Source organism: Burkholderia sp. Bp8991 (assembly GCF_003853795.1).
Classification (GTDB): Bacteria; Pseudomonadota; Gammaproteobacteria; order Burkholderiales; family Burkholderiaceae; genus Burkholderia.
Window position 1 is genome coordinate 1 of record NZ_QTQJ01000039.1, and the last position, 56,954, is coordinate 56,954.

Annotated in this window: 54 protein-coding genes (1 of these 54 running past the window's edge); 24 read left to right on the forward strand and 30 right to left on the reverse strand. The window is 64.7% G+C overall.

Features of this window, described 5'->3' with window-relative positions; translation table 11 throughout:
• On the reverse strand, positions 1-92 hold a 92-nt coding region (locus tag DIE02_RS30645), incomplete at its 3' end, for an SDR family NAD(P)-dependent oxidoreductase (protein WP_124488979.1).
• A 51-nt stretch (positions 93-143) separates the two neighbouring features.
• A complete protein-coding gene (locus DIE02_RS30650) occupies positions 144-884 on the reverse strand; it encodes an acetoacetate decarboxylase (RefSeq protein WP_044846508.1) in 741 nt (246 codons plus the stop codon).
• 449 nt (positions 885-1,333) lie between these two features.
• Between DIE02_RS30650 and DIE02_RS30655 the strand changes: the two genes are divergently transcribed.
• A complete protein-coding gene (locus DIE02_RS30655; protein WP_044846507.1) occupies positions 1,334-1,915 on the forward strand; it encodes an undecaprenyl-diphosphatase in 582 nt (193 codons plus the stop codon).
• A 39-nt stretch (positions 1,916-1,954) separates the two neighbouring features.
• Here the strand turns inward: DIE02_RS30655 and DIE02_RS30660 are convergent, their stop codons facing one another.
• The 3 genes from DIE02_RS30660 to DIE02_RS30670 form a co-directional block, all read right to left on the reverse strand.
• Complete coding sequence (locus tag DIE02_RS30660; protein ID WP_124530144.1) at positions 1,955-2,179, reverse strand: hypothetical protein; 225 nt, start codon at positions 2,177-2,179, stop codon at positions 1,955-1,957.
• Positions 2,180-2,298: 119 nt separating this feature from the next.
• Positions 2,299-3,120 carry a siderophore-interacting protein gene (locus tag DIE02_RS30665; RefSeq protein ID WP_124530145.1) on the reverse strand — a complete coding sequence of 274 codons (822 nt, stop codon included), beginning with the start codon at positions 3,118-3,120 and terminating at the stop codon, positions 2,299-2,301.
• Positions 3,121-3,158: 38 nt separating this feature from the next.
• Positions 3,159-3,869, reverse strand: a complete 711-nt coding sequence (locus tag DIE02_RS30670; protein WP_124530146.1) for a PadR family transcriptional regulator — start codon at positions 3,867-3,869, stop codon at positions 3,159-3,161.
• Positions 3,870-4,744: 875 nt separating this feature from the next.
• Here DIE02_RS30670 and DIE02_RS30680 point away from each other — a divergent pair.
• The 4 genes from DIE02_RS30680 to DIE02_RS30695 all read left to right on the forward strand — a co-directional run bounded on the left by DIE02_RS30680 (position 4,745) and on the right by DIE02_RS30695 (position 11,628).
• Positions 4,745-7,528: a type VI secretion system Vgr family protein gene (locus DIE02_RS30680; RefSeq protein ID WP_124488985.1), complete on the forward strand. Its 2,784-nt coding sequence runs from the start codon at positions 4,745-4,747 to the stop codon at positions 7,526-7,528.
• Between the two features lie 11 nt (positions 7,529-7,539).
• Positions 7,540-9,714, forward strand: a complete 2,175-nt coding sequence (locus tag DIE02_RS30685) for a DUF3274 domain-containing protein (RefSeq protein ID WP_124488986.1) — start codon at positions 7,540-7,542, stop codon at positions 9,712-9,714.
• A 149-nt stretch (positions 9,715-9,863) separates the two neighbouring features.
• Positions 9,864-11,348, forward strand: a complete 1,485-nt coding sequence (locus DIE02_RS30690; RefSeq protein ID WP_260434459.1) for a DUF2875 family protein — start codon at positions 9,864-9,866, stop codon at positions 11,346-11,348.
• A gap of 19 nt (positions 11,349-11,367) precedes the next feature.
• Positions 11,368-11,628 (forward strand): PAAR domain-containing protein, encoded by a 261-nt coding sequence (locus DIE02_RS30695; protein ID WP_124524079.1) that lies wholly within the window; start codon positions 11,368-11,370, stop codon positions 11,626-11,628.
• A 69-nt stretch (positions 11,629-11,697) separates the two neighbouring features.
• Here DIE02_RS30695 and DIE02_RS30700 read toward each other — a convergent pair whose 3' ends face one another.
• The 3 genes from DIE02_RS30700 to DIE02_RS30710 are packed head-to-tail and all read right to left on the reverse strand — an operon-like array spanning position 11,698 to position 15,342.
• Complete coding sequence (locus tag DIE02_RS30700) at positions 11,698-12,819, reverse strand: aromatic ring-hydroxylating dioxygenase subunit alpha (RefSeq protein ID WP_124488989.1); 1,122 nt, start codon at positions 12,817-12,819, stop codon at positions 11,698-11,700.
• Positions 12,813-14,393, reverse strand: coding sequence for a GH3 auxin-responsive promoter family protein (locus DIE02_RS30705; protein ID WP_124524081.1), 1,581 nt, complete (start codon positions 14,391-14,393; stop codon positions 12,813-12,815). Before DIE02_RS30705 ends, DIE02_RS30700 begins: the two co-directional genes overlap by 7 nt.
• Before the next feature lie 13 nt (positions 14,394-14,406).
• Positions 14,407-15,342: a fatty acid desaturase gene (locus tag DIE02_RS30710; protein WP_044846489.1), complete on the reverse strand. Its 936-nt coding sequence runs from the start codon at positions 15,340-15,342 to the stop codon at positions 14,407-14,409.
• Positions 15,343-15,455: 113 nt separating this feature from the next.
• Here DIE02_RS30710 and DIE02_RS30715 point away from each other — a divergent pair, with 113 nt between their 5' ends.
• The gene (locus tag DIE02_RS30715) at positions 15,456-16,340 is read left to right on the forward strand and encodes a metal-dependent hydrolase (protein ID WP_124524083.1); all 885 of its coding nucleotides are present in this window, start codon (positions 15,456-15,458) and stop codon (positions 16,338-16,340) included.
• Positions 16,337-17,257, forward strand: coding sequence for a hypothetical protein (locus DIE02_RS30720; protein ID WP_124530148.1), 921 nt, complete (start codon positions 16,337-16,339; stop codon positions 17,255-17,257). Before DIE02_RS30715 ends, DIE02_RS30720 begins: the two co-directional genes overlap by 4 nt.
• On the opposite strand, the gene DIE02_RS30725 is transcribed toward DIE02_RS30720, so the two are convergent.
• Entirely contained in the window at positions 17,245-18,363 is a 1,119-nt protein-coding gene (locus DIE02_RS30725; RefSeq protein ID WP_260426310.1) for a hypothetical protein, read from the reverse strand. The genes DIE02_RS30720 and DIE02_RS30725 overlap by 13 nt on opposite strands.
• Positions 18,356-19,045, reverse strand: coding sequence for a hypothetical protein (locus DIE02_RS30730; protein ID WP_235879180.1), 690 nt, complete (start codon positions 19,043-19,045; stop codon positions 18,356-18,358). The genes DIE02_RS30725 and DIE02_RS30730 overlap by 8 nt, the downstream gene beginning before the upstream one ends.
• Here DIE02_RS30730 and DIE02_RS30735 point away from each other — a divergent pair.
• Entirely contained in the window at positions 19,044-20,603 is a 1,560-nt protein-coding gene (locus DIE02_RS30735) for a fatty acid desaturase family protein (RefSeq protein WP_260441538.1), read from the forward strand. The two genes, DIE02_RS30730 and DIE02_RS30735, sit on opposite strands and share 2 nt — an antisense overlap.
• 321 nt (positions 20,604-20,924) lie before the next feature.
• Positions 20,925-21,299, forward strand: coding sequence for a cobalamin-dependent protein (locus DIE02_RS30740; RefSeq protein ID WP_260434461.1), 375 nt, complete (start codon positions 20,925-20,927; stop codon positions 21,297-21,299).
• A gap of 161 nt (positions 21,300-21,460) precedes the next feature.
• Here the strand turns inward: DIE02_RS30740 and DIE02_RS30745 are convergent, their stop codons facing one another.
• Positions 21,461-22,408, reverse strand: a complete 948-nt coding sequence (locus DIE02_RS30745) for a ketopantoate reductase family protein (protein ID WP_124530149.1) — start codon at positions 22,406-22,408, stop codon at positions 21,461-21,463.
• Between the two features lie 10 nt (positions 22,409-22,418).
• On the reverse strand, positions 22,419-22,664 hold the full coding sequence (locus DIE02_RS30750; RefSeq protein WP_124530150.1) for a hypothetical protein: 246 nt from the start codon (positions 22,662-22,664) through the stop codon (positions 22,419-22,421).
• Positions 22,665-22,928: 264 nt separating this feature from the next.
• Here DIE02_RS30750 and DIE02_RS30755 point away from each other — a divergent pair, with 264 nt between their 5' ends.
• The 3 genes from DIE02_RS30755 to DIE02_RS30765 all read left to right on the forward strand — a co-directional run bounded on the left by DIE02_RS30755 (position 22,929) and on the right by DIE02_RS30765 (position 25,895).
• Positions 22,929-23,837 carry a LysR family transcriptional regulator gene (locus DIE02_RS30755; protein ID WP_124489030.1) on the forward strand — a complete coding sequence of 303 codons (909 nt, stop codon included), beginning with the start codon at positions 22,929-22,931 and terminating at the stop codon, positions 23,835-23,837.
• Positions 23,838-24,189: 352 nt separating this feature from the next.
• Positions 24,190-25,122 carry an MBL fold metallo-hydrolase gene (locus DIE02_RS30760; RefSeq protein WP_124488994.1) on the forward strand — a complete coding sequence of 311 codons (933 nt, stop codon included), beginning with the start codon at positions 24,190-24,192 and terminating at the stop codon, positions 25,120-25,122.
• A 200-nt stretch (positions 25,123-25,322) separates the two neighbouring features.
• Positions 25,323-25,895, forward strand: coding sequence for a YbhB/YbcL family Raf kinase inhibitor-like protein (locus DIE02_RS30765; protein WP_124530151.1), 573 nt, complete (start codon positions 25,323-25,325; stop codon positions 25,893-25,895).
• Positions 25,896-25,911: 16 nt separating this feature from the next.
• Here DIE02_RS30765 and DIE02_RS30770 read toward each other — a convergent pair whose 3' ends face one another.
• The gene (locus tag DIE02_RS30770; RefSeq protein WP_124524087.1) at positions 25,912-26,661 is read right to left on the reverse strand and encodes an SDR family NAD(P)-dependent oxidoreductase; all 750 of its coding nucleotides are present in this window, start codon (positions 26,659-26,661) and stop codon (positions 25,912-25,914) included.
• Positions 26,662-26,771: 110 nt separating this feature from the next.
• Between DIE02_RS30770 and DIE02_RS30775 the strand changes: the two genes are divergently transcribed.
• Positions 26,772-27,656: a LysR family transcriptional regulator gene (locus DIE02_RS30775; protein ID WP_124530152.1), complete on the forward strand. Its 885-nt coding sequence runs from the start codon at positions 26,772-26,774 to the stop codon at positions 27,654-27,656.
• Positions 27,657-28,091: 435 nt separating this feature from the next.
• The gene (locus tag DIE02_RS30780; RefSeq protein WP_124530153.1) at positions 28,092-29,087 is read left to right on the forward strand and encodes an alpha/beta fold hydrolase; all 996 of its coding nucleotides are present in this window, start codon (positions 28,092-28,094) and stop codon (positions 29,085-29,087) included.
• A gap of 224 nt (positions 29,088-29,311) precedes the next feature.
• Here DIE02_RS30780 and DIE02_RS30785 read toward each other — a convergent pair whose 3' ends face one another.
• Complete coding sequence (locus tag DIE02_RS30785) at positions 29,312-31,036, reverse strand: ATP-binding protein (RefSeq protein ID WP_185702672.1); 1,725 nt, start codon at positions 31,034-31,036, stop codon at positions 29,312-29,314.
• 208 nt (positions 31,037-31,244) lie between these two features.
• On the opposite strand from DIE02_RS30785, the gene DIE02_RS30790 reads away from it, so the two are divergent.
• Positions 31,245-31,466, forward strand: coding sequence for a hypothetical protein (locus DIE02_RS30790; RefSeq protein ID WP_124530155.1), 222 nt, complete (start codon positions 31,245-31,247; stop codon positions 31,464-31,466).
• Positions 31,467-31,747: 281 nt separating this feature from the next.
• On the opposite strand, the gene DIE02_RS30795 is transcribed toward DIE02_RS30790, so the two are convergent.
• Positions 31,748-32,698, reverse strand: a complete 951-nt coding sequence (locus tag DIE02_RS30795) for a helix-turn-helix domain-containing protein (protein WP_124530156.1) — start codon at positions 32,696-32,698, stop codon at positions 31,748-31,750.
• Positions 32,699-32,963: 265 nt separating this feature from the next.
• Between DIE02_RS30795 and DIE02_RS30800 the strand changes: the two genes are divergently transcribed.
• Positions 32,964-34,451 (forward strand): NAD-dependent phenylacetaldehyde dehydrogenase, encoded by a 1,488-nt coding sequence (locus DIE02_RS30800; RefSeq protein ID WP_124530157.1) that lies wholly within the window; start codon positions 32,964-32,966, stop codon positions 34,449-34,451.
• A gap of 87 nt (positions 34,452-34,538) precedes the next feature.
• On the opposite strand, the gene DIE02_RS30805 is transcribed toward DIE02_RS30800, so the two are convergent.
• From DIE02_RS30805 to DIE02_RS30825, 5 genes are all read right to left on the reverse strand, one after another.
• Entirely contained in the window at positions 34,539-35,630 is a 1,092-nt protein-coding gene (locus tag DIE02_RS30805; protein WP_124530158.1) for a porin, read from the reverse strand.
• Between the two features lie 207 nt (positions 35,631-35,837).
• Positions 35,838-36,560 (reverse strand): SDR family NAD(P)-dependent oxidoreductase, encoded by a 723-nt coding sequence (locus DIE02_RS30810; RefSeq protein ID WP_124524098.1) that lies wholly within the window; start codon positions 36,558-36,560, stop codon positions 35,838-35,840.
• On the reverse strand, positions 36,538-37,659 hold the full coding sequence (locus tag DIE02_RS30815) for a 2,3-butanediol dehydrogenase (protein ID WP_124530159.1): 1,122 nt from the start codon (positions 37,657-37,659) through the stop codon (positions 36,538-36,540). Before DIE02_RS30815 ends, DIE02_RS30810 begins: the two co-directional genes overlap by 23 nt.
• 1 nt (position 37,660) lies before the next feature.
• Positions 37,661-38,971 carry an MFS transporter gene (locus tag DIE02_RS30820; RefSeq protein ID WP_124530160.1) on the reverse strand — a complete coding sequence of 437 codons (1,311 nt, stop codon included), beginning with the start codon at positions 38,969-38,971 and terminating at the stop codon, positions 37,661-37,663.
• Between the two features lie 18 nt (positions 38,972-38,989).
• Positions 38,990-39,523: a 2,4'-dihydroxyacetophenone dioxygenase family protein gene (locus DIE02_RS30825; RefSeq protein WP_124524104.1), complete on the reverse strand. Its 534-nt coding sequence runs from the start codon at positions 39,521-39,523 to the stop codon at positions 38,990-38,992.
• Between the two features lie 177 nt (positions 39,524-39,700).
• Between DIE02_RS30825 and DIE02_RS30830 the strand changes: the two genes are divergently transcribed.
• Complete coding sequence (locus DIE02_RS30830) at positions 39,701-40,663, forward strand: helix-turn-helix domain-containing protein (protein WP_124530161.1); 963 nt, start codon at positions 39,701-39,703, stop codon at positions 40,661-40,663.
• Positions 40,664-40,755: 92 nt separating this feature from the next.
• Here the strand turns inward: DIE02_RS30830 and DIE02_RS30835 are convergent, their stop codons facing one another.
• The 4 genes from DIE02_RS30835 to DIE02_RS30850 all read right to left on the reverse strand — a co-directional run bounded on the left by DIE02_RS30835 (position 40,756) and on the right by DIE02_RS30850 (position 45,847).
• Complete coding sequence (locus DIE02_RS30835; protein ID WP_409364377.1) at positions 40,756-42,345, reverse strand: GMC family oxidoreductase; 1,590 nt, start codon at positions 42,343-42,345, stop codon at positions 40,756-40,758.
• A gap of 187 nt (positions 42,346-42,532) precedes the next feature.
• Positions 42,533-43,501, reverse strand: a complete 969-nt coding sequence (locus DIE02_RS30840; RefSeq protein WP_124530163.1) for a helix-turn-helix domain-containing protein — start codon at positions 43,499-43,501, stop codon at positions 42,533-42,535.
• Between the two features lie 418 nt (positions 43,502-43,919).
• Positions 43,920-44,867 (reverse strand): aldo/keto reductase, encoded by a 948-nt coding sequence (locus DIE02_RS30845; protein WP_124530164.1) that lies wholly within the window; start codon positions 44,865-44,867, stop codon positions 43,920-43,922.
• A gap of 359 nt (positions 44,868-45,226) precedes the next feature.
• Positions 45,227-45,847, reverse strand: coding sequence for a LysE/ArgO family amino acid transporter (locus tag DIE02_RS30850; protein WP_124530165.1), 621 nt, complete (start codon positions 45,845-45,847; stop codon positions 45,227-45,229).
• Positions 45,848-45,953: 106 nt separating this feature from the next.
• On the opposite strand from DIE02_RS30850, the gene DIE02_RS30855 reads away from it, so the two are divergent.
• Entirely contained in the window at positions 45,954-46,847 is an 894-nt protein-coding gene (locus tag DIE02_RS30855; protein WP_124530166.1) for a LysR family transcriptional regulator ArgP, read from the forward strand.
• A 60-nt stretch (positions 46,848-46,907) separates the two neighbouring features.
• Here the strand turns inward: DIE02_RS30855 and fnr are convergent, their stop codons facing one another.
• The 3 genes from fnr to DIE02_RS30870 form a co-directional block, all read right to left on the reverse strand.
• Positions 46,908-47,654: a fumarate/nitrate reduction transcriptional regulator Fnr gene (gene fnr / locus DIE02_RS30860; protein ID WP_044846467.1), complete on the reverse strand. Its 747-nt coding sequence runs from the start codon at positions 47,652-47,654 to the stop codon at positions 46,908-46,910.
• 179 nt (positions 47,655-47,833) lie between these two features.
• Positions 47,834-48,301 carry a universal stress protein gene (locus DIE02_RS30865; RefSeq protein ID WP_124489012.1) on the reverse strand — a complete coding sequence of 156 codons (468 nt, stop codon included), beginning with the start codon at positions 48,299-48,301 and terminating at the stop codon, positions 47,834-47,836.
• Positions 48,302-48,661: 360 nt separating this feature from the next.
• Positions 48,662-49,072, reverse strand: coding sequence for a DUF3005 domain-containing protein (locus DIE02_RS30870; protein WP_124530167.1), 411 nt, complete (start codon positions 49,070-49,072; stop codon positions 48,662-48,664).
• Between the two features lie 279 nt (positions 49,073-49,351).
• Between DIE02_RS30870 and DIE02_RS30875 the strand changes: the two genes are divergently transcribed.
• Both DIE02_RS30875 and epsC read left to right on the forward strand, forming a co-directional pair.
• Entirely contained in the window at positions 49,352-49,585 is a 234-nt protein-coding gene (locus tag DIE02_RS30875) for a hypothetical protein (protein ID WP_044846464.1), read from the forward strand.
• Positions 49,586-49,722: 137 nt separating this feature from the next.
• Positions 49,723-50,643 (forward strand): serine O-acetyltransferase EpsC, encoded by a 921-nt coding sequence (gene epsC, locus DIE02_RS30880; RefSeq protein ID WP_124524118.1) that lies wholly within the window; start codon positions 49,723-49,725, stop codon positions 50,641-50,643.
• A gap of 125 nt (positions 50,644-50,768) precedes the next feature.
• Here epsC and DIE02_RS30885 read toward each other — a convergent pair whose 3' ends face one another.
• The 3 genes from DIE02_RS30885 to DIE02_RS30895 form a co-directional block, all read right to left on the reverse strand.
• Positions 50,769-51,572, reverse strand: coding sequence for an SDR family oxidoreductase (locus DIE02_RS30885; protein ID WP_124530168.1), 804 nt, complete (start codon positions 51,570-51,572; stop codon positions 50,769-50,771).
• Positions 51,572-52,201: a GTP cyclohydrolase I FolE gene (gene folE / locus DIE02_RS30890; protein ID WP_044846461.1), complete on the reverse strand. Its 630-nt coding sequence runs from the start codon at positions 52,199-52,201 to the stop codon at positions 51,572-51,574. Before folE ends, DIE02_RS30885 begins: the two co-directional genes overlap by 1 nt.
• A gap of 101 nt (positions 52,202-52,302) precedes the next feature.
• Positions 52,303-53,229, reverse strand: a complete 927-nt coding sequence (locus DIE02_RS30895) for a LysR family transcriptional regulator (protein WP_044846460.1) — start codon at positions 53,227-53,229, stop codon at positions 52,303-52,305.
• Between the two features lie 117 nt (positions 53,230-53,346).
• Between DIE02_RS30895 and pobA the strand changes: the two genes are divergently transcribed.
• From pobA to DIE02_RS30915, 4 genes are all read left to right on the forward strand, one after another.
• On the forward strand, positions 53,347-54,579 hold the full coding sequence (gene pobA / locus DIE02_RS30900; protein WP_044846459.1) for a 4-hydroxybenzoate 3-monooxygenase: 1,233 nt from the start codon (positions 53,347-53,349) through the stop codon (positions 54,577-54,579).
• Positions 54,580-54,724: 145 nt separating this feature from the next.
• On the forward strand, positions 54,725-55,441 hold the full coding sequence (locus tag DIE02_RS30905; RefSeq protein ID WP_124489018.1) for a 3-oxoacid CoA-transferase subunit A: 717 nt from the start codon (positions 54,725-54,727) through the stop codon (positions 55,439-55,441).
• Positions 55,442-55,456: 15 nt separating this feature from the next.
• Positions 55,457-56,113 carry a CoA transferase subunit B gene (locus tag DIE02_RS30910; RefSeq protein WP_012365076.1) on the forward strand — a complete coding sequence of 219 codons (657 nt, stop codon included), beginning with the start codon at positions 55,457-55,459 and terminating at the stop codon, positions 56,111-56,113.
• 88 nt (positions 56,114-56,201) lie between these two features.
• On the forward strand, positions 56,202-56,954 hold the 5' portion of the coding sequence (locus tag DIE02_RS30915; protein WP_124530169.1) for a 3-carboxy-cis,cis-muconate cycloisomerase. The gene runs 621 nt beyond the window's last position; 753 of the gene's 1,374 nt are visible here — the first part of the coding sequence; its start codon is at positions 56,202-56,204; its stop codon lies off the right edge, out of view.

Below are 56,954 nucleotides of genomic sequence, written 5' to 3' on the forward strand. Positions count from 1 at the left end.
GCGCCCGCTTTCGCGAGCTCCAGCGCGATTTCCTTGCCGATGCCGCTTGCGGCGCCCGTGACGACTGCGGTCTTGCCATTCAGGTTGCTCATTTCGAATTCCCGTGGTGAAAGGATTGACAGGGAGAAAGGACTGCGGACGTGTTACTGAGCCAGGTAATCGTAGACGACTTCGCCGAGGCCGAGTGTCAAATCCGCGACGAGGTGGCGCGCTTCGACGATCTCGAGCACCGGCAGGTCGGCCACCGGCGCGAGCGCGTGCGGTGCCAGTTCGAGCGACGCGGGGCCCGTCCACGCGCCCTTCATCCTGATGTCCTGCATGTAGTAGCGCACCAGTTCGCACACGCGCGCGGTGCCGTCGACGTGCGGGATGATCTTCAGCAGGAAGTTCGGGCCGGCGAGGCGCTTCGTCTGCTCGTCGATGTCGAGTTCCTTGTGCTTGTAGCCCATCGTGCCGGTCGCGACGCGCACCTTGCCGTAGTCGAGCGTGCCCAGGAGGTGGTCGGTGTTCACGTGCAGCGTGGGCGACGCAAGTTTTTTCGGGAAACCCCACAGCTCGCGGCCGCCGGCGATCGGCGGGTGATCGTCGAGATACATCGCGAGCGTGTAGCCGCCGGCCTGGCCGTTGTACTCGACGGGGATCACCTGGCCGCTTTCCGTGTAGTCGCCGAAGCCGGTCGAATCGGCCATGCGAATGAATTCGTAATGGACGAGCGGCTCTTTGACCTGCAACGGCTCGGGCACGATTTCACGCAGACGGTCCGGATCGGTGCGGTACGTGATGATCAGAAACTCACGATCGACGAAACGGTACGGGCCCATCGGAAAGGCCGGGCTGGTCAACGGCATCGCAAACGCTTTCGATCGGACATCGCTGGGTTTCATGCGGACTCCTTGTTGTTGATCGCTTCGTGGATGAGTGCTCGTAAGCTCGTAATCCTATGCCTGTGCGTTGCCGTTGTGCGATGCCGCATATGGAATTAATTGTTGCCGATTTCGAATGATTTGCGACGCAAATATTGAGACGAACGGTGCAAACGGCATGGCGCGCGTGAGCGGTCCGATACTCGCACGGGCCGGTGACGCCACGATGTGAAAAAGGTGAGCCTTTACGGGATAGTCGGTGAGCTTTTACGGGAGACAGTCGCGCGGGAATGTGACAATTGTGTGAACTTGTGTTGCAGTACAGGCTCTAAGTGCGTTCGCGCGCGGGCCTCGGTCCTGGTCACCGGTCGCCCGGCGCATTAAGCACTGCTTAAGCGAGTGAGCACTAGCATCGTTCGCATCCGACCGGCACCGCCGGTCCCGTCACGACATCCCACGCAACCGGATTCATGCAGAACCTCAATCTCACCCTGTTTTCCGCCTTCAATGCCGGCGCCGCGCCGCACCCCGGCGTTGCCCACCTCGCGATCTTCGCCGCCGACTGGCTCGTCTATGCGCTGCCCGCGATGCTGCTGCTGACCTGGATCTTCGGCGAACGCCCGACGCGCCGCCAGGCGATCGAGGCCGGCGTCGGCACGTGTGTGGCGCTGGCGCTCGCGCAGGTGATCGGGCATTTCTGGTTTTCGCCGCGGCCGTTCATGGCCGGAATCGGCACGCAACTGATTCCGCATGCGCCGGACAGCTCGTTTCCAAGCGATCACATGACGTTTGCCTGGAGTCTCGCGGTCGGCATGATGCTCGCCGGTACCACGCGGCTGACCGGCGTCGTGATGGCCGCGATGGCCGTCGCGATTGCATGGGGGCGTGTGTATGCGGGCGTGCACTGGCCGTTCGACATGGCCGGCGGCGTGCTGGTCGGCACGGCCGGCGCGCTGGCCGCGCACCTGTACGGACAACGCGTGGTCGAGCTGCTCGAACGGATCGGCGACGTCGTGCACGCGGTGCTGATGGGGCGCGAGCGCACGCCCTGAGCGGGAAAACTACGCGGGAGAAGTGCGGGCCGGACGCCGTCAACCGGGCGTCTTGGCCGCTTCCGCCGAAGCGGACGGGCCGCCGCCCGCTTCATGCAGTTCGGGCGTCTCGCCCGGATGCTGCGCGGCGTCACGTTCGAGCGCGCTTTCCTTCAGGATCGCGCACATCGCGACGAACAGCGCGAGCACGACGACCGCCAGGCCGCAATAACCGGCGATCTTCAGATTGCGAAGGAAAGGCGAAGCGTGGCGTTCTCTCGTCATGACCGGGCGCTCCTGGGCGGGCTGCGGCGGCTGTCGCCCGACAGCGGCGTCGCAGACATAGATATATACCAGCCGCCCCGCCGATGCCAAGCCCGCCCGTGCGCGGGCACCCGTTCGCGTCAGTCTTCCAGCGTTTCGTGCACGGCCGTCGCGCCGCGCTTCCAGTAGGCCGCCGCGCGGATGCGCGACTTGTCGACGCCGCGCTCGCCGGTCAGGTGCTGACGCACCGCGCGCATCGATTGCGCTTCGCCTGCCGCCCACACGTAACCGTCGCCGGAGGACGGCAGCGGCAGCTCGCGCACCGCGTTCAGCAGCGGGTCGCCGTCCGCGGCGTCGGCTTCGGCGCGAAAGCGCCAGATTTCATGCACGTCGGCACGCGTATCGAACGCGATCTGCGCGGTGCGATCCGCGACTTCCAGCACGACCGCCGTGCGTGCGCCGGCCGGCAATTGCTCGAGACGCCGCGCGACCGCCGGCAGCGCCGTATCGTCGCCGATCAGCAGGTGCCAGTCGAAATCGATCGGGACCACGAACGATCCGCGCGGGCCGCCGATGCCGAGCCATTGGCCGACGCGTGCCTGTGCCGCCCACTGCGATGCGGGGCCCGGATGGTTCAGCACGAATTCCAGATCGAGTTCGCAGGCGGCGCGGTCGAAACGGCGCGGCGTGAAATCGCGCGCGACCGGCTTCGGTTCGCCTTCGGGAAACTCGGGGCCGTTCGCGCCGAGCGTCGGCATCGCGGGGCGTTCGGCGCCGGGCGGCGGGAAGAACACCTTCACGTGATCGTCGAACGACGACGATTCGAAATCCGCGAGGTCGGGGCCGCCGAGGGTGACGCGCAGCAGGTGCGGCGTCACGGCGTGCACGCGCACGACCTGCAGCAGGCGGAACTTGAGGGTATGGCGCACGCGCGTGACGGCGCGTTCGGAGGGGTTATGCATCAATCCGTACTCCTTGGGTTTTGACGGGACGGCGCGGGTTACGCGCCGGTGCCGCCTTCGATTTCGGCCGTCGCGCGGCGCATGATTGCCGCGATGCGCCGCTGTTCGTCGGCATCGGCCGCGCTCTTGTGGAGCAGCGCCCGCTTCAGTGCGAGGCGGGCCTCGACGAACTCCGGCAGCCAGCCGGGCTGCGTGTCGTCCGGTGCCTCGCTGCCCGCCGCTTCGCCGGCGAACGCGCGACGCATGAATTCCATCTTGCGTGCGAGGTGCGTGAGGCGCGCGAACAAGGTGTCGACGCGTTCGCGCTGTGCATCGAGATGCGCGCGGCCGGCGTCGGTCAGCGCATAGCGCTTGCGGTTGCCTTCCGCCTGCGACGCGACGAAGCCGACTTCGTCGAGATACGTGAGCGCCGGATACACCATGCCGGGGCTCGGGCTGTAGAAGCCGTTCGAGCGCGTATCGAGCGCCTTGATGAGTTCGTAACCGTGGCTCGGTTGCTCGGCGACCAGCGCGAGCAGCAGCAGCTGGAGATCGTCGGAACTGAATTGGCGGCCGCGCGGCATGCCGTCGTCGCCGAAATCGCCAAAGCCGCCGCGTCCGCCACGGCCACCGAACGGGCCGCCGCCGAACGGATCGTGGCCGCGTCGATGGCGGCCGATCAGTTGCCAGACACTGGTGTACCAGTCAGGGCCCGCATGCGCACCATGACCGTCGCATCGGGCATGGCCGCGGGAGGAGTTGTGTCGCATGATCGTGTCCTATATGTCGTAAAACATATCTAAAGATATATATCGAAAGATAGGGTGTCAAGGAGGATTATTGGGGGGCGGATGTTGATGGGAGGGGATGTAGGCTGGAAAAACGGTGGCCCTTTTTTGCAGTATTTGAACAAAACTATTAATTTCCCAATTCAATAGCTACCGCTCGAGGTTGACGGGAAGTTCCGCCTAAATGGCGCCCAGCGTCTCGAGACGGGAGATCGTTGCTGTGGCATTGCGGATTGGCAACGGGGCATTGCGATACCAGAAGAGCGTGCTCTGTACGTCGCCGGAAATATCGGTTGCTGCCCGAATGATCCGAGGCGCGTCTCCAAGGAACTTCCGTACGCTCTCGGAGCCTGCCAAACGGCTCATCATGTTACGGTGTACATGGGCCAGCCCCGCGAGCGTTTGCATATGGATGTGGATGTGCAAAGCGAGAGCGAATCGCTTCGCCGAGACGATCGGAGCGATGCTCGTCGGTCCTCTCAATGACGCCATGAATTAGGCGAAATCGCTGGAACTGCCGGTGATATCGGATTCCACGACTGCTTTTTATTGCACGCTATATGCACATTTATAGCATCAGCATTCACTTCGGCCCGTCTAGCCAAGACGAACACAGCGATGGAAGCGTGTACGCGCCTTGGGCGGGGCCCGGGAGACATCCGACGTTCGGAGCACTGCGCGGCGGTCCAGATAGAGCGGCGGAATATAGTGTTCTTCGTCGAATAACATGAAAAATTGTTAGTCGGCATCCCCGATTGTTATTTCCGTGTCACATTTTGGTAAACTCGCGCGCAGCCGCCAGCTATTTAGAACAGCAACATCCGGCGGGTCATAACGAATCAAACTGAGAGACCGTCGTGGATATCCGAGAGTCGTTCCGCAAATTCGTATCGGGAATCGATGCGAATCGCCGGCCGGTCGTGCTGAATTGGGGTAAGGCGCAGCACGCGCTGGCGTCGAAGATCGCGTTGCAGCACGCGAGCATCCGCGAAAGCATGATGACCGGCATCAGCGGCTATCTGACCTGCATTTCGCAGCAGGGCGATTTGCCTCCGAAGCTTTTCATTGGTGCGCCGGTCTCAGTCGGTATCGTCACGGATCGCGGCCAACTGCATGCCATCAACGCAATCGTCAGCGCCGTTCAGATCGGCCGGACCGACGGGGAGCTGACGGTTTACCAGTTCACCGTGACCGACGCGGTGAACCTGCTGCAAAAGCGCACCAATTCCCGCATCTTCCGTAACGTCAGCGTTGTCGATGTACTTGGAGTCGTCCTGAGCGAATGGCGACAGCGTAGTGTTGCCCTCGCGCAGGCGTTCGAGTTCGACCTGTCCCAACTCGACAGATCCCGCTATCCAAGTCGCTCTTTCGTACGCCAGGTCAACGAATCTGATGCCCGTTTCATCTCCCGGATTGCACGTCGCGACGGCATCACGCTGTTCGTGCGCGCCGGACGGGTGAGCGGGGAGGCGAAAGACGGCGATCCTCCCGTGCATACGCTGGTGTTCTGCGATGACCCTCAGAAACTGAGCGAGTCCGCCGCAGGTACAGTGCGCGTCCATCCACGAGACGCTGGAACGGAACAGCGCGACACCATCACCGCTCTGACGATGCGCCAGCAACTGATTTCGGGGGAATCGGGGCGACCTTCGTGGGACTACCGATATGCCCGCGTGGACCAGTCGAGCGCATCGACAAGGATCGATCAAGGCGAATCGGGTAACGATCTCGCGAAATTGCTATCGGACTTCGTGATCGACGTCCCGCATATGGCGGACTCGTGGGCAGACCACGAACGGATGACGGAAGATCGCATTCTGGCTCATGAAGCGCAGGCGGTTCGATACGACGGCGTGAGCGGAATTCGCGACCTCGCAGTCGGCTCATGGATCACGATCGCCGGAGAGGACGAGTGGGGCACGCTCCCGTCCGACAAGCAGCAATTCGTGATTACGTCACTGCACCACGAGATCTGGAACAATCTGCCCAAAGGGTTGAACGAGCGTGCGCAGACGCTGTTCGCCGCCAGCCACACGCTTCAGCAGCCACGCTCGCTGAGCGATGGCGACCCGTCCGGGCAGGATACGCGCTACGAAAATACGTTCTCGTGCGTGCCGCGTGGCACGCCTCTCACGCCGCTTTACGATCCCAAGACCGACCTTCCGCCGACGCCGTTGATTACCGGGCGCGTGGTCGGGGCCGAGGGCGAGGAGGTCAGTTGCGACGAGAATGGCTGCGTGTTCGTGCAGATTCTCGGTCAGGATTCCCGCGATCATGCGCACGCGCAGGGTGCCGGAACGAACAGCAACGAGAGCGACAGCGCACCGATCCGCGTGGCATCCAGTCTGGCCGGGCCGAATTTCGGGGAGACTTTCTTGCCGCGGGTGGGCACCGAAGTTCTGCTCGGGAGCCTCGGCGGGGATCCGGACAGGCTGGTCATCATCGGCGTGCTGGCAAACGGCGCGAACATGCCGGCGAGTTTCACTCATACGGGCAGTCTGCCGGGCAATCGCTTTCTCTCCGGTATCAAGACGAAGGAAATCAAGGGGCAACGCTACAACCAGCTTCGTCTCGACGATACACCGCAGCAAATCAGCGCGCAGCTTGCATCGGAGCATGCGCATAGCCAGTTGAATCTCGGCTACCTGACGCAACCACGCGACAACGGACAGGGTGCAGACCGCGGCCAAGGCGCCGAATTGCGCACGGACGCGGCAGCTGCGTTGCGCGCGGCGCAAGGGATGCTTCTGACGACTTACGCGCGTACGCAGGCGAGCGGCGGACAGCTTGACCGCAATGAACTCGTCGAGTTGCTCGGCGAATGCGCTGAGCTGTTCAAGGCGTTGGGAGATTACGCCGGACAGCACGGCGGCACGGCGACCGATGCGACGGGGCAGCAAGCTGTCGTGACCGCCTTCAAGGGATGGACGCCGGGCGGCCACGCTTCAGGCGACGATCGTGCGTCGAACGCCGACGCAGACGACTCTCAGGCGCTGATGGCATTCGGCGCAAAGGCGGGCGCGCTCAATATCACCCCGAAGACTTACGTGACCTACGCCGGCGAGAACATCGATCAGATCGCGCGGCAGAACCTGCAATTCGCCGGCGGTCAGCGCGTAATCACGACGGCGGGCCAGGGCATCCACCTGTTCGGGCGCGGAGAAGGCGTCCGTGCGATTGCCGGCGAGGGCCCCGTTGTCTTGCAGGCGCAACAGGACACGCTTGCGGCGACTGCTCAGAAGGGGATACAGATCATGTCGGTCGGCGACGAGGTGTTGATCTCGGGCAAGTCGATCCGGCTCGTCGCGGAAGACGGAAGCTACGTGAAAGTCGGTGGCGGCGTCGAGGTCGGTTCCGACGGTGCGTTCACCGCGCACACGGCGGGACATGATTTCGTCGGCCCGAACACGGACCACGTTGCGCCGCCGGCGTTCAATCGCGGAGGAGCCGATCAGAAGTTCCGCTTGCGGTACCCCGGCACCGACGGTGACGACGGTATGCATCCCGTGCCGAATCGTCCATACAAGATCACGCTGCGCAATGGCCAGGTCATTAACGGGATCTCGGATGCACACGGGTTGACGGAGCTGGCATCGAGCGACGCGATGCACATTGCACACATTCAGGTTTTCGACGTTTAAGGCAGGCGATCATGTCCGATACCACAACCTCGTCGCCCCGGATCGTCGGCGAACATCAGGCGATTCTCAATTGCAACCGGCCGCAGGATGCGTTCGTCAATACCGACGTACAAAATCGCTTCCCGTGCACGACGATCCTGATCCATGGCGTGAATGACCTTGGAACGGATTTCGGCACGGTCGAAGGCGGACTGTGCGATGGATTGAACGACCGCCTCGGTCGCACCGATTTCAAGGGCGCGGAGTACTCGCACGGCCGCATGGCGAACGACCCGAGCCAGGTGAGCGTTGCCGACATGATGAAGAACATGGACGACGCCATCTATCGTCGGCAGGAAAGCGAAGAGACAAGGAGCCCGTTGATTCCGTTTTATTGGGGGTTACGCGTCGGGAAGGAGGATTTGCCCCGGGACCCCAATAAGGAAACCGTCAACGGCCAGTACGTCGACCGGTTCGGCAACCGCCTCGATGAGCACCGCGCGCGCAACGGCGGATTCTTCGCCAACGCGACCAACAACATCCCCGACATGTTCGACTCGAATTTCAAAGGGGGAATGACGACGAAAATTCTCGACCGGATGCAGGGCGACCCGACGCACCCGCTTCGCGAGGCGGAAAATCGGCACTACATGTTGCTGGCAGCTCGGCGGCTCGCGGCATTGGTGCGGCAAATCCGCCTTATCGACCCGGACGGGACGGTCAACATCATTGCGCACAGTCAGGGCACGCTGATATCGCTGCTCGCCCAGGCCTATCTCGTCGAGGGGCTGATTCCCAACCAATGTGGCCCGGCTGACCGTCCTGCCGACACGTTGGTCCTGATCGACTCGCCCTACAGCTTGAGCGAGGAGTTCATGGATCGGCTGCTGCAACGCGGGGACCAGCAGCAGACGGCTTACGCGCGTGCAAAGACCCTGGCAAACCTGGCCGGGTTTGTGGCGAGCGGCAAATATTCGACGCCACCACTCGATCAATTGAAGTACGTGCCAGGTCGGGACAATTTCGGCATCGTCGGCCCGACGTGGGATCCCGTGCAGGCGACGCGCCTGAGCGGGTTGCAAGGCAACGAATGCGTCGTGTTCGCCGAGCGCGACAATCGCGGCAAAGTGTATATGTACTTCAGCCCGGAGGATGCGACCGTCGGTCTGCGCGGCGTCAATGGCATGGGTTGCTCGGGCTTGCCCGACTCAATCCACGTGCGTGCGGCGCAGCGGGGAAGCAAGCCTGAGAAAATCGATCTGCTGTCGGCGGCTTTCCGGCAGCGTGTCTTTACCCGGCGTCTGCGGCAGGGCAAGCCGGTTCAGGTTGGTACGCCGCCCGGAAACTTTACGATGCGGGAAAAGGGTGAAACATCCCATGGCTTGCCCGGCGGCTTCACGACATGGGTGAAATCGACGCAGATAAGCGTCGGTACCGAGCGCAATATCAATGGCGAAGCATTGACGCCACCGTTCGATCCCGAAATGGAAGGCAATGTGCTGCCTGGAACGGAGGTAACGCCTCTTTCGGCAAATAATGCTGGCGAGTATGCGCCCGGCAAACAATCCATTGACCAGCTCGAAGCGGAAATTGCCTTGAGCACGAACAGTGGCGAAGGTGCGTTGCAGCCATTGCCCGCACAAACCATCGAATGGCCAACGAGCGAGGATGGGACGCTGCCGACCACCGCCGAGGTCGAGGCGTCGTTGAATGCGGGCAAGGATCCAGACGATCAGTGCAAGGTAGGCCGGGTCGTGTCGACGGTACCGCCGTCGCCCGGGCACATCGTCGTCTATCGGCAGGAGACGCTCAACGAAGCCAAGGTTCGGCTGATGAATAATCATCAGGGAGAAAGCTCATATCACTCGGCGGTCATGAGCGGTCGTAGAAATCACCGCTGTGCGACCGCGTTCGATGTATCGGTAGGCCAGGCGCGTGCGCTGGACGATCCGGACTGGGCAAAACTCCTGCGGGCAATTGCCGATTGGAGACTTCCGGAGAGCGATATAGTAAAAGCCGAGAGAAAACTCGGCAAAAAGCTCGACCCCGTAACGTCCGAAATAGTAAAAGCCAATTGCAGCTATTACGAAAGCGGAGTTTTCCCGGAAGAAAATATCGTGCCCAAGGATTTTCCTGACGGTGTGGTCAGTGAAACCAGGAAAGATCGAAATAGCGAAGATACAAAAGAAGCACGATCGGTACATTGACAAATTGATGCGCCATGATTACGACAAACGTCACGCGACCACCGGCTTCACGAATATTTCTGCTCGCACTCGCAATCCTGACTCTCTTATGGATTGCAGTCTTTGAGTTTGTTGTTGGAAGGGAGGGATTTTTGGGAGGGAATATTGCAATGTATCGACGCTTGTCGCTGTTGATCTTGCCGCCGCTATTGTTGGCGGCATGCGTCAGTATCGCCTATGGTGCCTCGTTGCGTCGAGACTCGCCGCCTCGAGACACGCCCGCTGCCGCTCGTCCCTCGAGCGTAAATGAAGCTGTCGTTGCCGGGGACGGATCTCGGGACGCACGGTTCACATTGGAGATACGACGCTTTGGCGTCGCCGTTGACCGGTTTCGCCAGCGTGCGCTATTGATGCGGCTGGACGAGGCAGGAACCAATGGAACGTTGCTCCTGCAAGATCCCAAACAATATCCGTGGTCGAGTAGTGATCGAAGCTTTGCGGGACATAAGCGCGAGAACAACGTTTTCGGCTATACATTGCGTGGATGGGTCGATTATTGGCCGATTCCCGTGATAGTGGCCGGGCCGCCCCGAAACGAGAGTGATCCGGATGCGGGCCGGATGGCAACCCACATCAGTAGTGCGGATAACGGGGCGGGGATTGGCAATACAATTTATACGAGACTCGATGAAATACATACTGCGTATGGGGACGATGTAGTCTCTAGAGCGTTTGATATTTTTGACCGCGAGCCGGACTTGCCGGCAGTAGTGTTGCTGGTTGAGGATGGAATCAACACGCGATCCTATTTGGGTACTCCGGGCGCCGATTACCTGGGTTTGTCCACAAAAGATGGAAACTTCGTACCAAAGAATCCGGACAGTTACGTTGCGTTGCTCGTGACGAGAAAGGATCGCGTTGACCGATTGATTCGTCCATATGTGGTGGACGCACCAGAGGCAATCGACAACACCCAGACCCGATATGACGTGATCAAGCTGTGGAATTATTTCTGGCAGCTTCAGAAAGCCTACTGGAAGAAGGGTGAAAAGGAGATGCCGGCGGATTATTGGCAGGCGAAGCTCCCCGAGTTCTGGAAGACCGCGTCGCTGAAGATACCGGACGGCTTCAAGCCGAACCCGTGGGTGCCGATTCCGTGGACGACGTGGCAACTGAAGGAGTACGACAAATGGCCGGTCCTGGCCAATCTGCATCGGCCGGTGCGAGTCGATCTGAGCAACGGGCACGGGGCGCCGTTGAAGAAGGGCGAGCGAATCGAAAAGATCCGCGCCGGCTGGCAGCAGGCAGTGGGCACGCTTGCGCCCGGCGAGCAGCCGGGACGGATGTTCTACGACACCGGCTCTTCGACCGCCAATCTCGCGTTGCTGGTGCAGTCGCTGCACGACAACCCGCAGCATATCGATATTGACGATCCGAAAGACGCATTCGACATGCAACGCCGTATCGGCGGCGACACCGGAACGAGCTCGATCTGGGTCCAGACCGCGCTGGCGCTGATGATGGGTTATGGCGACGGGAAGACGAGCGCACTGATCAACCTGCGGGATCCGCTGCATGCCACGATCGTCATGCTGACGCCGTCGGACGCCGCGTCGCGGCAAGCGCATCCGCAGACGTTCAGCTGGGATTTCTGACGGACCGGATCGACACGTCATGGGTCAAAAGCGATACATCATCGAAGGCGATGTGCACAGCCACGGCGGACGCGTTGTGTCCGGGGCGCCGAACTCGCGAATCAACGGGCGCGCGATTGCACGCTTGCACGATCCCGCGATTTGCGAGATTCACGGCCTGACCTTCATTGCGACGGTGTCGGGTTACGCCCGGTTCGACGGGCAAGTCGCCGCATGCGACGGCGACTTGCTGGCATGCGGAGCACGCCTGATCGCGAGCCAGGACCAGACGGGAGGCTAACGGAAATACGGGGCACGTGGGCGGTGCGCCGGTCGAGCCGGGCGCCTCGCCCGATCGCGCCGGTGACGCTCAGATCACGAATTCCATCGGCTTCGTGCCGCATTGCGCATCGGGCAACGGCTCGCCACGCTGCGTCGCGGCCAACAACCGACCGATCGCAATGTGGACCACATCGGCACGCACGCTCGACGGCGTGAAGCCTGCGGCGTTGTCGAGTCCCTCGCGGTGCGCGCGCATGATTCGCACGTCTTGCTGGATCACGGAATGCGTGTAGAGGTGCAGCAGCGGTTTCAGCGCGCGCAGCACCGCAGCCGGCAAGGAAAAGCGATAGGCGATGTATGTATAGACACGCGATCGACGCGTGTCGAGCGGCGTGATCTGGCTGATGATCAGAAAACTCGAACGGCTACCCCAGTGATAGTCGCACCGTGTGACGTTCGGTGCATAAAAATGATCGGTATGCCGAAGCGGTTCCCTGGACGGATTGGTCAGCCAGTCCAGCATGCCGATCTTGTCGCCATCATCGTGATACGTGACCTCGACGCTCTGCTGCTTCAGTTCGACGGTCGCCCGTAGTCGCCGCCCAGTGGATGAGCGAAAGATCCGGTCGTGCACGAACACCGTATGCGGGACGTCCATGAAGTTCTCGACCAGCGCACCGAGATCGCCATCGAACGTATTGACCATGTAGTACGACTGCCACGGCCGTTCGCCGTGGTGCGGCATGTCGAACGGCCGCTTCAGCGCTGGATCACCTCGCCCGCGATAGACCCAGACGAGGCCGTGCCGAGTCAGCACCGGCAACCTGCGCTGACGATATGGGTAGGTCGTACCGGTCGATTCGGCGCTTGCGCCGTCGATGCTGGGAATTCGGGTGACGCGGCCGTGCTGGTCGTAATGCCAGCCGTGATACGGACAGACGAGGCAGCCGTCGATGACATTCCCGGCCGACAACCGGGTGCCGCGATGCACGCATTGGTCGACGAGCGCGACGATCTCGCCGTCTGCCGCCCGGAATAGCACGATGCCGAGGCCGAGTACGCGCGTGCCGAACGGTTTGTCCCGCTTGACCTCGGCTTCGGTGCCCGCGACGTACCATTGCTCGACGAGCGCGCCGAAGGCTTCGCCATCGGCGTCCGGCTCGGATTCGTCGCACGGGGGGCACGTTGATGCGATCGATATGTTCAACATGAGCACGCGTCCTCGATGAATGCGCGGAGTGCGTCCGCCACGGCGGGCTTGGCCACCAGTGCGCGGGGTTTGACGTCGCCAGCCCGGATGCCAGCACGCTCGTGGGCTCGCTGGACGAGATCCGCCAGCTGGGCGGCACCCCCGGGTATACGAACCACGCGCAACGGGCCAAGCTGGCCGACCGTGCGTGCGTGTCGGTAGTGAAAAGCGCGGGCGAGAGCCTGTTCCAGCGCATCACGCAGGGCGGCGACGTCCTGCGTACCGCTTGCAAGCAACAGCAGGTAATGGGGCGGATCCGCGTCTGCGCACGGAATCACGCAACCTTCATCGCCCGGTTGCAGCACCTCGGAAAGCGACGCAGCCAGATAGGCTTCGTCCAGCTTTTCACCGACCAGATCGCTTTGCGTGCCAGCCCGCCCGACGAAGGCCACGCATGGCGTTCGTCCCGCATATCCGGTCACACGGACCCGATCGCCGAGCCGATAGCGGTACAGGCCGCCTCCGGTCGTCACGACGACCTCGACCGTATCGCCCGGCTTCAGTTCTTCCACGCCTATCGCGGTTCCATCGTCGAGCAGGAACTCCAGGAAGTGGCTGCAGACGGCGAGGGGACAGCCGGCCATATCGCCGAACGGCAGGCTGACCACCGCCTCGGTGGAAAACAAGCCTTTCGGAAGCCATGCGGCCTGCGGAAACAAGGTGCGGGCATGTGCGGCGTAGTGTTTGCTCGGACCGTCCATCCAGCAACTCACTGCCGCGAGCTGCGGCCACAGCCGGCTGCAGTGGCCATCGTCGAGTGCGCGCCGCAGCGCTGCCGTACGGTTCGACGGCAGCGAATCGAACAGGAAGGTGAGCGTATCGCCGCGTTGCGGTTCGGCTTCGTCGAACAGCGGACGAAGCAGACTGGTCAGGAAGGTCGGGCTCCATACGCTGATGAAGGCCAGATCTTCAGCGGCGATCAGCGCGCGCAACGTTTCGTTGCGCCACGCCCGACCGTCACCCGATAGCGATGGTGCGACGAGCGTCGGCAGCAGATCGACGAGCGGGCTGTCGGCCAGGTATTCGAGATCGCTGTCCGATCCGATCATGATGCCGTTGGGAGCGCGTTCGCGCGCGTGCATTGGAGGTGACATCGACCAGTACGCGCGCCCGGCCGCGACGCCGGGCACGGCGCGATGCAGATCGGAGAGCCAGACGATCAGCGCGAACTGCAATTCTTCGAGAAAGGCCGGCGTATAGGGAATGAGCTTTTGCTGCTCGCTGCCGCCGCTCGTGCGCTCGAAGAAGCGTGGCGCTTGCGCGGTCAGGATCGGAGCGGACTCCTTGAGTGCACGATCAATCCATCGGGACATGCCGGCGTAGGGGGCCACCGGCACGCGCTCGCGAAATTGTGCCGGATCTGCGATATCGGCAAACCCGTTGGCAATGCCGAACGTCGTGTTCCGATTCGCGGCGAGCAAGCGTGACAGATAGGCCGCCTGCGCGTCGCCCGGCGCATCGAGCGCGCTGAGCCACGCGCGACGGAAGGGTTCTGCTGCCGCGCCAAACGTGGCCCACGCATCCTGTGCACGCACGTGCGTCCTCTCGTCAGAAATAGGTCTTTTCGAGCTGTGTCGGATCGCTGGGCAAACGCCGGGGCGCCTCGAACACATGCAGCCAACCGTACCACAGCGGTCGCGTCTCCGCTGCGTCGGAGCATGCATGAAGCTCCTGCCAGCGCAGGCTCGGATGCCGGTGATGCGTCAGGTTGTAGTTGAAGTTGAGGAACGCCCAGCGGATCAGTGCGGGGGCACGCATGTTGTATGTGCCCTCGACAACGTCGAGCGGAGTGTGCATGTGATACACCCATTGGAGCGACGACCACGAAAACGCGAATGCGAGGTAGGCAATCGCGATGTCGAGCACGCGCCAGTCCAGCAATGCACCCAGTGCAATCCACGCGGCCACGGCTGCGAGGGTTTCGTATCGAATTCGTCGAAAGTCGGCCTGGTCGAAGTCCCTGAACGCAGCCGCATACGTGTTGTCGTGTCCGTACTTCGCCCAACCATGCGGGATGCGACTCGGAAGCACGGCCAGGACGAAGCTGCCCGCGAAACTCGCCAACCAAATGCCGCCGACGATCGCCACGTAGTATTCGATTCGCTTGCGCCACAGCGAAACGTCCGGCTCGACGAAGTCCACCCGCTCCGCAGGCGTTCGATTCCGCACGTGGTGACCGAGATGATTCACGTGGATCAGCGTTGCTGCGGCGCCGAACATCGTCGATGCCCACCACATCATCAAGTAGTTGATTTCCCCGCGCCGATGCCCGAAACCGTGGAATGTTTCGTGCATCATCGAAAACACACCTTGCATGATCAGGCAGAACGGTACGAGCGACACCCAGCGCAAGGGGCTCGTACCATGCGACAGCCACGTCAGGATGCCGGCCCATGCAACGCTCTGCAGCGCCAGCACGCAGAGATTCAGCCGATCGAACCGTCGCGAACGATTATCTATGGCGCTTGCATTGGCAACGAACATACAATTCGGACATGGATGGTGGCGGCGACGCAGAGCATACCTTCGATCGCCATCATCGAACAATACGCCCGCCTGCGCTGACCCTGCGCGTTACGCCACGATCGGCCACGACCATGTACGCCAAACGAACCGACGATTCAACGCATGAACGCCGCAACGACGCGGCAGACATCCGTCGGCGCAATCCGCGTTTTTGCTTCGCCGACCACATTCCGCGCTATTGGTATCGTGACAACCGCCGCGTGACGCGCTTTTTCGACGCGTTCTCGATCATGTTTCCGCTTGGCGAGAAGTTCTTTGTCGATAGCGTGAGGCAGTACTGCGACGCGCTGCCGGCCGACGGCACGCTCGCCGCGCAAGTGGATGCTTTCCTGTACCAGGAAGCCGCTCACATCCGCGAGCACCGCGCGTATAACCGGCGCCTGGCTCGCCAGGGCATGCCGGTCGACGCACTCGAGGCGCTCATGCGGAGACGGCAGCAACAATGCCGGCGTGTCGCTTCGCCGCTGCTTCAATTGACCTTCACGGCATGTCTCGAGCACTACACGGCCATTCTGGCCGATCTGCTATTGCGCGATCCGGCCATTCTCGACGGCGTCGACCCGTCGATGGCCGCGATCTGGCGGTGGCATGCGATAGAGGAAACCGAACACAAGGCCGTCGCGTTCGACGTATTTCGCGCTTGCGGCGGCGGCGCGATCAAGCGCTATTTCATGCGGACGGCGGCGATGCTCGGCGTTACGGCATGCTTCGTCGTCGATCTGGGCTATTTCATCGTCCGTCTCGCGTGTGCCGACCGCGACGCCGGCAATTGGCGAAGCTGGGCACAGCTTGGCTGGTGGCTGTTCGGCGCGCCGGGCATCGTTACCCGCGTGCTGCCGGCGTGGCTGGCATGGTTCTCGCCGCGTTTTCACCCTGCCCGAATCGGGAATCCAGCCACGCTGGCTGCTGCCCGCGCGGCGCTCGCTGCCGATGGCGTGACAACGGAGCCGGCATGAGCGCACGGTGTCCGGCATGGTCGCCGTCCGGCTTCGACGAGTGGCGGCAACACTACCCGTTGACGCCGTTCGAACCGGCGCCCGCAGCACTCGACTGGACCGGGCGCTTCATCGAATGTTGGCACGCGCATGGCGCTCACGCATTCCCGGACACCGTCATCGTGCTGGTTGCGGGACTCTATTCCGAATGGATACCTGCCTGCTTCGGGCATGCTGCGCGGGCGTTGCGTGCCGCGCGGTACTCAGTCCTTCGTGTGCCGGTCCGCTCGTCGCGCGCCGTTGCCGAGCAGGGCGCGCATATCGTGCGCAACCTGTATGCGCGCTTGCCCGCTGATCGCCGTTTTATCGTCCTTACCCATAGCAAGGGCGGGCTCGATGCATTGGCGGCTCTGCATGCGGATTCAGGGCTTCGTGCTCGCTGCGACGGTATCGCACTCGTTCAGCCGCCCGTCGGCCCGAGTGCGATCGTCGATGGCCTGCTCGAGCAACGGGGGGCGCGCATCGATCCCGCATGGTTGGGTCGAGCCGCCGGGAGATTGCTGCGCACACGCTGGCTGCATGCAGGCTCGCGCGATATCGGCAGCGGGCGCGACGCGGGCATCGCGAATCTGTTGTCTGCGGTGCCCGGTGGCCTGCACTGTGTGCATGTCGTGAGCTGGTCGATAGAACGCACGTCCCGGTTCGACGCACATCACTCACGCCTCGACCGCTACCGTCCCGGTTGTGCGCATGACGGACAGTTCTACCTCGATCACCAGACGATTCGCGGCATGCCCCAAGTGTGCGTGCCGCATCTCGACCATGGCCAGCCTGTACTCGGCGGCGCCGGCTTCGATGCGGGGCGTTTCTGGCTTGCACTCGTTGCGCTCCTGAACGACACGCGAGCGGCTGCGGTCGCGAGCGGTCAGACGAGATAGATTTCGAATCCCGGGATCGCTTCGGTGCCGCCCGGATCAAGTGCGCTCGCGCCGGGCGTGGATAGCGTGTATAGATCCATCGGCAGTGCGGTGTACCGATAGCCGTGCAAGGCGGGCCATAGCGGGTCGTGATCGTACAGGCAAAGCTGCAGCAACGCATAGCGGCTCCGCTCTCGTTGCCAGACCGCATCGAGCAGTGCCTGTGCGATGTCCGGGTTGCGTCCGCTCACATGCAGATGAGTCAGGTAGATGTCCTGAAGCGGCTGGCCGGGTGCTGCGATGGGAGGGCGTCCGAGCAACGGCGCGATGGCGTTGAAGCCGTGACGCAGCGCACCGAGCGAGCGCGGCAGACGTTCCAACACGATGCGCTTGATACGTCCTGCATCCCACGGAGCAACGCAGCCCACGATACGCCGCTGCGCGTTACGTGCGACCAGAAAGCGCTCGATTCCAAAGTCGGGCCAGACGTTCAGGCGGCGCGCGAATTCGTCCGCCGTAAAGACGCAACCGAAGGGTTGGGAACGCGACTCCTGGTCCAGAAATGCGCGGAGCGCGTCGGCGTCGGCGGCCGACGCGTTCGTGATCCTGACGGAACTGGCGCTCCGCGCAGCGATACGCCGCGCATAGATCGACACGTTACTGTAGCCGCGCCAATGTCGAAATCCGAGCCGGGTCCGCTTGCCTGTCTTGAATAGCGATTGCGTTGCGATCCTGTTGTCGCGAATGACGCAGCAGTACGTATGCTGCACATCTTCGTGCCGGGCGAGATCAGCGAGGCGATCGACGACATAGTCGACCCACGTGTGCGCCAGTTCGCGATCGGGTGCGATGCGCAAGTCGCCGAGGTAAGCGATGCGCTGTTTCTCGCCGGCGATGTAGCCGTCGCGAACGACCATGCTGGCTATTCCTTTGACGCGCCCGGCGCTGTCCTCCGCGAGCCAGGTTCGATAGTCGTTCGAATGACACCGATGCAGTGCGGAGTAATCCGGCGAGCGATCGAAGCGAAGCGGCATCCCGCTTAGCATCGCGTAACGTGTTTGAAACGCGAGGAGCCGTTCGTTGTCGACCGCTGTGGCTAGCCGGATCCGCGTCATCGGCTCATTCACCGGTGAAGATTCGTCTTGCCATCGGGCGCAGGTTTTCCGGCGTCAGTTCACACAGGCAGGCGAGCTCGTTGCCGCATGCGTATTCTGGATTGCGCTCCAGAAAATAGGCGACATCCGGCAGCCGTCGATGCACGTCCGGCACTTCGGCGAGGGCTGGGGCGAGGCGGCCTTGCGGTACCGGAAACTTGAGCACGCCGGACGCGGCGTCGTATGCGTGCCCGAAGCGCTCAACTGCCAGATGATCGAGCAGTGCCTGATTCACGGGCTCAGTCGGTCGGTCGAATCGCGGGGTGAAGTCATGCGCGAACGCTCGCAAGTAGCGGTACGTACGATGCCCTTTGCAGATCAGAAACCAGTATAGTGCCACGTCGGGCGAGTTGCGTTTGAGCTCACCTGCGAGTCGAATCCAGCAAAACGCGAGTTGCTGGCTGCCCCAGCAGGCCGGATCCACGATCGTGTCGCCGGAAAACAGGATGCGCAGTGTGGTGTCGCACCACTGCTGTTCATATAGTTTCAATGTGGAGAAGCCGCGCAGCTTGCCGGTGTCATCGCGCATGATGACGCAATGTGTCTTGTCGTCGAGATCGTGTTCGAAACGTGCCTGTTCCGTATCCCGGTAACAGGTCGAGTAGAGCGCGTACATATGTGCAACGTCGACGTCGCGCAGCTGCGCACGTGTCATGGAACTGGCTCGAAGCGGCATAGCGTCGTTATTCATGCGAGCTGAAACGATTTATCATGATACGCGATTGAGCCGCTCCTTTTTTCACATGCGCGCCATACCTCCTGTTTCCGCCTCCTATATACCGTCAGCGTTCGACGCGTGGCGCTGGCTCGCAATCTATGTCGTCGTGTCGGGTGCGCTGTACTTCTGGGTCACACACGCGCCGATGGCACCCGTGGCGCTGTTGCGTCCGGGGCCGTACGATGCGGTCATTCCGCGCGTGTCCGCCAGCGTGCCGCTTTATTTGAGTTACGCGCTCGTGATGCCGTCGATCGTCTGGTTCGGCCGATGCCGAAATTGGCTGCTGCCCGCGTTTTTCGCAGGTGCGCTTGCCGCAGGCCTGTGCATCGTCAGTCATCTGCTATGGCCGACTGCCGTGAGCCGGTCGCCGGCTGCGACAGGATGGATCGCGTGGCTGTATCGGATCGACGCGCCACTCGCCGCGAGTCCATGCGGGCATGTTGCGCTGCCTGTGGCTGTAACCGTGGTATTGGCTGCGCTACGTGTCCGTGCAGCGCGCTATTACGCTGCGTGGAGCGCAATGCTGGCGCTCACGGTTTTGACGACCGGGCAGCATCTGATCGCGGACATGCTCGCGGGACTCGCACTCGGTATTGGCGTTGGCGGTGCGACGACCGTGCTCATTCGTCTCGACGTTGACCTGCGTACGGCCGCCGCATTGTTGCTTGAATGGCTATGTATCGCAGTTATGCTGCGAGTTGCGTTATCGGTGGGGCATTGGGGAGGCTACCTCGTCGCTGCCGTTGTTGTCGCGACCCGGCAACACGCGTTATTCATTCTGTATCACGACGCGACACACTATCATTTGACCCGCCGCCGTTTCGCGAACGACTTTCTGATCAACTTGGCAATCGGCGTACCGGGACTCGTGCCCATCGAGTTTTATCGCCCGCTGCATCTCGCACACCATCGTCACGTCGGGACTTCGGAAGATCCAGAGCGGAATTATCTGTACCACGCGCAGCCATGGAAATTCGAGCCACTCGACACACTCCCGCTCGTCCGGCAACTGCTCGGTGATTTGTTCCTGGTCAACATGGTGAAAAACATGCGCGCATACCGGCGTGCGAACGGGCGTGGTGCGTCCATGTCACTGCCGCTGCTTACGGCGATAGCGACTTGGGGCATCCTGCTCGTGCCGCTCCTGCATGCATGCACAGTACGCGAACTGTTGACGCTTGCGGCGCTTTGGTTCGTTCCTCTTGTGACAATTGGGGCGCTGGTGCAGAAGATCCGTAGTATTGCAGAGCACAGCGGCGGGCCGGGTGTCACGGCTGGCTGGAATGACTGGACTTATTCGTGGCGCGTCGGGTTACTGGGCCGCTTCTTTATCTGGCCGTACAACATCAACTATCACCAACAGCATCATCGCGAACCCGGCGTGGCGTGGCATCGCTTGCCCGGATTGCGCTCGTCTGACGAGCCGGTTCTGCCTTCGCGGCAATTGCTTGCATTGCTCTGGTCGGGTGCTTCGCGCCGTGGTAGTCAAAGATAGAAAAAATCCCTTCCACGACGCGATGAAGTTTCCTATCGGTCCTGGAGCGAAAGAACGGCTCGACCCGTCGCGATCCGTCTGACGCGTGCCGCGCAACCATTGCACACGGATTGCGTCATGAGGTCCCACCGCTGCCCGGCAGATAGTCGAAAGTGATCGACGTGTTGCACACATTCAATGCGGCGATCCGAGCGTCGTCAGCGACGCGCTGAAGCGCATTCCGAACCCGCCCGTACACGCGGCCGTGTCGGTCAGCTCGCTCGCCGGCATCACCGGTTCGGCGTCGACCGCCTGGCAAAACGCGCGGGACGCAGGCCGCGCATCGCGATCGCCAAGCTCGGCCAGGACGGACACGACCGCGGTGCGGCCGTCGTCGCAGCCGCGCTCGAGGACGCCGGATTCGACGTCCTGCGCCTGCCGCTGTTTCAGCAACCGGCGTCCGTGGCGGCAGCCGCGCAGGCGCATGGCGCCGATATCGTGGGCATTTCGTCGTTGTCGGGCGCCCACCTCGAGCTCGTCGAAGGGCTGCTCGACGAACTGGCATTGCATCGCGCCCGGATTCCGGTGGTGTTGGGTGGCATCTTTCCGGCCGCGGATATTCGCCATCTGAAGGCGAAGGGCGTCGCGGCGACGTTCGGGCCCGGCACACCGCTCGATGCGATCGCCCAAGCGCTGTGCGCATGTCTCGACGCATGAGTCGTTCCGCGAGAAGTTCAGGGTGCGGTCGGAACGAGGTCGAGAGGAACGGGTGATCGTCGCCGATGCGCCGATTTGCGTGACGCTCCGCACCGCGGCCAGCTGCGTGGATGTGTTGACGGACGCTTCGACGAAGCGCCCGGCGGCAACCGCCACGCGCTTCAGTGTCGAGCCGTCGCGCCGCCCGACTGACGTGTACGCGCGTCGACGAGCCTGACGAGGCAGGCCACGCTGTTCGTATATGGCACCTCCACCCCGGCCTTGCGAGCGGCCTCGACCACCGCGCCATTGATCGCTTCGATCTCGGTGCGCCGGCCGGCCAGCACGTCCTGCAGCATCGATGGCCGATGCGTACGATGATGGGCGAGCGCATCGCGCACATTCGACGCCACGTGCGCTTCACTTGCCGAAATGCCGAGCGCACGCGCGACGGCCATCACCTCTGAAACGATCTTCAGCGCCAGTTCTTCGCCGTCGGGGGTATTCGTCAACTCGCCGACCGTGCATTGCGTCACGGCACACAGACTGTTGAGGGCGGCGTTGAATGCAACCTTCTCCCAAATCGCGGCCCAGACGTCGGGATCGACATGGCACGAGAGGCCGGCGTCATTCAACGCATGCACGGTCTGTTCGAGCGCGCTCGTATGCGTGCCGTTCGCGTTCATCAGCCGGATCGTGCCCTGGCCATGCGAGCTGACGGCGCCAGGCTCCGACTTGTCGGCGGGCCACGTGGTGACGCCGACCATGACCCGGTCGGGCGAGACGGAACGGGCGAGCCGTTCTGCGTTCCCCAGGCCGTTCTGCAACGACAGGATGACGGTGTCAGGGCCGAGTACGGCGCTCGCGGCAGCGAGTGCGGCGGTCGTATGCATCGTCTTCGTGAAGACGATGACGACGTCGACGGGCTTGCCGGCCTCCTCCGGCCTCAGTGCGACGAGATCGCGCACGATTTGCTCGCCGGAATCGGTCGAAAGCCGCAGGCCGTGGCTGCGAATCGATGCGAGATGAGCGTCGTCGATATCGAGCAGGCTGACCGAATGCCCCGCAAGCGCGAGGCGGCCGCCAAAGAACGAGCCCATCGCACCGGCACCCAGAATGGCGATCTGCATGGCGTACTCCTCAGAACGGATCGTGGTGGAGAGTGCTCTGCAGGGCAATCCCCCGCAAGTCGGTGAATTCCGCGACACCCGCGCGGCCGCCGAAGCACCGGAAGCCGCTGCCCGGCTTGAGCGGGCCGAATCCCGACCAGATCGGGAATGCGCGGGCCGCGGCGTCCACCGCTGCCTCGGCATCCTCGACGCCGGCGGCGGCGGCGGGCGCGCGCGACGCTACCTCACCGTCGATGAGCATCGACACTGTCTTCATCGTTTGTCTCCTGGATTTCTTCGACGCCGATGTCCTCGGCGAGACGGGCTTCACTCAGCGCGTGCAGCGCGACGGCGACCGACATGCGCTCTCACCCGGACCGGGCGCAAGCGCGCGCGGCGGAAACTGCCGGGGCGCCTAGCGGCGGGAGGCTGAGCTCCATTGAAGTCTCCTGTCGTTCAGTACGGTTCTGGTGAACGCATTATCGAAACATCAGGAAGAATCCGAAATTGCCGATTTCACAAAAAGGCATTACCTTCAGGCATGACTTTCAATCTCCAGCAGCTTCACGCATTCGTCACGATTGCCTCGGCCGGTAGTCTCGGGCGCGCGGCCGAGACCTTGCACGTCACCCAACCGGCCTTGAGCCGCGCGATCCGCCGGCTCGAAGACGAGGTTGGCGCCCCTTTATTCGAGCGCCATACGCGCGGCATGCACCTGACGGCGGTGGGGGAGGCGCTGCTGCCGCACGCGATTCTGTTGCAGCGAGAGGCGGAGCAGGCGCGTGAAGAGATCGACGCGATGCGTGGGCTCGCACGCGGGACGATTCGCTGCGGAGCGGTAGGCAGCATCGCGAGCCTCGTGCTGCCGCTCGCCGTGAGCGGCGTGTTGCAGAAGTGGCCCAATTTGCGCGTTCACGTCATCGAAGGCGTCTGGGATCGTCTTGCCGAGGCGCTGGTGCAGCGCGAAATCGATCTCGCACTCAGCATGGTGATGCCCGACACCGAGGAGATCGTCGCGATCGAGGACTGTCGCTGGGAGGACAACAGCTACGTGGTGGCGGCGCTCGATCACCCGCTGCGGGCAAAGCCCGGGATCACGCTGGCCGATACGCTGGATCAGCAGTGGGCGATCCCGCCGCGCGGCACCGCGCCGTTCGAGCACATGCAGCAGGTGTTCGTCGCAAACGGGCTCGGCTTGCCGAACGTCGTGGTCGAAACCCGATCGATCACCGTGCTGAAGAGTCTCGTCGCCCGATCCGGTTTTCTGAGCTGGATGGCCGAACCGATGTACGTGACGGAGAGCAAGGCGGGGGTGTTCGATACGCTCGAATTGCCGGGGGTAGTCGGGCGGCGCACGTTGACCGCATTTCGGCGTCGGCACGGTTTGTTGCCGAGTCCTGCCGTCAAGCTGCTCGAACAGTTGCGGCAACTGACGGCTGAACCGCGCTAGCGCCAGCGGTTGGACACATGCACGTCGGCGTTGCCCTTCGAGAGAAAAAAGGTCGGCGCCGACGGTGAACTGATTTGCGCTGAAATCCACCTCCTGTCGAAGGATCCGGTCGAACGCTCAAACACGACGGGTGACGGATCGGCTCGTGTTGCCTGCCGGACGTCGATTGTTGCCGGTTGGACAACGCGGTGTGTGCATTCCCGACGCTACTGGCGTTTGCCTCCCCCTGACTACAATCCGTCTCACGTTCGGTTGAAATGCGAGCGAAACCAGGCGAGCGAAATTCGTGGCCGCGCTCGTGAATCGCGCCGCGCCGAGCGCCTCACCCACTTGACCAACAGGACAATCGAAGATGAGCGAAACGACCCGCAATGTGCAGCCGGTTACCTCCGGGCTCGGCAAAGAAGGATCGGGAGAACTCGTGCCTTCCCGTTACGCCGTGCGCGTGGGTAACGTCGACGTCGTGCTGATCAGCGACGGCGTTCTGCCGCTGCCGACTTCCACCATGTCCACCAACGTGAGCGAAGCAGACAGAAACGAGTGGTTCGACGGCCGTTTCCTGCAACGTGACATGTTCGACTGGGCACTGAACATCGCACTCGTGCGTAGCGGCGAACGCCTGATCCTGATCGACTCGGGTGTCGGCGACGGATTTGAGTACTTCACGCGTGCAGGGAAGTCGGTGATGCGACTGGAATCGGCCGGCATCGACCTGGCTGCGATCACCGATATAGTGATTACGCATATGCACATGGATCACGTCGGCGGGCTGAACGTCGACGGTGTCAAGGCCAGGCTGCGTCCGGACGTGCGCATTCATGTATCGGCCGAGGAAGTGGCGTTCTGGAAAAATCCGGATTTCAGCAAGACGGTGATGCCGGAAACGGTTCCTCCCGCGCTCCGCAAGGCAGCTTCGAAGTTCGTGGAACTCTATCGCGAAAACATCGTGCAGTTCGATCGGGCCGTGGAAGTTGCAGCGGGCGTGTCGGCGCGCGTGACGGGGGGGCACACGCCGGGGCACTGCGTGGTGGATGTCGCATCGAACGGCGAGAAGCTGACGTTCGTGGGCGACGCGATTTTCGAAGTCAACTTCGACAATCCCGACTGGCAAAACGGCTTCGAGCACGATCCTGAAGCCGCTGTGGACGTACGTATCTCGCTGTTGAACGAAGCCGCCGAGACCGGCGCTCTGCTGGCCGCGGCACATGTCGCGTTCCCGTCCGTCGGCCACGTTGCAAAGAAGGGGAACGGTTTCAGCTTTGTGCCTGTTCTGTGGGACTACTGATTGATTTTTGAACGTCGGCGGCCGATGCGGGACGCGTCCGTACTTGGTCGGGCGAACGCACGCAAGCCTGCACGGTGATCTTGGGGCGGGCGGCATGCGCGCCAGCACCCTGGCAGCGCAAATGTCGTCTCGTCCCGCCCCGCTCGGCCGGGTCGTTCTCGCCCCCTGCAGAAGCGCCCTCCTTTTCAACGGAGTACACCATGCGATTCAACTTCTTTCCGCGCTCGACCCTCTGCTCTGCAATGCTCGTGTCGATCGTGCCGACGATCGCTGTCGCGGGTGCGTTCTCCGTTAAAGTCGATGGCCTGAACCGCGGCCGGTTCGAGAACGAACAGGTCTACGGCGGATTCGGCTGCCACGGCGACAACGTCTCGCCACGCATTTCGTGGTCCCATCTTCCTCATGGAACGAAGAGCGTCGTCGTGACCATTCACGACCCAGACGCCCCGACCGGCGGGCTGGGCTGGATGCATTGGGGCGTCGTCAATATACCGGCGTCGGAAGCGTCGATCGAAAAAGGCGCGTCCGGCAATCCGAAGCGGATGCCTGCCGGGGCCATCGAAACGCTGACCGACTTCGGGGCGGCGAAATACGGCGGCCCTTGCCCGCCTCAGGGGGAATCGCACCGATACATCGTCACGGCATCGGCGCTCGCCGTGCCAAGTATCGACGTGAACGCCACATCGAGCCCGGCCCTCGTTGCCTATCAGATGCACGGAAAAGTGATTGCACGGGCACGCTACGTTGCGATGTATCGCCGAGCGGCAGAGTGAGCGCCCTGGCGGGAGGTCAGCGCAGCGACATCCCGCCGTCGACATTCAGGTTCACGCCGTTGACGAAGCTCCCTTCGCTGCTGACGAGAAACAGTGCGGCGCGAGCCAGTTCTTCCGGGCGGCCGAAACGGCCGAGCGGGATGCTGTCAGAGACGGCAGCCTCGAATGCCGGTCGGTCAGCGGATTCGATACCGAGCTTGGAAAGAATGGGGGTGTCGGTGGGACCGGGACTGATTACGTTGACCCGGATGCCGCGGGTATTGAATTCGAGCACCCAGCTGCGGGCAAATGCTTCGATGGCGGCCTTCGTTCCCGCATAAACGGCATGTCCGTCGAACACTTTGGAACTGGCGATCGAACTCGTCAACAGGATCGCTCCGCCGTCGCGCACGTGGGGCGCGATCTTTTGCACGCCGAAGAACACGGCTCTGGTATTGGTGGCGAAATGTTCGTCATACGACTCGACGCCCACCTGGCTCGACGGTGCGATCGTATTGACGCCGGCATTCGCGACGTATATGTCGGCGCCGCCGAACCGTTCGGCTACCAGGGTTGCGACGCGATCGTGCGTTCGAAGATCGGCGAGATCTCCTGTCAGTCCCGTCGCGCGATTTCCGAGTTCCGCCACGGCCGCGGTCACGGCCTCGGAGCGACGGCCCACGATGACGACGTTTGCACCTTCCTCGACGAACAGCCTTGCCGTGGCATACCCGATTCCACTGTTGCCACCCGTAATGACGGCAACCTTGTTTGCGAGTCGATTCATTGAAATCTCCGTTGTTTCGCGCCGATCTGGCGTACGGCGCCAATATAGTCCGGGGACTTCGAGTGCTGTAGTCATGCAACGGAACTATCAATTTTGCCGAAGAGTCACGAATGGCATTCGAGAAATTCAGCGGTCTTCCAGCGTTCGTGAGGTCGGTCGAGGCAGGATCGTTCACGGCCGCGGCACGGTCGCTCGAAACGACACCGTCCGCCGTGTCGAGGAGCGTCGCAAGGCTGGAGAAGCGGCTCGGCGTAACGCTGTTTCAGCGGTCGACGCGGGCGTTCGTCCTGACGAGCGAAGGGCAAACATACTATGAGCGCGTTGCGCCGCTCATGCGAGGTCTCGAGGATGCGAGCGACGTTCTGACGACGCCTGAAAAAGCGGTAGGAAAGTTGCGCGTGAGCCTTCCAGTCGATCTGGGGCGGACCCTGCTCGAGCCGATCACGCGGGAATTGATGGGCAGCAATCCCGAATTGTCACTCGAAGTCAACATCAGCGATCGTCGCGTCGATGTGATCCGTGAGGGCTTCGATATCGCCATCAGAGCCGGGCGCGCCGTCGATAGCAGACTCTATGCGCACACGCTGATGAGCCTGCCGCTGGTGCTCGTGGCTTCCCCGAACTATCTGCTCAAGCATGGCATGCCCAAGGGAAAGGACGATCTCGTTGCGCATCTTCATGTGCGTTACAAACTCGACGGACGCGTCGTACCGATCGTTTTTGCCGACGGGACGAGCATCCCCATCGATGGCATGTTCGATGCCGACAATGGTGATGCGATGAGAGTGGCTGCATTGAATGGACTCGGTATCGCCCAGATTCTGAGAACGGCAGTACAGCCTGATCTCGATTCCGGCCGGTTGACGGAAGTGCTGCCTGACGTGAAGTTGAGTGCGGTGCCGGTCATTGCGCTGCACGCATTCGGAAAAGGTTTGCCCGCCCGCGCGAGAATATTCATCGATTTCGTCTCGCAACAGCTCGCTCGATCCAGATAGCGCGAGAAGGAACATGGGCCGACATGAATGAGACGCTCAAATTTGGCCGGCGAGACAAAATCGTCGAGTGATTCCTGTCGATATGCGTGAGGTGCGGATATTCGGCCAGGCGTCTGCTCCGGCGTCGAAATCTCGATGGCCGACCGCGTTCATCTTCACGCCGCAATCCCCCACATGTCCTGAGTTGGTCCGGGCGAGGGCATGTTGAGACGCGCGGATTGGTGCTGTTTGAACAACACCGTGAGCACTTCTACGTAGCTACCGCCGGGTTAATGGCCGTCCTACGATTCCCGCCATATCGAGCAAACATGATCACGAAGCCAAGTCTCTTCGTGAGCGCGTGCTCGCATCCGAAATTCGCCAACGGCGCGGCGGGTTCGTCCGGCCGATCGATCGGCCGGCATGACGATTTCTTCCACAACAGGAGCATATTGCATGAAGCCTGATTCTCACCTGTCTCCCGACGATGCCAGCCGTCGAGGTCTGATGCTGGGCGGTGTTCTGGCAACCGTCGCTGCCGTTGTACCGGCTGCAGCGGACGCAACGACTGGGCGCTTGTCGAAGTCCACTGCGGTTTCCGGCGCGAGGAGAAATCAATCGGCGGACAGGATCATCACCAGGGACGGCGTGGAAATTTTCTACAAGGACTGGGGACCGAAGGACGCTCCGGTAGTCACACTCAGCCACGGCTGGCCCCTTAGTTCGGATAGCTGGGACAACCAGGCATTTTTCCTTGCGTCGAACGGCTTCAGGGTGATTGCTCATGACCGGCGTGGGCATGGAAGATCAAGCCAGCCGTGGGACGGCAACGACATGGACCACTACGCCGACGACCTGGCTGCCGTCATTGACAGGCTGAACCTCAAGAACGTGACGGCGATCGGCTTTTCGACCGGAGGGGGCGAAGTCACGCGGTATATCGGCCGCCATGGTGGCTCGCGCGTGACGAAAGTCGGCCTGATTTCAGCCGTTCCGCCGTTGATGCTCAAGACTCCCCCCAATCCGCAGGGGGTACCGATAGAGGTTTTTGATGCCATCCGTTCCGGGATGGTTGCTGACCGGTCACAGTTGTTCAGGGAGATTGCCAGCGGCCCGTTCTATGGCTTCAACCGTCCCGGCGCCAAGGTGTCTCAGGGGATGATCGACTCGTGGTGGAGCCAGGGAATGATGGGGGGCTTCAAGAACACTTACGACTCGGTGCGGGCATTCTCGGAAACGGACTTTTCTTCGGATCTGAGCAAGTTCGACATGCCGACGTTGATCGTGCACGGGGACGACGATCAAGTCGTGCCGGTCGACGTCGGCGGGCGCGCCACGAAGAAACTGGTTCCGCACGCCATTCTGAAGATTTACAAGGGGGCGCCGCACGGTTTGACCGAAACGCACAAGGCGCAGCTCAACCAGGACCTTCTTGCGTTCCTGCGTAGTTGAACGGGACAAGGACCAGTCGACCAGGGACCGCCCGCCGCATTGATGTCGCAATGAAGCCGGTGACGGGCGTTCCTGATGACTGGTCGGAAACCGGGAACCGCGAATGAGGCGTCGGTGGTCGATCGTTTCAATATCCAAACCGCGAGCCCGCATGGACTGACACCGCTTCAGAGTACGTGGCATCTTGCGGGCGCGTGGCGGGGCGGCGCTTCAAGGAACGGGCATCAGGCACCATCCTGTATCGACGAGACACCCGGCAACGTCAGGATGAACGTGCAGCCTTCGCCCGGGCGGGTATGCAAATCGATGTTGCCGCCATAGCGCTTGGCGATCGTCTTCACGAAAGCCAGCCCGAGACCGGCGCCCGAAGGGTAACGAGGCGGTTCGACTTGCAGCCGTTGAAATGGCTCGAACAGACGTTGTTGGGCTTCGGCCGATATGCCGGGCCCGTGGTCTGCAACGGAAATGGCGTAGCCATGTTCGACGCCGGTCAGGCGCACGGTTACCGTCGCATTGCCAGGACTGAACTTGATGGCATTGCTCACGAGATTGACGACCGCGCGCATCAGCAGGAAGGGTTCCACGCGTGCGATGCAGATCTCGTCCCCGACGTTCACGTCGAGCCGGATGCCGCGCGCTTGAGCGAGTGCCCACAGTTCGTCGATCGCATCGAGTACCACGCTGCCGATATCCGTTTCCACCAGTGACCAGGTCGGTGCTTCGGCGCGCGCCAGCAGAACGAAGTCGTCGGCCAGTGCCAGCGTACGGCGCGCGTACGCAGCAATTCGATCGAGCAGGTCCTTGGCGGGCGGGGCCGGTTCAGCGGCTCGCTGAAGATCGATCAACGCGAGAATCGATGCCTGAGGCGAGCGCATGTCGTGGGAAATGAAGTGCAGCCATGCCTCCCGGCGCCGCTCCGCCAGGCGAATCTTCGTCACGTCGAGCACGAACCCGATCGTTCGCTGGGTCACGCCGTCTTCATGCTGCGGATAGGCGGTGGACTGAACCCATCGAATCTCGCCGTTGGGCTGAATGACGCGATACTCGACGCGATAATCCCTGCCGAACGAATTGAATTCCTCCGCGGTCCGAGTGACCTTCATCGCCTTGTCGACGTCGTCCGGATGAATCAACGCGCGAAACTGGTCGATCGAGGTAATCGCCTTCCCGGGAGCGTGGCCCATGATTCGATGCCAGTTCTCGTCGCAGTGCAGTGTGTCCGATGCGATGTCGTAGTCCCAGATTCCCAGTCCGCCGACGCGGGCCGCGATGGCCAGCCTTTCTTCGCTTCGCCGAAGCAGATCGAGCGCCACGCGCTCGCGCGTCACGTCTCTCGAAACACACAGAATGGCGGTCGTTTTTCCATCGGCGTCCAAGATCGGCGTCAGCATGTTGTCCCAGTATTGAACGTCGCGCCCCGGACGCTCGCTGCGCCCGGGAAACCTGCCGAACACACCGTTCCTGGCGGATTCGAGCGCGACATTTCCGTCGGGCCACACGTCTTCGGGCAGGAGCGGCAGCCACGGCATACCGAATCCCGAGTCTTCGTCGACGCCCAGCGCCTGGCATCCGGCGCGGTTCATGTGCAGCACGTTGCCTGTCGGCGAAATCAGTTTGATGCAGTCGATGCTGATATTCAGCATGTCTGTCTGTATCGACGTGTGACTCTTCAGTTCGATTTCCTTGGCCTTCAGGTCATGGATATTCGTGCAGGTGCAGAGCCATCCGTCGTCGACACGGTGAAGGTCGACGGTGAACCACTGGTCGATGCCGTGGGAACCCGCCAGCCGGCACTCCAGCGTTTCGTGTACCGAGCCGGGTTGCGCCGCGTGAAGTGTCGACTCGGCGGTGCATCGGTGCTCCGGATGGATCAACTCCGTCCATTGGAGTCGATACGTGGCCTCGGCGGAGCGATCCGCGTAGGCAAGCCATGCATCGTTGATGCTCACGACCCGCCCGTTCTCGTCGAAATGGCATGCCGGTGTCCGAAGGACATCGATCAGGCGGGCAATCCTGAGACAGTCGGGGCGTGCGGGGGCTGTTTCGTCGGGCGAAACAACAACAGGAGATTCCGTCTTCGAACGTGTGGGGGGCGCAAGGTCCGGGCCGTCTACGTTGCATGCGCAAGAAATTTCATTTTCAAGACGAAATCCATTCATGTTTGTTACATTCCATGCATCGCTGACACGCTTCCAGAATGTCAGACATCAAATGATGCATCAATGGGTAGTCAGCACTATGGATTGGCACCGTAGTAGTGCATATTATTTTCGAGTGATGGAATCAGGTGAAGATGCGGAGCTCGTCGAGTGGAAGTTGGGCCTGATTGTGGCGCGTGTTGCACATAGTGTCGGCTTCAAGCGTCGCATTGAATGCTGATCATGTTGAATGACATGTGCGGAGGCCGGACGGGGCGATACGCGTGGTGTCGCCGATTTTTTGCAGTAACGGACCGTCGAGCCGACACGCCGGAATCGCAAGTGGACGATCGCATGTGCGTTGGCCGACGTCGTCGAACCGTGCCGGGATGACACGAATGCACGTGTGGTCGACACCGGGCGGCGATGCGAGGCTGCTGATGATGCATATTTCCCCGGAGCACGCGAGCGTCGACCCCGGGATCGTTCATCGAAGCCGCCGCAGTTCACGGTGATCCCGCTTCACGCCTCCGAAATACCGCGACACGCGACGCGATACGCGCCCGGGCTGTATCCGAACCGTGCCTTGAACGCGCGCCCGAAATGCGTGATGTCCGAGAAGCCGCACGCGATCGCCAGCTCCAGCAGGTTGCGGTTGGGATCCGCCGGATCCTCCAGCGCGCGCCTGCTCGCCTGCAGCCGGTATTCCTGGATCAGGCTCTGCGGCGTGCGCCCGGTCGCGGCCAGCGCGCTGTACAACGTGCGCCGCGACACGTTCAGCGCGCTCGCGAGCTTGTCCGGCGACAGGTCGGGATCGCTGTAGTGGTGCGACAGATGGATTTCCGCATTCATCCGCAGCGTCGCGCTGCGCGCATCGGCGCCGCTCAGCGAATCGCTCGCCTCGCGGCGGATCACCGAATCGAGCAGCATCAGCGTCGACTGCTCGAAGCCGAACAGGCTTTCCGGATCGTTCGGCACGTGTCCGTCCATCAGGTAATGGATCGCTTGAAGCGCCAGTTGCGCATTGCCGACGGTTCGACGGACCTGCACGCCCGCGCGCTCCACGAACCAGCGCCACATCGTGCCGCTTCTCGGCGGCGTCAATGCCGCGACGAAGCGCGACGCGTTCGCCGATTCGATCATGTACGGCTGCGTCGCATCGTAGATCACCCACTCGCCGGGATTGACCGTCGACGCCGCGTTGCGCTGCGTGACGCGGCTTTGTCCGGCGATCTGGAACAGGATCTTGTAGCAGTCGCTGTCGGCGCGCGACGCGAGCGAGCGGTCGCGATCGACGCGGATCGCGGTGGTGTCGACCTCCGCCATCCGCAGGCCGCCGACCGTGGCAACCCGCACCGACATCCGGAACTGCGGGCCGGTGTCGTGAAAGACCAGCGGCAGGAAGCTGTCCGCGATCAGGTCGCGCAGATTCGCGTTGCTGTTGCTGGCGTCGACGACGAGTTCGTGTGCCATTGCCGGAAGCGGGAGAGGGCCGGGGAATGCGTCGAGCTTAATGCATTCGGCTTGGACGCGGGGGCGAAACGCAATCATCGTCGGCAGCAGCGACTTTCAGCGTCAATGGCGGTTTCCACAGGGAAACCGCTGCATCGCACCGATCTGCACGCTGAAGCCAAAAGTGTGCACGCAACGCCGATCCGCGTGCGCGACGCGTCCCTAGAATCGAAGAGCGGCCGGCAAGTCGGGCCTTTCACTCAATTCGAATTCCGGAGGGATACAGATGGCACGGGTACGGATGCTGGACGAAGTCAGCGCGTTTCTCGCGCGCGAACACGGTCACTACATCGACGGCCACGCGGTAGCCGGCCGCGGCGAGCGGATCGACGTGCGCGATCCGTCGACGCGCGCGGTGATCGGCTCCGTCGCGCAGGCGACCGACGACGACGTCGAGGCCGCGGTCGCGTCGTCGCATCGCGCGTTCCGCGGCGAGTGGGCCAGCCTGACGCCGGCCGATCGTGAGCGCATCCTGCTGCGTTTCGCCGACCTGATCGACGCGCACGGCGAAGAGATCGCGCAGATCGAAACCGCGCAGTCGGGCAAGCTGATCGGGCTGTCGCGCGTGATCGAAGTCGGCTGGTCGGCTCGCTGGCTGCGCTATTACGCGGGCTGGGCGACGAAGATCGCGGGCGAAACGCTCGCCCCGTCGTTCCCGAGCATGAACGGCGAGCGCTACACGTCGTTCACGCTGCGCGAACCGCTGGGCGTCGTGTTCGGGATCATTCCGTGGAATTTCCCGGTGATGATCCCGGTATGGAAATTCGGCGCGGCGCTCGCGACCGGCAACACGGTGCTCATCAAGTCGTCGGAGTTCACGCCGCTCACGATGCTGCGCATCGCCGAACTGGCGACCGAAGCCGGCCTGCCGCCCGGCACGCTCAACGTGATCAACGGCACGGGCCAGGTCGGCGCGAAGGTGATCCGCGATCCGCGCGTGGCGAAGGTGTCGTTCACGGGGTCGGTGCCGACCGGCCGCATCATCGGCGCGGAGGCCGTCAACGCGAACTTCACGCGCTTCACGCTCGAACTGGGCGGCAAGAACGCGGCGGCGTTCCTGCCGGATACGCCGGTCGACAAGATCCTCGACGGCATCGTCGAAGCCGGGTTCCTGCATAGCGGGCAGGTGTGCGCGTCGGCGGAACGCTTCTTCGTGCATCGCGCGAAGTTCGACGAAGTGGTCGAGAAGATGAAGGCGCGCCTGGACAGCTTCCAGCCGGCCGACCCGATGGACGACGCCGGGATGATCGGCCCCGTCTGCAACGAGCCGCAGTTCCGCAAGTGTCTCGACGCGTTCGAGCTCGCGCGCATGGAGGGCGATACGATCGTCACCGGCGGCGGTGCGTATGCGCGTGACGGCTTCTACGTGAAGCCGACGATCGTGCTGCCGCGCTCGCTGGAATCGGCTTCGTATTGCAAGGAGATCTTCGGGCCGGTCGGCGCGTTCGTGCCGTTCGACGACGAGGAAGAACTGATCGCGATGATGAACGACACGCCGTTCGGGCTGACCGCGAGCCTGTGGACGAACGACCTGTCGAAGGCGCTGCGCTACGTGCCGCGGATCGAAGCCGGCACCGTGTGGGTGAACATGCACACGCTGGTCGACCCGGCCGTGCCGTTCGGCGGCGCGAAGGGCTCCGGTATCGGACGCGAGTATGGCTCGTCGTTCATCGACGCTTATACCGAGCCGAAATCGGTGACCATTCGCTTCTGACGGCTTCGCTTCTGACGACATGACCCGCCAACGGAAACCCGCCCGGCATCGACCGGGCGGGCGTTTTCCGTTCAACGCCGACGTCGATCAGAACCGCGTACTGAACCCGATCCGCGCGACCGACTGCAGCGCGCCGCTCGACGCGCCGTTCGCATCCATCACGCCGTTGATCTGCGCGTTGCTGCCGTGGCTTGCACGCTGATGCACGCCCGCGACATACACCATCGTGCGTTTCGACAGCCAGTACTGGACGCCGGCCAGGAACTGGTGCGCATGCGCGTTGTCGAGCGTGTCGTTGCCCTTCATGTACGTGTAGCTCGCCCCGATCACCCAGACCGGCGACGGATGCCACGCGGCGCCGGCTTCCGCCGACCACGCGCCCGCGCCGTTCCACGCGTTGCGCACGGTCGTGAAGAGCGCCTTCGCCGTGACCGTGCCGAGCGTGTAGTGGGCGCCCGCGCCCCAGTTGCGCACGGTGGTGGCCGGCAGCCCGCCCGCCGCGCCGTACTTCTGGTTCGTATAGGCCGCGCCGGCGCCGAACGGGCCGTTGTCGTAGCTCGCGCCGACGCTGACCGTATTGTTCGCGCCGACCGATCCCGCGACGTTGCCGAAGCCGTACAGCGCGCCGAAGGTCAGGCCCGAGATCGACGCGCTCGTGTACTTCACGGAATTCGCGACGCGGTTGCTGCCCGCGACGCGATCCCAGTCGAACGCGCCGGTCGGGTTGTTCGGCAGCGCGAGCTTGTCGAACGGGCCGTTGCGAAAGCCGTACAGCCCGACGAGATCCTGCGCGATCTCGTTGCCGCTCGCGGCCAGCGCGTCGACCATGAACTCGTACTGGTTGCCGAGCGTGAGCGTGCCGTAGCGGTCGTTCTGCAGCCCGACATAGGCCGTGCGCGCGAACAGGCCGCCGCCGATCATCGATCCGTTCGCGAGCGAGAACTGATCGACGAGCCGGAAGATCGCGCGCGTGCCGGCGCCGAGGTCCTCCTTGCCCTCGAAACCAAGCAGGTTCGGGAAGAAGATGTTGTCGTCGAATTTCGCGTTGCCGTGGCCGCCTTCGTTGCTCACGTAGCTGAGGCCGGCGTCCAGCAGCCCGAACATCGTCACGCTGCTCTGCGCGAACGAGGCGGCCGGAATCGTGCAGGCCGCGAGGGCCAGCAAGGTCTTTTTCGTCATCTCCAAAGTGCTCCTCACATGTCCGGTCACGCCGGAATATTTTTGATTGGACTACTGATTGATACGAAGATAGTGAAACGTGCAACGGTCGATCGGGTCGCGCCAGGAAACAGGACCTGAAAACAGGAGCCGGAGGCGCCACGCCGGCATTCCGGCACGCGGGCATCGGCGCACACCTCCTGCGCCGATGCCCTCGCGCGCCCGGCGCTAGACCGTCGAATACCCGCCATCCACCGGCACGATCGCGCCGGTGACGAACGATGCGCCGGGCGAGCACAGGAACAGGATCACATCCGCGACCTCGTCGGCCGTGCCCCAGCGCGCGAGCGGCGTGCGATCGAGAATCCGCCGCGACGCCTGCGCGTCGGCCATCAGCCCGCTGCTGAGCGGCGTGTCGATCCAGCCGGGCGCCACGGCGTTCACGCGGATGCCGCGCTCGGCCCACGCCTGCGCGAGCGAGCGCGTCAGTTGCGCGATGCCGCCCTTGCTCGCGCTGTATGCCGGGCGATCCTTGCTGCCGAAGTACGTGTACATCGACGCGACGTTGACGATGCTGCCGCCGTTCGCCGAGAGTGCCGGCAGCGCGGCGTCGGACGCCCGCATCACCGACGTCAGGTTCACGTTCAGCACGAGTTCGAACTGGTCCATCCGGTATTCGTCCGCGTGCCGGCTGATGCCGACGCCGTTGACGAGCACGTCGACGCGCTGCAGCGAGCGGATCTGCCGCGTCAATGCTGCGTCGTCGGTCACGTCGAGCTCGACGCAGCCGATGCCGGGATGCACCGGCGCATGCGGGCCGGCGGCATCGAGCCCGAGCGCGACGACCGACGCGCCCGCTTCCGCGAAACGCCACGCGGTGCGCGCGCCGATGCCCGACGTGCCGCCCGTGACAACGACGGTCTTGCCGTCAAACGACCAGGGGCGGCTCATGTTCGATGCTCCCGACGGTGTGAACAGGACGCGCATGCCGGCGCGATGGTGCAACCAGGATCTTGATCTGCGCGCGATCGGCGAGCAGCGCGTCGAAGCCGTCGCCGACGGCGTCCTCGAGCGAGACGGTGCGCGTGACGATCGACGTGAGATCGAGCGCGCCCGACCCGATCAGCCGCAGCAGGTCTTCGTACACGTGCCGGTAGCCGACGCTCGCCGTGAAGGTCAGCTCGTCGTTGACCGCGCGGAACGCATCGAAGCCCGCATGCGGCATCAGGCCGACCATCACGAGGCGGCCGCCCTTGCGCAGCCCCTGCATCGCCGCCTCGAACGTGGCCGGCAGGCCGGCCGCCTCGAAGCTCACGTCGACGCCGAGCCCGCCCGCCGCTTCGCGGATCGCGTCGCGCAGCACCGGGGCGTCGAGCGAGCGCGCGTCGAACGCGTGCGTCGCGCCGAAGCGCGCGGCCGCCGCGAGCCGCTCGGGCGACACGTCGACCGCGACGATGGTCGTCGCGCCCTGCAGTCTCGCGAGCATGACCAGCAGCAGGCCGATCGGCCCGAGCCCGAACACCGCGCAGGTGTCGCCGAGCCGCAGTTCGCCGCGCCGCAGCGCGTGCAGCGCGACGGCCGCCGGTTCCATCACCGCGGCCTGTTCGAGACTGACGTCGTCGGGCAGGCGGTGCAGCATGTAGGCCGGCACGACCGCGAAATCGGCCATCCCGCCGTCGCCCATCAGGCCGGCGAAGCCCATCGACACGCACAGGTTGTACGACCCTGCGCGGCAATACGCGCACTGGTGGCAGTGATACTCGGGCTCGACCGCCACGCGGTCGCCGGGGACCAGCGTCGTGACGCCCGCACCGACTTCGACGACGGTGCCGCAGAACTCATGACCGAGCGTCAGCGGCGCGGTGCGGCCGGACAGCGGATGCGGCGCGTCGACGGGAATCGCGTGCGGGCCGTCCGCGTATTCGTGCAGGTCGCTGCCGCAGATGCCGCAATACGCGACCGCGATGCGAACCTCGCCGGGCCCGGCGCGCGGCGTGTCGAGATCGACCAGGCGGATGTCGCGCGGGCCGTGCCATTGAAGTGCGCGCATGTCAGCGTCCTCCGAGGTTTTGCGTATCGAGACGGGGAGCGGCATCGGCGGGCGCGCGCTTGCGCAGCACCGCGGGCGCGGTTTCGACCAGGCCGAACGACAGCACGCCCGCGAGGATCGCGCCGGCGGCCGACGTCCACATCGCGAACTGCAGGCCGTACTTGTCGGCGGCGAAGCCCGCGACGGTCGGCGCGACGAAGCCGCCGATCAGCTCGCCCGCGCCCATGATCAGGCCGAGCGCGCTGGCGATCGCGCGGGGCGGCACCGTTTCGGCCGGGATCGTCGCCATGAACAGCGTGAAGCAGCCGAGGCCGGTATACGTGACGAACACGAGCGCGCCGAGCGCCCAGAGCGAATCGACGTGGATCATCACGACCGGGCAGGCGGCGGCGATCAGCGCGAACGCGATCATCGTCGGCTTGCGACCGATCCGGTCGGAGATCGCCGGCACCGCGAAGCCCCAGAACACCCACGCGGCGCCGAGGCACGTCATCACGACGCCCATGTCGGCCGGGGACAGGTGGCGGCTCTCGACGAGGAAGACCGGCGCGAACGAGATGATCACGATGAACCACGTGAGGAAGAAGCAGCTGATCAGCACGCAGAGCAGGATGTTGCGCTCCTTCAGCAGCGCCCAGCGGTTGATCGCGGCGCCGCCGGCCGTCTGCGTACCGTGCGTGGCCGCGCCTTCGGCCTGTGCGTGCCGTACGCCGCCGGGCGGCACCTCGCGCACCCAGCGCCAGATGCAGAACGCGATCAGGAAGCCGGGCACGCACGACACGTAGAACGCCTCGCGCCAGCCGTAGGCGGTCGCGATGCCGATCACGACGGGCGGGCCGATCATCGCGCCGAGCAGGCCGGCGGCCGAGCCCTGCAGCAGGCCCATGTTCAGCCCGCGGCGGCTCGGCGTCGAGCTCTCGACCATCAGCGATTGCGACAGCGGCAGCACGGGGCCCTCGGCGATGCCCATCAGCGCGCGGAACGCGATCAGGCTCGCGAAGCCGCCGACGAGCCCCGACAGCGCCGAGCATACGGAAAAGCCGAGCACGGCCGCGATCAACAGCGGCTTGCGCGTGCCGCGCGCATCCGACCACGCGCCGGTCGCGGCGCCCGACAGCGCCCACGTGAGCGCGAGCGCGGACGAAACCATGCCGAGCTGCGTATTCGACAGGTGCAGTTCGGCCGACATGAACGGGAACAGGAACGACAGCGCGAGGCGGTCGAAGAACACGAAGCCGAACGTCATGAACAGGATCAGCAGCAGCCTGTTCTCGTACGTCCATGCGAGTTTGGGGGAAGGGCGGGATGTCATGGGCGGCCTCGTCGCGCGTCAGCGGAACAGCTTCTCGATCGCGTGCGCGCCGAGGCCGACCTTCTCGTAATGCGCCTTGCACATCGCGATGTACGAATGCACGTCGAAGTAGCCGTCGGGGTTGCCTTCGTCGTCGAGCCAGATCAGCGGGCCCTTGACGATGAAGAACGCGCGCATCGGTTCCGGATGATCGAACGCGACGAGCGTGTGGCCTTCGCCGGGCGTTTCATACACGAAATCGCCGCGCGTCGCGGTCCATTCGTGCTCCAGGTAGCCCCACTTGCCGGACAGCGTGTAAGCGAACACCTCGTGCGGGTGGTAGTGCCGGTTCACGAGCCCGGCTTCCTTCGCCATCAGGATGTCGCACCATTTGTTCTGCGACGGCGAGATCCACAGCGGCCGCGACGAAACCGTTTCGGTGAACGGAACGTAATAGCGCGTGTCCTCGGTGGCCGCGTTCGGGATGTACGCTTCCGGCAGCGCATCGGGCTTGAACGGATTGGCAATCGGCGCGATGTTTTGCCAGAATTCGGATACGGCTTGGTCGACCACGGTTCGTCTCCTTGTGGTTAGGTGTCGTGGGGTCGACTTTAGCCAGCCGGTGCGCGCCGCTCTTGACTGGGCTGGACGAATTGCTTGATCGGGCCGGACATCGCGCCGCACCTGTAATCACAAGAACCATCCCCCAATCCGTGCCGCTCCGCACGACAGGCGCCCGCAGGAGGCGACGTGACGAATTCGACCGTTCTTTCATGCACGCGCGGCTCGACGGCCGACGTGCCGGTGCGCGACCGGATGGCCTACTGGGATGCGTTCAACGCCGCGACGCTGGTCGGCCTGCGCTGCTCGTCGCTGTCGCCGGCGGGGCTCGAGGTCGAGAAGACCGATCTCGCGCTGCCGGGGCTCGGCGTGGCCGACATCAGCGGGCGCGATCACGTGATCGAGCGCAGCCCCGCGCTGGTGCGCCAGTTGCCGAAGGAGTCGCTGTTTGCGTGCCAGATCCTGAGCGGTCGCGCGTATTTCATCCAGCGCGAGCGCTGCCTGCTTGCGGAAGCCGGCGACATCGTCGTGTACGATACGCGCGTGCCCTATCTGTTCGGATTCCTGACGCCGATGCGGCAATTGCTGATCGATATCCCGATTGCCACGTTCGACGATCGATTCGACGCGGAGCTGGCGGCGCTGCCGTTGCGGATCGCGCCGAAACCGGGTGCGGGCGCGATGCTCGGCGCGACACTGCGCACGAGCGTCGAGCGCTTCATGAAGGCGCCGGTCGAAGACGACGCCGCGCGCTTCGTCGAACACACGCGCATGCTGGTCGCGGAACTCATCGATGCGGAAGTGAACGGCGCACGCGCATCGCGCGCGTCGCTGTCGTACCTGCTGACCGCGAAGCAGTACATCGCGACCCGTCTCGGCGATCCGGAGCTCGGGCCACAGGCGGTGGCCGATGCGGTCGGGCTGTCGTTGCGGCACCTGGGCCGGCTCTTCGCGGCCGAAGGCGAGTCGATCACGCAGCACATCTGGTCCGAGCGGCTGACGCATGCGCATCGCGAGCTGACCGACGCGCGCCTGCGCAAGACGAGCATCGGCGAGATCGCGTTTCGGTGGGGGTTCTCGAGCCAGGCGCACTTCAGCCGTGCGATTCGGGAGCGCTACGGTGCGTCGCCGATGGCGCTGCGCAGCGCTTGACGCTGAAGCAGCGGAACCGATGCCGACGCGGCGCGTGGCTCACGCGCCGCTTTCGTTTTCATTGCATGCCGGTCGCGGCGTGAGTCGCCGCGTCACTCCGCGAGCATGAACTCGGCACAGCGTTCCGCGATCATGATCGTCGGCGCGTTCGTGTTGCCCGATACGATGCGCGGCATCACCGATGCGTCGCAGATCCGCAATCCGTCGATCCCTTGCACCGCGAGACGCGGCGTCACGACCGCGCTTTCGTCGCTCCCCATCCGGCAGGTGCCGACCGGGTGATAGACGGTCTTCGCGCGGTGCCGCACGTAGTCGGCCAGCGCGTCGTCGGTCAGCGCTTCGGCTTCGCGGACGAGACGGGCGAGCGACGGCGCGCGGATGATCTTCCGCGCGAGCGCGACGCCGCGCACGAGGCCGTCGACGTCGGCCGGATCCGACAGTGCGCCGCTGTCGAACCGGATCGGCGCGGCCGGATCGTTGCCGCGCAGTTGCACCGAGCCGCGCGAACGCGGCCGCAACAGGCACGGATTGATCGACAGGCCGTGGCCCGGCAGCGGTTCACGATCGACGTCGCCGACGAGCGTCGGCAGCACGTGGAACTGGATGTCGGGGCGGCCGCTGCCGGTCGTATCGACGAACGCGCCGGATTCGACGACGTTCGACGTCAGCAGGCCCGTGCGGGTCAGCATCCATTGCAGCCCGTGCCGCAGCGCCTTCAGCCCGCGATCCTCGCCGAACAGGCTGATCGGCGCGTGGCTGTAGCCGTAGATCGAGACCTCGAGATGGTCCTGGAAATTCGCGCCGACTTCCGGGCTGTCGTGCAGCACGTCGATGCCGTATGCGCGCAGGTGCGCGCCGGGTCCGATGCCCGACAGCATCAGCAGCTTCGGCGTACTGAGCGCGCCGGCGGCGAGTACGACGTCGGCGCGGGAGGTGGCCGAGCCGGTCGCGCCGTTCTCCATCCGCCATTCGACGCCGGTCGCGCGCCGGCCGTCGAAACGCACGCGGGTCACGCGGCAGCCGGTCAGCACGCGCAGGTTCGGGTCGCCGAGCGCGTCGGCGAGATAGGTCGCCGCGGTGCTGCCGCGCTGCCCGTCGAAAATCGTCGTGTGGTAGAAGCCGGCGCCGTGCTGCGCGGCGCCGTTGAAATCGTCGTTGTACGCGATGCCGGTTTCCTGCGCGGCCTTCACGAACGCGAGGCTCAGCGGATGCCGGAAGCGCGTGTCGCCGACCTTCAGCGGCCCGTCGGTGCCGTGGAACGGCTCGGACAGCCGCAGGTGCGACTCGGCGCGCTTGAACACCGGCAGCACGTCGCTCCAGCGCCAGCCCGTGCAGCCGAGCGCGGCCCATTCGTCGTAGTCGGCGCGCGTGCCGCGCACGTACAGCATCGCGTTGACCGAACTGCCGCCGCCGAGCGTGCGGCCCTGCGGCACGTAGGTCCTGCGTCCCGCCGCGCCGGCCTGCGGCTCGCTTTCGAACGTGACCGTGCGCTGCGTGTCGAGCACGCGGATGAACGTCGCCGGAATCCGGATGAACAGGCTGTCGTCCTTCGGGCCGTCCTCGAGCAGCAGCACGCGCCTGCCGGCCTTCACCAGTCGATGTGCCACCGTGCAGCCGGCCGAACCGCCGCCGACGACGATATGGTCGTACGTCTCCATCCCGCTTTGTCTCCTCGCTGTCAGGCGGCGGAACGAGCACCGCCGCGCAGGAAGCCAGCTTAGCGACGGGCGCGTGTCCCCGTTTGACCGGGGCGGACGCCGGGCTTGCTTCGCGCGGACACGGCGGCGCGCCGCGGCGGCTCATGCAGCGATCTCGTTGCGCTGACCATTGGCCGTGGATTGCGCAGCGGGAGAACCCGGCGACGAGCGGCTAGCGCGGGTTGCCCGGCGCGCGCGTGTCGCTCGGCGTCTCGCCGAAGCGCGCGCGATAGCTGCGGCTGAAGTGCGCGCTGTTGTTGAAGCCCCAGCCGAACGCGATTTCGCTGACCGTCAGGTGCTTCAGCGAGCGGTCGCGCAAGTCGGCGCGGCAGCGTTCGAGACGCCGCGCGAGGATGTAGCGCGTGAGCGGCATCCCTTCGATTTCGAAGATGCGCGCGAGTTGGCGCGGCGACAGGTTGATCGCGCGGCTGACCGACCGGGTATCGAGATCGTCGTCGGCGAGATGGCTGTCGATGAATGCCTTCGCGCGCGACAGCGTGTGGACGGTCGACTTGGTCGGCGACGCGTCGCCGTCGCGCAGCCGCAGCATCGACTGCATCAGGTCGAGCATCGCGGCGGCGCGCCGTTCGCGCGCGGTGGGCATCGATTCGTGCGGTTCGGCGAGCAGTGCGTAGAGCTGCCGCGCGGCCCACGACGTGACGCCGTCGTCGCGGTCGATCTTGACGACGCTGCGATGGCGCCACGGGCCCACGTGCGCTTCGAACACGTCGCGCGGCACGTCGAGCACGGTCATCGCCATGTTCGCGGGAAAGCCGTGACCGTACGGCATCGACGTGTCGTACAGCACGATGTCGCCGGGCGCATGCTGGATGCACTCGACGTCCTGGAACGTATAGCCCTGCCCTTCGTGCATCAGGCACACGAACACGGCGTCGCGCGGGTCCGCGTGGATGTTGTGCGGCGTGCGCACGACCGCATGCCGGTTCGCGACGATGTCGCACACCCCCAGCAGCCCCAGGTCGCGCTTGCGCAGCGACGCGTCGATGCCTTCGGACGATTTGCCGCTGCATTCGATGCGCACGAGCGAGCGGGCGACATGGTCGACCCAGAAGTCGACGCGTTCGTCGCCGCGTACGGCGCGCGTCGAGATCGACACGATTCCCGTGCTGATGTCCGGCATGACGTCCTCCCAATGACCGCCCGAGCGGCGCAGTCTCGGATACGCCGGCGTGCGCGGTCAATCGGTGAAAGACCCGGGGCGGGGCCGGGATGCGCTTGCGGCGGCGCGTTGCGGCCGGATGTCCGTGGGAGTCAACGAATATGGCCGGGAAAGGCAAAACGTGCGGGCGTGTTCGGGGTATGTTGTTCGGTTCGGATCGAACGGCGAGACGCGAGGCTGCTTCGTTATACGGAATAAAATTCGCGTGTTGTCGGATCGCCTTGCCGAAACGGCGCTCCGGTCGAGTGATTCGCGGCGCTCTTCCCGCGCGCGCGGCGTGAGCGATGCCGACATCCCTGGTCGCGTCACCCGCGCCTCGCACCGGCGGCTTGAACCGCGAAACGCCGCGATTCAAGCCGTCACCTGGTTGTACGCGACGTCAGACCGCGCTGGCCGCGTCGATCTTCCGAATGTCCTCATCGTCGAGGCGCACACGGATCGCCTCGCCGAGCAGCGCGAGCTGTTCGAGCGACGTCGCGCTCGCGATCGGCGCTGTGATCGTCGGCCGCGCGATCTGCCATGCGAGCGCGATCGCGGCCGGCTGCGTGCCGTGCTTCGCCGACACGTCGTCGAGCGCCGCGAGAATGCGCAGGCCGCGCGCATCGAGATAGCGGGCGACGCGGTCGCCGCGCACGCTTTTCTTCAGGTCGGCCTCGCTGCGGTACTTGCCCGACAGGAAGCCGCTCGCGAGCGCGTAGTAGTTGACGACGCCGAGCTTCAGGTCGCGCACGACCGGTTCGAGATCGCGCTCGTAGTCGGCGCGGTTGATCAGGTTGTATTCCGGCTGGATCACCTGGTACGCGGGCAGGCCATCGCGCTTGCTGATGTCGGCGGCTTCGCGCAGGCGCGCGCCGCTGTAGTTCGACGCGCCGATGATGCGCACCTTGCCCGCGTCGATCAGCGTCTGGTATGCGGCGAGCGTTTCTTCGAGCGGGGCCGTGTCGGCCAGATCGCGGTGCGAAAAGTACAGGTCGATGTAGTCGGTCTGCAGGCGGCGCAGCGAATCGTCGGCGGCCTTCAGGATGTTGTCTTTCGTGAGGCCCGCACGCGCGTCTAGCAGGCCGACCTTGGTCGCGATCACGACCTGGTCGCGCTTGCCGGAACGCTTCAGCCACTTGCCGATGATCGTCTCCGATTCGCCGCCGCGGTTGCCGGGCACCCAGGCCGAATAGACGTCGGCCGTGTCGATGAAGTTGATGCCGGTGTCGGCGAGCGCGTCGAGCAGCGCAAACGATGCGTTTTCGTCGACGGTCCAGCCGAAGACGTTGCCGCCGAAGGCGAGCGGGGAAACCTGGATGTCCGAGGTGCCGAGGGTGCGTAGTGCCATGTTGCTCTCCGGAATCTGAAGGGTGACGGGTTGGAACGACGGGATTGGCCGCGATGAATGCGACGGGACGGCGGTCGGGTGAAGCACGTTCGCCGTTGTCGCGGGACGCTGGAACATTCTCGCCGATCGACCGGATTCGTGCAGCGGGCGCGCGGCCGTGAAGACGGAGGAATTGCAGCGGACGGCGGACGCATCGTCTGCTGCGTGGGTCATTCGTGCCGCCGCGTTCGATCGGGAACCGAATTTTGTTGCGGCCGGGCGCGGCAACGGGAGAGACGGGCGGAGCTGGCCGCTTCGCCGCAGCGGAACGAAAAGCGGGCGGCAAGTTGCCGCCCGCGATCGATCATTCACCGAGGCCGTTATCGCAACTGCACGGCGGCCAGGAACAGCACCATGCTGCCGATCGCGCCGTCCAGCACGCGCCACGCGACGGCCTTGCGGAACCACGGCGCGAGCAGTCGCGCACCGTATCCGAGCCCGAGGAACCACACGACGCTGACCGACATCGCGCCGATCGCGAACGCCAGCCGGGTGCCTTCCGGCTCTCGCGCACCGGCCGTGCCGATCAGCAGGAACGTATCGAGATACACGTGCGGGTTGAGCCACGTGAACGCGAGCGTCATCAGCACGATCGCGACCGCGCTCTGCGGCGGCGGCGCGACGGCGTCGCCGCGCACGTCGAGCGTTGCGTGTCCCGGCTGGAACGCGCGACGCAGCGCGTTGAAGCCGAACCATGCGAGATACGCGAGGCCGACGTACAGCACCGCGTGGACGAAGGTCGGATAGCGTTCGACGAGGACCGACGCGCCGCCGACGCCCGCGCCGATCAGGATCATGTCGGACAGCGCGCACAGCAGCACGATCTTGCCGACATGCGAGCGCATGATGCCTTGCCGGAGCACGAATGCGTTCTGCGCGCCGATGGTGACGATGAGCGACCCGCACAGGGCGGCGCCGTGGGAAAAAGCGATCCAGTTCATGATGGGGAGCGGTGACGCAGTAGACGGGTGAATCGGTTGGCGCTAGTCTGCGGTGAGCTGAGACATAAGAGAAGCTAATTCACCTAATGCAGATTAAGGAAATCTAATGCTCGACTATGCATTGCTCGATGCCCTCGCGGCGGTGATCCGGCACGGTTCGTTCGAGCGGGCGGCCAAGGAGCTGAACGTCACGCCGTCGGCAGTATCGCAGCGCGTGAAACTGCTGGAGGAGCGTGTCGGCAGCGTGCTCGTCAAGCGCGGGCAGCCGTGCGTCGCGACGACGTCGGGTGCGCTGCTGTGCCGGCATACCGAGCGCGTGCAATTGCTCGAGGCCGAACTGGGCGGCCGGATGCCCGCCTTGCCGGGCCAGATCGCGAGCGCATGGCCGACGTTGCGTGTCGCCGTCAACGACGACAGCGTCGCGACCTGGTTCATCGATGCGGTCGGGCCGTTCTGCACCGAGCGCGAGACCTTGCTCGACCTCGTGATCGACGACCAGGACCATACGGCCGCGCGAATTCGCGATGGCAGCGTGCAGGGCGCGGTGACCGCGCAGGCCGAGCCGATCCAGGGATGCCGGTCGACGCGGCTCGGGCGTATCCGCTATCGCGCGGTGTGTTCGCCGGCGTTTTACGCGCGCTATTTTGGTGAGGGCATCACGCGCGATGCGCTGCGCCGCGCGCCGTGCGTGATGTTCAATTCGAAGGACGGCTTGCAGGCGCGCTTCGTCCGGCGCGTGACGCGCGCGGATCTCGATCCGCCGCAACACTGGATCCCGCACGTCGCGGGCTACCTGCGCGCTTGCGAAACGGGGCTGGGATGGGGGATGTGCCCGGACCGGATGGTCGATCGCCAACTGGCGGCGGGCGAACTGGTCGACATGTCGCGCGGGCGGACCGTCGATATCGATCTGTACTGGCAGAGCTGGCGCCTGTCGATCGGCTGGCTAGACGACTTCAGCGCGGCACTGAAGGCGCGCGCCGCGCTGTTTCTCGACTGATCGAGGCGGGCGCGGCGAATGGCGGCCGGCGGCGGCGCGCAGGTCACGCGCCGCGCGGGGTCAGACGTGGTGCAGGCCGTCGAAGTCGACGATCTGCACGAGGCGGCCGTGCATTTCGATCAGGCCGCGCTTCTGGAACTTCGACAGTGTGCGGCTGACCGTTTCGAGCGTCATGCCGAGGTAGCTGCCGATGTCTTCGCGCGTCATCCGCAGGTTGAATTCCGACGGCGAGTAACCGCGCTTCAGGTAGCGTGCCGACACGTCGAGCAGGAATGCGGCGACGCGCTCTTCGGCGTTCAGCGAACCGAGCAGCATGGTCTGCGACGTTTCGCGCACGATCTGCTCGCTCATCAGCTTGTGCATGCGCAGCTGCATCGTGCCGGCTTCCGAGCACAGCGACTTGAGCGCGCTGTACGGAATCACGCAGACCGAGCTGTCTTCCAGCGCGACCGCGGTGCGCGGGTGCGTGTCGTCGCAGATACCGTCGAGGCCGAGCGCCTCGCCCGCGAGGTGCAGGCCGGTGACCTGCTCGCGGCCGTCGTGGCGCGTGGCGACGGTTTTCAGCGAACCCGAGCGCACGGCGTACAGGTTGTCGAAGGTGTCGCCTTCGCGGAACAGCGCTTCGCCGCGCTTGACCGGGCGTGCCGCGCAGATGACCGATTCGAGGCGGCTGAGCGCGTCGGGTGCGAGGCCCTGCGGCATGCACAGGTGCCGCATTGCGCACGACGAGCAGTGCGGGGCCTGGCGGGGCGCCCAGGTGCCTGCATGGGACGGTACGGCGGGGCGTGTGGCGACGGGCGTCAACATGATCGTTTACTCCGGCATTGAATCGACGGAATCATTGTCCCACCGCAAGTTGCCGCTGTCGGGCGACAAAACGTCGCGACCGCGCGCACATGCCGCGGGCATTGCTGCGGCCTGCGTGCAGGCACGCCGCTGCGCGTTGCGCGCCGCGCCGCGCACGCCGATGCCGATGCCGACACCGCTCAGCCTTCCTGATCGTCCGTATGCGCGGCGGCCGGGATCAGCAGCACGGGCAGCGTCGCATGCCGCACGCACTGTTCGGCGATGCTGCCGAGCACGAGGCGACGGAACCCGCGGCGGCCGTGCGTGCCGAGCACGAGGAGGTCGGCGCCGAATGCTTTCGCACCGTCGAGGATCAGCGTCGACACGTCGTTGAGCGACGACGCCTCGCTCGTCAGCGTCTCGCCCTTCACGCCGGCCGCCTGCATCAGCTTCCTGAAATCCGCCGCGAGCGCATTGCCTTGCGCGATGAGCTGATCGCGCAGCACGGACGGGTCGTAGCCCGGCACGTTGTAGTAGATCGCGGCGTTTTCGACGACGTAGAACGGCTGCAGTTCGGCACCGTGCTCCTTTGCGAGCGCGAGGGCGGCGTCGAACGCGTGGCGTGCGGTGTCGCTGCCGTCGATGGCAACCAGAATGCGCTTGTACATAGTGTCTCCGAGTGGCGGATTGAACGGAAGTCGGCACGAACGGCCGTGCGTCGCTGCGAGGCAGGGTAAACCAACGGCGGGGACTTTGCAGCGACGTGCCGGCGGTCGCGAATGGGCATTGAATCGCATCCGTATCGCGAGGACGTGACTTCGATCAATGCCGATGCATCGGCGTCGTGAAATCCCGCGTGCCGAACCCGAACCGCGCGCCGATATCGATTCCGGCACCGCTTCGGAAGATCGCACTGCCTGCGCACCGAACGACCGGCCGGCGCGCGAACGCGCACGCCGGTCCGCCGCCATCGGCCGTCGGCGCCCTTCAACCCGCCGATCGAACGATCGATTCAAACGCTACGTGCGTTACCGCGGCACCGCGGTGATTTCGATCACCCGTTCCGGCCGGCGTCCGTGGCCGGGCCAGTTCGCGCTGCCGTACATCCGGTGAACCGGGCCGTACGGCGCGTCGCCCGCGTGCGACGGCGCGTCGAACCCCTTCTCGATCACCATGTAGCCGGCCCGCAGCGCGAACGCCGGATGATTGCCGCCCGGCCGGCTGTCGAAGCCGGCGAAGCCGTCACCGGCCTCGGGCATCGCGTTGACGAGCGACGCGTTGCTGCCCGTGATCTGGTCGGGCGGGAAGGGGTTGCCGCTCGCGAGACGCGCCGCCTCGCGATTCTTGCCGTCGGTGTCGACGGTGCTGTCGTGCGTGTCGTCGTTGTCGAGTTCGATGCTGCGCGGATGCGCGGCGTGCGCTTGAGCTGACGTTTCCATCACGGCTCTCCTGGCGGCGTAGCGCTCCGGATCGAAGCAAATCCCGTTCCGGGCAAGACGGGAAAATGGTGCGCGGGCGATCGCCGCGGTCGCGCGGCGCGCACTGATTTGTCATGATTTATTTCAGCTAGAACACCCGTTTTCTACAGAGTATGATTCTTTTCCTGCGAAGCGGCGACAGGGGATGCAGTACGCGCCGACTCTGCCCGCACCGGGCGCCGCAGCACCCTTAGAGACGGGTAGCGAACAACAAGCAAAGGGACTAGAGGTGGCGGATTCATGCAAGCGACTACTGCCTTCACGCACCGCGGTTATCTGTTGAATTGCGCGCCCGCGCGCGCCACTGACGGGTCGTTCAAGCCCTACGTCGTGATCTCCCGATCGAGTGACGGGGAACTCGTCGCGAACCGTTTTTTCCCGAGCGAGCTCCAGTTCAACGACGAAGGCGACGCGATCGCGCATGCGCGCGACTGGGCCGTGCGCTGGATCGACGCGAGTAGCGTCACGATCTGACGCCGTCGCGCGGCGGCAGCGGCGGCCGTCCGGCCGATCCCCCGGCGTGCCGCTGCCCGGCGAAAACGCGGTAATCTTGCGGAACCCGTCACTTTATTAGCGGCCGTGCGATCGCGCGCGGCTGCCTGCATTGGCATATGTCGACATCACCCGCCCGTCAGTGGGGCCTCGAAGAAATCGTTGCCGGCTTGCGCGAATCGCGCGAGGAACTTCACCGCACGCGTCATCCGCGCGGCATCCGCGAGCTGCCGTCGCGCGACGCGATCTGCAAGATCGTCACCGGCCTGCGTGCGTCGATGTTCCCGACGCACTACGGCGCGCCGGATCTGACCGACGAAAGCGTCGACTACTACGTCGGCCACACGCTAGAAAGCACGCTGCGGATCCTGTCCGAACAGATCCGCCGCGCGCTGCCGTTCCTGCCGGAGCATGCGGACACGCCATTCGCGGAACTCGACGAACGCGCGTTCGAGATCGCGCGCGAGTTCGGCCGGCAGTTGCCGGCGGTTCGCGCGCTGCTGGTCAGCGACATCCAGGCCGCCTACGCGGGCGATCCGGCCGCGCAGCACATCACCGAGATCCTGCTGTGCTATCCCGGCGTGTTCGCGATGATGCACCATCGGCTCGCGCATGCGCTGCACCAACTCGGTGTGCCGCTGCTCGCCCGTTTCATCAATGAAATCGCGCACTCGGCCACCGGCATCGACATTCACCCGGGCGCGCAGATCGGCCCGAGCTTCTTCATCGATCACGGCACCGGTGTCGTGATCGGCGAAACCGCGATCATCGGCGAGCGCGTGCGCGTGTACCAGGCCGTCACGCTCGGCGCGAAGAGCTTCCCGGCCGATGGGGACGGCACGCTGGTGAAGGGCAACGCGCGGCATCCGATCGTCGAGGACGACGTGGTGATCTATGCGGGCGCGACCATTCTCGGCCGCGTGACGATCGGGCGCGGCTCGGTGATCGGCGGCAACGTGTGGCTTACGCACAGCGTGCCGCCCGGCACGAGCGTCGCGCAGGGCAAGGTCCGCGAAGGCGGCAGCGGCGAGAAGCCGTAACGCGGCGCGCAAACGGCGAAACTGTCGTTCGCGCGGCGAAGACGCAGGCGCAGCGAAGGCGCGCGCCGACACCCGCATACCGATGTGCCAAGAGGGTGCACGGCTGCCGCCGCACCGCCGCTTCGTCAGTGCTTGCCGGCCGGCGAGCGATGCTTGTAGAGCACGTCCTGGTCGACGCGGATCAGGTTCTGCCCCGCATCGACGACGAAATCCACGCCGTTGTACGCGCTGCCCGTCAGCAGCAGGATCGCGCTCGCGACGTCGTCGGGGCCGGCGATGCGCGCGAGCGGCGTCGACGCGCGGCTCGCGTGTTCGAAGTCGGCCTGCGTCTGGTCGTCGCTCGGCAGCATCAGCCCCGGGAACACCGCATTCACGCGCAGCACCGGCGACGACGACAGCGCGAGCATCTGCGTGAGGTTGCCGAGCGCGGCCTTCGCGACCGTGTAGCTGAAATGGTCGCGGTGGAAGTTTTCCTTGATCTTCTGGTCGACCACGTTGACGACGACGCCCTGCGTGCCGGCCGCACGGGCCCGTTCGTAGAACGCGCGCGTGAGCAGGATCGGCGCGCGGCAGTTGACGGCCCAGGCCTGGTCGAATGCCGCGAGGTCGAAGCTCGGGAAATGGTCCTGCCAGAACACCGACGCGTTGTTGACCAGCACGTCGAGGCGGCCGAAGCGCGCATAGACCTGGTCGATCAGTGCGGTGATCTGCGCGGCATCCGACAGGTCGGCCTGCAACGCGACCGAATCATGCCCGCGTTCGGCGATCGTGCGGGCGGCCGCCTGCGCGGCATCGGCGGAGCGGTCGTAATGGACCGCGGTGCGATAGCCGTGCGCGGCGAAATACTCGGCGAACGCGCGCCCGGCCCGGCGCGCGGCGCCGGTCACGAGCACGACCGGCGCGTGTGCCGCTTGCTTCGTGGACTGCATTACGTATTCGTCAGGTTGACTGAAGAAGGATTGGCGACGATCGACAGGAATTCGCGCCGCGTCGACGGATCGGTGCGGAACGTGCCGAGCATGCGCGACGTGACCATTTCGACGCCCGGCTTGTGAATGCCGCGCGTCGAGATGCACTGGTGCGCGGCTTCGAGGATCACGCCGACGCCCTTCGGCTGCAGCACGTCGAACAGCGTGTCGGCGATCTGCACGGTCATCTTTTCCTGGATCTGCAGGCGCTTCGCGAACGCGTCGACGAGACGCGCGAGCTTCGAGATGCCGACGACGCGATGGTTCGGCAGATACGCGACGTGCGCGCGGCCGATGATCGGCACCATGTGGTGCTCGCAGTAGCTCTCGAAGCGGATGTCCTTCAGCACGATCATCTCGTCGTAGCCGTCGACTTCGCTGAACGTGCGCGCGAGGATGTCGCGCGGTTCCAGCGCATAGCCGGCGAAGAACTCTTCGTATGCGCGCACGACGCGCGCCGGCGTGTCGAGCAGCCCTTCGCGGGCGGGATCGTCGCCGGCCCAGCGCAGCAGCACGCGAACGGCATCCTCCGCTTCTTCGCGGCTCGGCCGGGATGCGGCCGGCTCGGGCCGCGCGTTCTTTTTACCCATCTAGTCGCTCCATCGAATGCGGCCGCCTGCGGCGGCGCGGATATCCGGTCATTGTTTCATGCTTTCGCGGGTCGTGCGTGCGGCCTGCCGCACACCCCGCGTCACTTCGGCCACTCGTCCTGCTCGTCGTTGAACAGCGACGCGACGACGCCGCGCAGCCACGCGGTGCGCGGATCGTTGTGGAACTTGCGATGCCAGTGCTGCTTCAGGTCGAAGCGCGGCAGCGGCACCGGCGGCTCGACCGGCACGATGAACGCGTGCTCCGCCGCATACGCATAGCCGATCGCGTGCGGCACCGTCGCGATCAGGTCGGTGCGGCTCAGGATGAACGGCAGGCTCATGAAGTGCGGCGTCTCGAGCACCGCGCGGCGCTGCATGCGCTGCTTCGCGAGGTATTTCTCGAGCACCTCCTGGCTGCGCCCTTCGGCGCGCACCACCGCATGCCCGCATGCGAGGAACTGCTCGGCCGTGAACGGGCGCGCCTGTTCGAGCGGATGGCCGCGCCGCATCAGGCAGACGAACCGGTGTGTAAACAGACGCTGCTGGAAGAAGTTGTTGCCGTCGAGATCGGGGAAATAGCCGACCGCGAGATCGATCGAGCCGGCTTCGAGGCCGCGGCCGACTTCGTCGTGTGCGAGCGAGACCGAGCGCAGGTTCGCGTGCGGCGCGCGCGTCGCGAACGCCTGCAGCAGCTTCGGCAGGAACACGATCTCGCCGACGTCCGACAGCGCGATCGAGAACGTATGCGTGCTCGCCGCCGGATCGAAGTCGTGCGGCGCGACGAGGCCGCGCTCGATCTGCGCGAGCGCATCGCGCGCGGCCGGCAGCAGCGCGAGCGCGCGTGGCGTCGGCTCCATCCCGCGCGACGTGCGCACGAACAGCGGATCGCCGAAATACTCGCGCAGGCGGCCGAGCGCGGTGCTCACGCGCGGCTGGCTCACGCCGAGCAGGTCGCCGGCGCGGCTGACGTTGCGCGTGTCGTCCAGCGCGACGAGGTACGGAATCAGGTTCAGATCGAGCGTGTCCATCACGGGAGCCAGTATCTTCAAAGCGTATACAACATATCTCCTGAATCGCGTTGCTGCATAGTCGGGAAAGCGCTCAAATGGGTTCCATTACTCGAACCAATGTTCAGGAGACGAACAATGCGCACCCAGGTCGCCATCATCGGCGCCGGTCCGTCCGGCCTTTTGCTTTCCCATCTGCTGCGCCTGCAAGGCGTGGATTCCATCCTCGTCGAGGCGCGTTCGCGCGAATATTGCGAGAACCGCATCCGCGCCGGCGTGCTGGAGCAGGGCACGGTCGACACGCTCAACGAAGCCGGCCTCGGCGACCGGATGCGCCGCGAAGGGCTCGAACACCACGGCATCGAGCTGCTGTTCTCGGGCCAGCGCCATCGCATCGACCTGAGCGCGCTCACCGGCGGGCGCGCGATCACCGTCTACAGCCAGCACGAAGTGGTGCGCGACCTGATCGCGGCCGGCGTCGAGCACGGCCACGCGATGCATTTCGAAGTGAGCGATGTTGCGCTGCACGATGTCGAGAGCGAGCGCCCATTCGTCACGTTCAAGCATGCCGACGGCCGCGAAGACCGCATCGACTGCGACTACATCGCCGGCTGCGATGGCTTTCACGGCATCGCGCGGCAGACGATTCCGGCCGAGCGGCTGAACACGTTCGAGCGCGTCTATCCGTTCGCGTGGCTCGGCATCCTCGCCGACGCGGCGCCGTCGCTCGACGAACTCGTCTACGCGCATCACGACAACGGTTTCGCACTGTTCTCGATGCGCTCGCCGACGGTCACGCGCCTCTACCTGCAGTGCAAGCCCGACGAAGACCTCGCCGAATGGTCCGACGCGCGGATCTGGGACGAACTGCACACGCGCTTCTCGAACGACACCGGCTGGACGCCGACCGAGGGCCGGATCACGCAGAAGAGCGTGACGCCGATGCGCAGCTTCGTGTCGGAGACGATGCAGCACGGCCGCCTGTTCCTCGCCGGCGACGCCGCGCACATCGTGCCACCGACCGGCGCGAAGGGGATGAACCTCGCGGTGGCCGACGTCCGCGCGCTGTCCCGCGCGCTCGGCGCCCGCTACCGCAACGGCGACGCGACGCCGCTCGAGCGCTACTCGGCGACCTGTCTCGAACGCGTGTGGCGCGCCGAACATTTCTCGTACTTCATGACGAACATGCTGCATGCGTCACCGGAGGACTCGCCGTTCGTCAATCGCCTGAAGTTTGCCGAGCTGAAGTACGTGACGCGCTCGCGGGCCGCCGCGCAGTCGCTCGCCGAAAACTACGTCGGCCTGCCGTTCGACGACCAGACGCCCCCCGAGGGATCCCGCCTTGACAACGCGCTGTGCGCGACTCTATGATCGGCCCATCGTTCGCTAATCGAATCTCGGTTCGACAAGCGAACAAATGCCGAAGGTCGACGACGGCCTTCGACGCGGCACGCGACACGCGCGTGTCCCCTCGACAGGCCGCGCATCGAGCCGCGGGTTCGTATCAGGAAGAGACATGGTCAACAAGATTTTCGAATCGCTTCAATCGGCGGTCGCGGACGTCCACGACGGCGCGACCATCATGATCGGCGGGTTCGGCACGGCAGGCATGCCGTCCGAGCTGATCGACGCGCTGATCGAGCAGGGCGCGCGCGGCCTGACGATCGTCAACAACAACGCGGGCAACGGCGAGACCGGCCTCGCGGCGCTGCTCAAGGCGAAGCGGGTGCGCAAGATCATCTGTTCGTTTCCGCGCCAGAGCGACTCGCAGGTGTTCGACGCGCTGTACCGCGCGGGCGAGATCGAGCTGGAGCTCGTGCCGCAGGGCAACCTCGCGGAGCGGATCCGCGCGGCGGGCGCCGGCATCGGCGGCTTCTTCACGCCGACCGGCTTCGGCACGAAGCTCGCGGAAGGCAAGGAAACGCGTGTGATCGACGGCAAGTCGTACGTGTTCGAGACGCCGATCCACGCCGATTTCGCGCTGGTCAAGGCGTACAAGGGCGATCGCTGGGGCAACCTCGTCTATCGCAAGACCGCGCGCAACTTCGGGCCGATCATGGCGAGCGCCGCGAAGGTCGCGATCGTGCAGGTGTCGGAAGTCGTGCCGCTCGGCGGGCTGAACCCGGAACACATCGTGACGCCGGGCATTTTCGTGCAGCGCGTCGTCGAAGTGCCGCAGGCCGCGCACGCGGCCGAGCTGGCTGCCGAACATGCTGCATCGCAAGCTGCCTGACCGAGGAGACCCGACATGAAACGACTGACCCGCGATGAAATGGCCAAGCGCGTCGCCCAGGACATCCCCGAAGGCGCGTACGTGAACCTCGGCATCGGCGTGCCGACGCTGGTGGCGAACCACCTCGACCCGAGCAAGGAGATCTTCCTGCACAGCGAGAACGGCCTGCTCGGCATGGGCCCGGCGCCCGCGCCCGGCGAGGAAGACGACGAGCTGATCAACGCCGGCAAGCAGCACGTGACGCTGCTCACCGGCGGCGCGTATTTCCACCACTCGGATTCGTTCGCGATGATGCGCGGCGGCCACCTCGACTACTGCGTGCTCGGCGCATTCCAGGTGTCGGCGAACGGCGACCTCGCGAACTGGCATACGGGCGCGCCCGATGCGATTCCGGCCGTCGGCGGCGCGATGGACCTCGCGATCGGCGCGAAGCAGGTGTTCGTGATGATGGAGCACCTGACGAAGCAGGGCGAGAGCAAGATCGTCGCGCAGTGCTCGTATCCGGTCACCGGCGTGCAATGCGTGAGCCGCATCTACACCGATCTCGCGGTGCTCGACGTGACGGCCGACGGCCTCGCGGTGAGCGAGATCTTCACCGACCTGTCGTTCGACGAACTGCAGAAGCTGACCGGCGTGCCGCTGATCGACGCGACGCGCAAGGCCGCGGCCTGACCGGCAAGCGTGCCGGCGCGCGCGATCCCGCGCACGCCGGCACGCTTGGGTAGACAATAAGCGCACGCCGTTTCCCCAATCTGATGCCATGCTCGAAGACAGCGCCCGCCTGACCTCCCTCATTTGCGGCACCGAGCCGCTCAACCGGATCTGGTCGCCCCGCGCGACGATCCAGCGGATGCTCGACGTCGAGGCCGCGCTCGCGCGCGCGCTCGCCGCGCAGCAGGTGATTCCCGCCACCGCGGTCGCGCCGATCGAACGCGCGTGCGACGCCGGCCGGCTCGACGCCGACGCGCTCGCGCACGGCGCGGCGCTCGGCGGCAATCTCGCGATCCCGCTCGTCAAGCAGCTCACCGCGCAAGTGAAGGCCGACGACCCGGAGGCAGCGAAGTTCGTGCACTGGGGCGCGACGAGCCAGGACATCATCGATACCGCGACCGTGCTGCAGCTGCGCGACACGCTCGACGTGCTCGAGCCGCTGCTCGACGAAGCGTGCGCGTCGCTCGCGACGCTCGCGCGCACGCATCGCGCGACGCCGATGATCGGCCGCACGTGGCTGCAGCAGGCGCTGCCGATCACGCTCGGCCTCAAATTCGCGCAATGGCTCGACGCACTTCTGCGCCATCGCGCGCGCTTCGCCGAATTGCGTGCGCGCGCACTGGTGCTGCAGTTCGGCGGCGCGGCCGGCACGCTGGCGAGCCTGCGCGAGCACGCGGCCGGCGTGAGCGCCGCGCTCGCGGCCGACCTGCGGCTCGCGCTGCCGGCCGTGCCGTGGCATACGCAGCGCGACCGCATCGCGGAAGCCGCGTCCTGCTTCGGGATGCTGACCGGCACGCTCGGC

Bases quoted from the DNA above. Each gene is read 5' to 3' on its own strand.
- DIE02_RS30650 (WP_044846508.1), bottom strand. From the start codon at position 884: ATGAAACCCAGCGATGTCCGATCGAAAGCGTTTGCGATGCCGTTGACC.
- DIE02_RS30655 (WP_044846507.1), top strand. From the start codon at position 1,334: ATGCAGAACCTCAATCTCACCCTGTTTTCCGCCTTCAATGCCGGCGCC.
- DIE02_RS30660 (WP_124530144.1), bottom strand. From the start codon at position 2,179: ATGACGAGAGAACGCCACGCTTCGCCTTTCCTTCGCAATCTGAAGATC.
- DIE02_RS30665 (WP_124530145.1), bottom strand. From the start codon at position 3,120: ATGCATAACCCCTCCGAACGCGCCGTCACGCGCGTGCGCCATACCCTC.
- DIE02_RS30670 (WP_124530146.1), bottom strand. From the start codon at position 3,869: ATGCGACACAACTCCTCCCGCGGCCATGCCCGATGCGACGGTCATGGT.
- DIE02_RS30685 (WP_124488986.1), top strand. From the start codon at position 7,540: ATGTCCGATACCACAACCTCGTCGCCCCGGATCGTCGGCGAACATCAG.
- DIE02_RS30690 (WP_260434459.1), top strand. From the start codon at position 9,864: ATGTATCGACGCTTGTCGCTGTTGATCTTGCCGCCGCTATTGTTGGCG.
- DIE02_RS30695 (WP_124524079.1), top strand. From the start codon at position 11,368: ATGGGTCAAAAGCGATACATCATCGAAGGCGATGTGCACAGCCACGGC.
- DIE02_RS30700 (WP_124488989.1), bottom strand. From the start codon at position 12,819: ATGTTGAACATATCGATCGCATCAACGTGCCCCCCGTGCGACGAATCC.
- DIE02_RS30710 (WP_044846489.1), bottom strand. From the start codon at position 15,342: ATGTTCGTTGCCAATGCAAGCGCCATAGATAATCGTTCGCGACGGTTC.
- DIE02_RS30715 (WP_124524083.1), top strand. From the start codon at position 15,456: ATGTACGCCAAACGAACCGACGATTCAACGCATGAACGCCGCAACGAC.
- DIE02_RS30720 (WP_124530148.1), top strand. From the start codon at position 16,337: ATGAGCGCACGGTGTCCGGCATGGTCGCCGTCCGGCTTCGACGAGTGG.
- DIE02_RS30735 (WP_260441538.1), top strand. From the start codon at position 19,044: ATGGAACTGGCTCGAAGCGGCATAGCGTCGTTATTCATGCGAGCTGAA.
- DIE02_RS30730 (WP_235879180.1), bottom strand. From the start codon at position 19,045: ATGACACGTGCGCAGCTGCGCGACGTCGACGTTGCACATATGTACGCG.
- DIE02_RS30745 (WP_124530149.1), bottom strand. From the start codon at position 22,408: ATGCAGATCGCCATTCTGGGTGCCGGTGCGATGGGCTCGTTCTTTGGC.
- DIE02_RS30750 (WP_124530150.1), bottom strand. From the start codon at position 22,664: ATGAAGACAGTGTCGATGCTCATCGACGGTGAGGTAGCGTCGCGCGCG.
- DIE02_RS30755 (WP_124489030.1), top strand. From the start codon at position 22,929: ATGACTTTCAATCTCCAGCAGCTTCACGCATTCGTCACGATTGCCTCG.
- DIE02_RS30760 (WP_124488994.1), top strand. From the start codon at position 24,190: ATGAGCGAAACGACCCGCAATGTGCAGCCGGTTACCTCCGGGCTCGGC.
- DIE02_RS30765 (WP_124530151.1), top strand. From the start codon at position 25,323: ATGCGATTCAACTTCTTTCCGCGCTCGACCCTCTGCTCTGCAATGCTC.
- DIE02_RS30770 (WP_124524087.1), bottom strand. From the start codon at position 26,661: ATGAATCGACTCGCAAACAAGGTTGCCGTCATTACGGGTGGCAACAGT.
- DIE02_RS30775 (WP_124530152.1), top strand. From the start codon at position 26,772: ATGGCATTCGAGAAATTCAGCGGTCTTCCAGCGTTCGTGAGGTCGGTC.
- DIE02_RS30780 (WP_124530153.1), top strand. From the start codon at position 28,092: ATGAAGCCTGATTCTCACCTGTCTCCCGACGATGCCAGCCGTCGAGGT.
- DIE02_RS30790 (WP_124530155.1), top strand. From the start codon at position 31,245: ATGTTTGTTACATTCCATGCATCGCTGACACGCTTCCAGAATGTCAGA.
- DIE02_RS30795 (WP_124530156.1), bottom strand. From the start codon at position 32,698: ATGGCACACGAACTCGTCGTCGACGCCAGCAACAGCAACGCGAATCTG.
- DIE02_RS30800 (WP_124530157.1), top strand. From the start codon at position 32,964: ATGGCACGGGTACGGATGCTGGACGAAGTCAGCGCGTTTCTCGCGCGC.
- DIE02_RS30805 (WP_124530158.1), bottom strand. From the start codon at position 35,630: ATGACGAAAAAGACCTTGCTGGCCCTCGCGGCCTGCACGATTCCGGCC.
- DIE02_RS30810 (WP_124524098.1), bottom strand. From the start codon at position 36,560: ATGAGCCGCCCCTGGTCGTTTGACGGCAAGACCGTCGTTGTCACGGGC.
- DIE02_RS30815 (WP_124530159.1), bottom strand. From the start codon at position 37,659: ATGCGCGCACTTCAATGGCACGGCCCGCGCGACATCCGCCTGGTCGAT.
- DIE02_RS30820 (WP_124530160.1), bottom strand. From the start codon at position 38,971: ATGACATCCCGCCCTTCCCCCAAACTCGCATGGACGTACGAGAACAGG.
- DIE02_RS30840 (WP_124530163.1), bottom strand. From the start codon at position 43,501: ATGCCGGACATCAGCACGGGAATCGTGTCGATCTCGACGCGCGCCGTA.
- DIE02_RS30845 (WP_124530164.1), bottom strand. From the start codon at position 44,867: ATGGCACTACGCACCCTCGGCACCTCGGACATCCAGGTTTCCCCGCTC.
- DIE02_RS30850 (WP_124530165.1), bottom strand. From the start codon at position 45,847: ATGAACTGGATCGCTTTTTCCCACGGCGCCGCCCTGTGCGGGTCGCTC.
- DIE02_RS30855 (WP_124530166.1), top strand. From the start codon at position 45,954: ATGCTCGACTATGCATTGCTCGATGCCCTCGCGGCGGTGATCCGGCAC.
- fnr (WP_044846467.1), bottom strand. From the start codon at position 47,654: ATGTTGACGCCCGTCGCCACACGCCCCGCCGTACCGTCCCATGCAGGC.
- DIE02_RS30865 (WP_124489012.1), bottom strand. From the start codon at position 48,301: ATGTACAAGCGCATTCTGGTTGCCATCGACGGCAGCGACACCGCACGC.
- DIE02_RS30870 (WP_124530167.1), bottom strand. From the start codon at position 49,072: ATGGAAACGTCAGCTCAAGCGCACGCCGCGCATCCGCGCAGCATCGAA.
- DIE02_RS30875 (WP_044846464.1), top strand. From the start codon at position 49,352: ATGCAAGCGACTACTGCCTTCACGCACCGCGGTTATCTGTTGAATTGC.
- epsC (WP_124524118.1), top strand. From the start codon at position 49,723: ATGTCGACATCACCCGCCCGTCAGTGGGGCCTCGAAGAAATCGTTGCC.
- DIE02_RS30885 (WP_124530168.1), bottom strand. From the start codon at position 51,572: ATGCAGTCCACGAAGCAAGCGGCACACGCGCCGGTCGTGCTCGTGACC.
- folE (WP_044846461.1), bottom strand. From the start codon at position 52,201: ATGGGTAAAAAGAACGCGCGGCCCGAGCCGGCCGCATCCCGGCCGAGC.
- DIE02_RS30895 (WP_044846460.1), bottom strand. From the start codon at position 53,229: ATGGACACGCTCGATCTGAACCTGATTCCGTACCTCGTCGCGCTGGAC.
- pobA (WP_044846459.1), top strand. From the start codon at position 53,347: ATGCGCACCCAGGTCGCCATCATCGGCGCCGGTCCGTCCGGCCTTTTG.
- DIE02_RS30905 (WP_124489018.1), top strand. From the start codon at position 54,725: ATGGTCAACAAGATTTTCGAATCGCTTCAATCGGCGGTCGCGGACGTC.
- DIE02_RS30910 (WP_012365076.1), top strand. From the start codon at position 55,457: ATGAAACGACTGACCCGCGATGAAATGGCCAAGCGCGTCGCCCAGGAC.